We start from the raw sequence: 57671 nt of genomic DNA on the forward strand, positions 1-57671 counted from the left end.
TGCCCCATTTCGACGCGAATGCGCCAGGACACGGCTACGCCGCACAGGAGTCCGGCAGCAGCTCATGACAGCTGGCAACGCTGCCACTGGCACAGCCCCCTGGTAATCTGCGCACCGCGCAGTTCACCGGGGGGCTGTTTCCATGCCAGGGACCAGGTCTGCTTGCTGGATGCTAGCCGGTGTTGAGCATCCGGTGTTCCAGCGCTGCCAGATAGTCCGCGAAGCCTTCGCCCAGCCGGCCGCGCAGGCGCCCAGAGGTGGTTGCCTGCAGCCGGGCCGTGGCCTGGACCCGGTAGCCGGCATGGCGCAAGGCTTCCACCAGTGCCACATCCTCCCGGGCCGCCAGCGGCTCAAAGCCTCCGACAGCCAGATAGGCGGCAGCGCACACGCCGAAGTTCGCGCCGTGGATATGGCCATGCCCCTCCACCGGCTGGTATTCCTGCTGCCATAGGGCGAAGATGTGCTCATCGAGTTCGCTGCGGTCCGGTTCCACGGTTCCCGCTACCGCATCTGCCCCACCGGCGTGCAGGCGGGCAAAGCCCTGAAGCCAATGCTCTGGGACGCAGGTATCCGCGTCGGTGCTGGCCAGCCAGATGGCGCCCGGGTCGCCGGCCGCAGCGAGCAGGCCAAGGGCATGGCGTGCTCCGGCGGCCCGGCTCGCACCGACATTGCCGAAGCCGACCTGCTGCACGCTGACCCGCCAATCCTCGCTGGCATGCCGCCCGGCGATCTGCGCCGTCCCGTCCGTGCAACTGTCGGCAACCACGATGGCCCTGGCCTGGATCTGCGGGCGGGCATGGGCAAGACGGTCCATGGCCGCGCGCACCGAATCCAGGCAACGGCCCAGGCGTTCTTCCTCGTCGCGGGCCGGGATGATGACCGCCATGGCCGCCAGCTGCCTACCCATGGGCACCAGCTGGCTTGCGCAGTATTTCAAGCAGGAAATCGGCTTCGCGATGCTCCACGATGCGCTCCCACCGCAGCTGGCCCGCGATGCGGTGCACTTCTTCCCCGTCCAGCGGCCAGCCGTCGATGGGATGCAGCCAATGGCAGAGCACCAGCTCTCCGCCGGCTTGAAGTGCCGCCGCGCTGGCGGCGAGCACTTGCTCCAGTTCGTCGGCTGCCAGGAAGTAGCCCATCTCGCTGAGCACCACCAGCTGCAAGCTGCCCGGCTCCAGCTGCGGAAATTGCCGAGGCACCGTGGCCTGCAGCAAGTCGACGTGGTCCATTCCGGCCACGGCACGCCTCGCCTGGGCCAACGCGGTGGCGCTGGCGTCGATCGCCAGCAGGCTCGTGCTGCGGCGGGCCAGTTCGGCGCTCTGCACCCCGATGGAGCAGCCCAGCTCCAGCACCGCCGCATACCGTTCCTGGGGCAGGCAGGCGAGCAGGATCTGCTGCTTGCGCCGCTCATAGCGGCTGCTGCGGTATTCCCACGGATCCTCGCGCGTCCCGTAGAGCTCGTCGAATACCGCCGGAGCGGACGCGGCATCCCTGTGGCCGGGCCAGGTGGCGCGGAAGATCTCTGCGCCCTGGGAAAAGTGCTGCAGGAAGCTTTCCCCGAGCAGGACTTCGTCCCCCGGCTGCGCGGACAGCGGCCGGGTCTGGGATCGGTGGGTGTCCAAAGCGCAGGCCTTGGCCTGGGCGCTGGATTCGTCAAGATCCAACCTGTGCCAGTGCTTCCAGCTGCGCTGGCTGTCCGGTTGCGCCCAATGCCAGAACCAGATGGGGAATTCCAGGTGGCATGCACCGTGTTCCAGGGCGCAGTCCGCGGCGATCAGGGACAGGATTTCGTGATCCGGGTGCCCGTCTGCGCGGTAGGTGCTGGCGATCAGGCAGCCTTGGCCGGCGTGCTGCTCCAGGGCCACGCGGATCCGTGCTTGCTGAGTTTCAAGTTTCCCGTCACCCAACCCCAGGCAGTGCAGGTGCAGCGTCCCGGCCTGCGGTCCCGGCACGCGCAGCGTGCCCATCGCCTCGTCCAGCTCCGCCTTGCGCAGCGAGGCCAGCTGGGCGGCGGTGTGCGTTGCGGAGTGCGGGTGGGAGGCTTCACCGAAGCTGCAGACAATCACGTGGACATCGATCCCCCGGCATAGCGCCATGCGGATCAGCCCTCCGGCTCCCAGCGTCTCGTCGTCCGGGTGGGCGGCCAGGACAATCACCGATGGAATTTCGCGGAAGAGTTCCTCCGGGTCCAGTGCGGCGATTCGCCCAAGCCCGGCCTGCTGCCAGCAGCTTGCAGCTGTTCCCTGCTCCTGATGCGTGAAGCTCACCATGCGCTCCTGCCTTCCTTCCCGGCGCGATCCGCAAGCAGCTGGCCCAGGGCCGCGTCATCGCGGGCAGCGTGGTGCTGGCGAAGGTAGATGCCCAAATCTGCTGCGCGCCGCGCATGCTCCTCATCGGCGGTCAGCGGTCCCGGTCCGGTGGACTCGCCGCTGAGCTGCAAAATGCGGGTGCAGGCCCAGGCCACCTGGCCGCGGATCCGATAGGCGGCAATGGCATCCAATTCGCCGTCGTCAGCCAGCCCGGCTGCATGTTCCAATAGCGCGGCGCAGCCGGCGAGCAAACGGTCCGCTTCGCCGAGCCAGGCCAGGGCCAGCTGATCCGGGGTACGCGCTTGGGCGCTGCGCTGCAGATGGCGGTAGATTCCCACCGCTCCCCCGAACCAGCAGGCGGCAACACCGACGCCGCCAACGGCGAACCCCGGCCGGGACAGGTACCAGCCAGCGTCTTGCACCGGTTGGGCCGGCACCCCGGTGAAGTCCACGGAACCGCTGGGCAGCTGGGCCATGCCTCGGCTGATCCAGCCACCTGTTGCCGGTTCAACGCCGGGGTGGCGCAGGGAAACCATGAACAGCCGGTTCCCCTCCGGTGTTCGGGCGGTGACCAATGCATGCGTCAGCATGGCGGCCAAGGAGCACCAGGGCTTGGTGCCGTTCAGTTCCCACTCTCCGCCGGATTGGCGGGTCGCTTCCAGGGTGGTGGTGGGCGACTGCGCGGCGAAAACGCCCCATGAGGTACCTGCTTGCCATGGCATGCCCGCCTGGCTCAGGATTCCGGCTGCATCCAAATGCGGTTCCAGCGTCCTGGCCGCAACCAGGTCGGTGGCGGCCACGGACGCCAGCAGCTCCCAGAGCCGCTGCGTCTGGCCAGCGGCAGGGACCGGAGGATCTTCCCCCGAGCCTTCCAGCACGCGCAGCATCGCGTCCGGGTTGCCCTCGCAACGCACGGCGGCATCACGCACCGCTTGCTCGGCACCCCACCACGGCTCTCCATTACGGGTTGCAAATCGTGGTTCGCCCGTATTGAATGACACCGGATTCTGGTCCATCAGCCCTCTTTCCTTGGTCGGAACTTTTGACCAGTCTAGGTTCCGGGCAATTCGTGCCTCGCCCACCTGAATGGCACCTGAAAACCGCAAATAACCACAGACCCACCCCTGAAGTGTCCCGCGGGAAGAATCCGGGGATGCTGCGGATCAGCCGGCCAACCTGGCAACGCAACGCGCATGGTTCAGGGACGCACCGGCAATCGCACCGAGGGCCCGAGGCACAACATCGAGAGAGCTTGCGGAATTCGCCGCGCTGAAGGCGGCTCTGTGATGATCTGCAAAGTACGCCACAAGGAAATTCCCAGCTTCAGGTCCCCGATTTGCAATCTGCCCTAGAGTTCAAATTGTCAGTACACCAGATCCACACAGGAGGTAAGAATCATGGGAATTGGAGACAAGATCCAGAACAAGGCTCAGGAAGCATCTGGCAAGGCCAAGGAAGCCATCGGCGATGCCACTAACAATGAGCAGCTGCAGGCCGAAGGCGTGAAGGACCAGGCCGCTGCCAAGGCCAAGCAGGCAGGCGAACACGTCAAGGACGCCGCCAAGGATGTCAAGGACGACCTGTCCTAAGCAGCGCAACCAGCTGTGCCCCATGAATGCCAATTCATGGGGCACAGTTCTTTTCCGGCAACCTGCAAAGCGCTACGGCCGCTGCTCCGAAATCCAGGAACAGCGGCCGTAGAGCGATCCATAAGGTCCTGCCCGCCGACACTGTTCGATCCGCCGGGGTTCTCCCGGTATTCGGCGAAGGTTTCCACGGGGGCATTCCACAGGACCTGCTGCTTGGCCACATCAAGCACCACCTCGGCGAACCCGCTAACCGGCACCCACCTGATGGACACCTTTGCCTTTGGGATGATCCGGCCGTTGTACACGCTAGTGGTGTGCGGCCCGTACTCAGCTTCCCGGGTTCCGCCTGGACTGAGGATCCGATTGCTCCTCGGCGCGCAGCTCGCTGGCGAAACGCAACTGCCGTCCGTCGCTGATGTCCTGCTCTTCTTTTTCCTCCTGCTTCACGCTGGCCTTGGTATCCCGTGGCGGAAGCTGCACCGAGCGCTCAGCGGCAATCCCCGCCTGCAGCTGGCGCCCGCGCTCGGCTTCCGCGTCGAAGACCGCGCCGAACAGCAGCGCGAGGTTGGCAATCCACAGCCACAGCAGCAGCACGATGACCCCGCCAATGGCGCCGTAGGTCTTGTTGTAGTTCCCGAAGTTCGAAACGTAGAAGAAGAAGCCCACGGTCGCCACCGCCAGCACGAGCAGCGCAATGGCGGAGCCGAGGCTGATCCAGCGGAACTTCGGCTGCTTCACATTGGGAGCCCCGTAGTACAGCACGGCAACCAGCACAATCGCGCACAGCACGATCACCGGCCATTTGGCGATGTTCCAGACCGCCACCGCGCGCTCGCCGAGCCCGAAGACGTCGCCCATCGCCTGCGCCAGCGGGCCGGAGACAATCAGCAGCAGCCCCAGCACGCTGGTGGCAACAAGAAGCACCAGTGTCAGCAGCAGCATCAGCGGGCGCAGCTTGTAGAACGGCCGGCCTTCGGCCACCTCGTAGATCTGGTTCATGGCGCGGCCGAACGCCCCGACGTAGCCCGAGGCGCTCCACAACGCACCGAGCAGGCCGGCAAACAGGGCGAGGCCTGCCGACGGGGCCGAAGCCAGCTGCTCGATGGGTTGCCTCAGGGTTTCCACGACTTCCGGGCTGGCCAGTTCCCCAAGCAGCGAGAGGATATTGCGGGTCATGTTTTCCGCCTGGCCGGCGACTCCGAGCAGGGAGACCACCGCGAGCAGTGCCGGGAACAGGGAGAGCATCGCGAAGTAGGTCAGCGACGCCGCCATATCCGTGCATTTCTTCCGGGAGAATTCGCTGATGGCGCGCTTGGCCGCGTATTTCCACGACTGCGCGTGCATGTCCGGCGGGGATTCGGGCTTGGACTCTGCATCCGGTCCAGGTGCGTGCCGGGCTTTGGCAACGGTATCGGCCACGTGCCCCTTCTCGTCATTGCTATCGGTTCCAGAAGGCATCTTGCTACTCTCCTCAAAAGATCTCTGTGCCAGTTGGTTGCCACCGGCCAAGCGGGAAGGCCAAGTCCGGCGCGGCAGGCGCAGCGAACCCTGCGCCTGCCGCGCCGCACGCCGTTCCAGCTTGGCCGCGCTGCTACTCGGCGACTGGGAAGCGCTCCCACGCGCGGTGGGTGGAAAGCAGCTGCTCCGCGCTCTCGGCAACCGCGGGAATCTCAACCAGGGCAATGCCCGGCGCGTCATCCTCCAGTCCCATTGCTGGCAGCAGGCCGTCGGATAGCCCGGACAAGGTGATGATGGCCTTGTTGTGCCGGTAGGCTTCCGCGACCAGCAACGCCACCCGCGGGTCGATGGGAACCCCGCCGGTTCCCGAGGCGCCGGCCTTGGCATCCAGGGAAACCGCGGCATCCGGGGCTGGCGGCAGCGGGCCGATCAGCACCAGCGCATCGAATTCGATGGAGCGCGCCGTCAGGTAGGTGCGGTCAATGGGCAGGCCCGGGGCCGCCTCGCCGCCGGAGGCCGAAACGAGCAACGGGGACATCCCCCGCTCTTTGAGCGCTTTGGCAATTGCCGGCACGTGCTGGTGGTTGCCGCTGTTGAACACCACACCGACCTTGCGCCCGTCCACCGGCCAGGTGTTGCCGATCTGCGACAGCGCCGGGCTGGCCACCGGCTGGCCCAGCGGCTGCACTGCCGGCGCCGGCAGTCCCAGTGCCTGGGCGACACCGGATGCCAGCTCGGTATCGATCTTGGCCAGGCATTCCACCTGCCGCTGGCGCATCGCCGCATCGGTGCACTTGCCCAGCTCGAAGGAGTAGGCCTGCTGCACATGGGCGCGCTCAACGGCCGAAAGGCTGATGTAGAACAAGCGGGCCTGGCTGTAGTGGTCCGAGAAGCTGGCAGGCTCCGAACGCACCTTCTTCCCGGAATCAATTGGCTGCGGGAAGTCCAGCGGCGGCTGCTGGCCGGAAACCACCTGGGACATGTAGGGGCAGCCGCCATCCAGCGAATTCGGCTTGTACGGGGCGATGCCCTCGGGCACGCGGTGCTGGTGGAAGCCGTCGCGGAACATGTCGTTGACCGGCGAATCCGGAGAGTTGACCGGGATCTGCGCGAAGTTCGGTCCGCCCAAGCGGGTGAGCTGGGTGTCCAGGTAGGAGAAGAGCCGTGCCTGCAGCAGCGGGTCGTCGCTGATGTCGATGCCGGGAACCAGATGCCCGGGATGGAACGCCACCTGCTCGGTCTGCGCGAAATAGTTCTCCGGGTTGCGTTCCAGCACCATCTTGCCCAGCGGCTGCACCGGGGCCAGCTCTTCGGGGACGAATTTTGTCGGATCGAGCAAATCGATTCCCTCGAATTCCGCCGAACCGTCGTCGGGGAAGATCTGCACGCCCAGTTCCCATTCCGGCAAGGCCCCGGCATCGATGGCTTCGGCCAGATCGCGGCGGTGGAAGTCAGGATCCGCACCGGCGGCCAGCTGGGACTCCTCCCACACCAGCGAGTGGACCCCGAGCTTGGGCTTCCAATGGAACTTCACCAGGGTGGAAGCGCCTTCCTCGTTGACCATGCGGAAGGTGTGCACGCCGAAGCCTTCCATCATGCGCAGCGAACGGGGTATCGCCCGGTCGCTCATCTGCCACATCACATGGGCCTGGGCAGGGGTATGCAGGGAGACGAAATCCCAGAAGGTGTCGTGGGCGGATTGCGCCTGCGGGATCTCCGTATCGGGATGCGGCTTCGCGGCGTGGACGAGGTCCGGGAACTTGATCCCGTCCTGGATGAAGAACACCGGAATGTTGTTGCCCACCAGGTCGAAGATGCCTTCGTTGGTGTAGAACTTCGTGGCGAAGCCGCGGGTATCGCGGGCGGTGTCCATGGAACCGCGGGATCCGACCACGGTGGAGAAGCGGACAAAGACCCTGGTCTGTTTTCCCGGCTTGAGGAAGTCGGCACGGCACAGCTTGCCGGCATTGCCGTAGCTGGTGAACGTGCCGTGGGCGCCGGCGCCGCGCGCATGGACAACGCGCTCGGGAATCCGCTCGTGATCGAAATGCATGATCTTCTCGCGCAGGTGGTGGTCCTGCAGCAGGGTGGGGCCCCGCTCGCCGGCTTTCAGCGAGTGATCGGTGTCGTTGACTTCAGCGCCCTGGGTCGTGGTCAGGTACTCGCTGTCCTGTCCGGTGCCGGACAGCACCGGCTTTCGCCCGTGAGTTGATGGCTGTTGTGGTCCGCTGGTCATGGCACTCTCCTTATTCGCAGGAATGATCGGCTGGTAAGTGCCACGCTAGGGTCCTTCGCGGTGCCGATGCCACCGGGCAAGCTGATTCCCATGGTTTGCACATGTGCCAGCTGGCGCATCGGCAAATGCCAAGACCGCCGGTGGCTGCATGGCCCACCGGCGGTCTTGTCGGACGTTTCAGAAACGTCCTGCCCCTCGTGCTTGTACTGCGTTATTTTCCAGATTCCGCTCCTTACTTGGAAACCAGCTGGTATCCATTTTCGTTGTGTTCGGCCTCGTCGATCCCGGCAATCTCGATGTCTGCCGTGACACGCCATGGGCTGAACTTTCCAATAACCGTTGCGATGACCCAGGTCATCACCGCGGAGAATGCCATGACCACGATCAGGGTGGCAGTCTGGGCGATCAGCTGGGCTACGCCGCCGCCGTAGAACAGGCCGCCGGCGCTTTCCTCGGTCGGCAGTGCGAAGAAGCCGAGGAACAGGGTGCCGATCAGGCCGGCGACCAGGTGCACGCCGACAACATCCAGCGAGTCGTCGTAGCCGAGCTTCCACTTCAGGTTCACGGCCCAGGCGGCACCGGCTCCGGCCAGCACGCCCAGCAGCATGGCGGCCCATGGGGCAACGTCGGCGCAGGATGGGGTGATGGCTACCAGGCCGGCCACCAGGCCGGAGGCAACGCCCACCGAGCTGGGGCGGGAGCCGCGCAGCTTCTCGACCAGGATCCAGCCGAGGACTGCGGCACCCGGAGCTGCCAGGGTGTTGACCCAGATGAGCCCTGCCTGCTCGACGGTGGTTGCCGCCCCGGCATTGAAGCCGAACCAGCCGAACCACAGCAGGCCTGCACCGAGCATCACCAGCGGGGTGTTGTGCGGCTGCGGACGGTCGTGGAAGTTGTGGCGCTGGCCGAGCTTCAGGGCCAGGACCAGGGCTGCGATACCTGCGTTGGTGTGGACCACTGCGCCGCCGGCGAAGTCGATGGCCTCGCCGAAGATGCTGCCCAGGAAGCCGTCGGCGGAGAGCAGGCCGCCGCCCCAGACCCAGAAGGCCACAGGTGCGTAGACCAGGGTGACCCACAGCGGCACGAAGAACAGCCACGGTGCGAAGCGCGCACGGTCGGCGATGGCGCCGGAGATGATGGCCACCGAGATCATGGCGAAGGTTCCGGCGAATCCGGCGGCGAGCAGCTCAGACTGCTCGGTGTTGTGCATGGCGAAATCGCTGATCGGGTTGCCGACAATCCCGGCGATGGCTGGTTCTCCGGCGGAGAACGAGTAGCCCCACAGCACCCAGACGACTGCGGTGATCGCCGCGGCGGAGAAGCTCATCAGCATCATGTTCACTACGCCGGTGGCGCGAGTCATGCCGCCGTAGAAAAGTCCCAGTGCCGGTGTCATCAGCAGCACGAGCGCGGCAGCTATCAGGATCCATAAGCTGGCAACATCCAACTCCATCTGGATCACGTCCCCTCAAGTTATTCGGTGTATCGGTGGTGATAGGACTATTGAACTAACCCGATGTTTCCGAACACTCGCTGCTTCGTTTCCGCTATGTATCAAGTTCTTGCCGGGGGTAACGGTTGCTTCTCGGCAATGTTTCCATGCCGTTTCGAACAGTTCACGGTTCTGCTGGCGGCCGGTTAAAACGGGCAGCCCGGCATCGGCAGAAAGTATTTTCTGCCGATACCGGGCTGATTGCGCTGACGCCGCGTGCGGCTACAGGCGCTTGATTTTCACGACCTGGAACTGCGGCACCGTGGTTGAGCCGCCGATGGTGGTGTCGTAGCTCAGCGAACCGGTAACCGTGGCGGTGATTTGCACGATGTCCTCGGCCACGATGTCATCAAGCACCTTGCAATCCACCAGGCCGTCGCCGGCGGTGAACATCGAATTGTGCTCGTAGTCGTATTTGCCGACGTGCGCGTGGCTGAGATCAGCGCGGAAGGTGCAGGGACCGGTCGCGGAGTCGAACTGCGTGACCCGCCCATAGACGATCACGTTCTCGTCGATGTGCGCGTCCGGCTTCTTCACGATCTGCGCCAATTCGCGCTTGGTGATTTTCCGGGCCTTGTTGGCCTTGGCTTTCTCCGCCTTGGCCGCGGCTTCCTTCTCCTTCTTCTCCTTCGCCTTGCGGGCTTTCTCGGCTTCTTCGGCAGCGACGCGTTCTTCTTCGGCTGCGCGAAGCGCTGCAGCTTCGTCCTGGGCCAGGGCCAATTGCGATTCCGTTTCGGTCAGCTGCGCCTGAAGCGTTTCTACTTCTGCGGCCATTGCCGAGCTTGAAGCCTGCGCGGCCTCGAAATCTTCCGTGGAGACGCCGCAGGCGGCCAGCGAGAGAATTCCGGCAAGTGCAGTTGCCGTCAGAATGGACTTTTTCATGGTCCACCTCCATTTCACGAGTGCGAGTTACTTGAACCCCCAAGTTCCAAGTAAAAAGAATCGTGGCATGAGCCAGGGACAATTTGGCTTCAGCAGGCACACTGGAGACATGGACCGCACTTTCTTCTTGCCCGATGCGCTCAGCGTTGCACCGCAATTGCTCGGGGCCGTACTCACGGTGGATTCCGCCGAAGGAACGGTCAGCGTGCGCATCACCGAAACCGAAGCGTACATGGGGTTGGGCACCAGTGGCCCCTACGATCCGGGCAGCCACTCGAAAGACCGGAAAACCGAACGCAACGCATCCATGTTCCTGGACCCCGGACATGCGTATGTGTATTTCAGCTACGGCATGCACTATGCCCTGAATTTCGTTTGCTCGCCGCCGGGCATTGCCTCCGGGGTGCTGATACGCTCAGGCGCAATTACGTCTGGGACAGAACTGGCACTGGCCCGCCGGCTCGAGAAACGCCCAGCCCGCTACTCGCACAATCCCATCCCGGAGGTCCAGTTGGCCCGCGGACCGGGGAACTTGGCAGCTGCGCTGGGACTCACCAGATTGACGCACGATGGATTGGACCTGTTCTCTCCCCCATTTGCCATCCACGCCGAGCCCAGCGCTCCGGCAGCGATCCGCACCGGGCCACGCGTTGGGGTAGCCGGGATAGCAGGCGGGCCGCAGTTCCCGTGGCGATTTTGGCTGCCCGGAGAACCAAGCGTTTCCACCTATCGTCCAGGCCGAGATGCTCCTGCATCAGGGAGAAGCACTGCAGAATGACAATGGGCCCCGGTTACGACGCATTGAATGCGTCGTAACCGGGGCCCACCAGGCGATGCCCGTCCGATGCCTATGCGACTCGGAACAGCTCCTTGGAATCCAGTGCCTTCTTCAGGCGCGATTCCAGGGTCGGCGACAAGGAACCTGCAAAAGTTTCGCTCAGGTGCGAGTGGTCCCAGTACGCCACGATGCCGCCTACCACCGAATAGCAGCGGTCTTCCTCGCACAGCTGGTCATTCATGTCGATCTGCACTACCGACGGATCTTCAAGGGCCTTTACGGCATCCACTTGCGGATCCATCGGGATCCAATCGTCCGCATCACCGGTGCACTCATCAGGGTCATTCGGGTTCGATGCCACGCAGTCTGGAACATTGTCCAAAGTCTCCCCGGGCCACGAGGTATCACGGATCACCGCGACGTCCGCCCCAGTATCCGACCACTTCTCCAAGATTTCCTCGTAGGCCTTCTGTGCCGGCTCTTCGGTATCCTTCATGCTGTAGCCGCTGACCGGCACCGATTGGCGATTCGAGCTGATCACCAGGTCGTAGTCTTCTTTCTCAATCTGCTCGCTCACCCAGGTACCCAGTTCAGTACACCCGGCTGTCTTCGACTCCGAATCAAATTTCTGTGGTTCAGCCATGATGGCACAGCGGTTGGCAACGTAAGTGTCCAAAGTCCAGCCATGTTCCTCTACCAGCGGTTCCAAAGCGGGGAACCATTGGGCGGCATGCGAGTTGCCGACCAGCGCGACCTTAATGTCTCCGTCGCCGTAGCTGCATACGGGACGTTCTTTGAAGTCGGTGCTCTGGCTTGCAAAGCAATCGTCCTTGTAGACAACTGGCTTGTCCGTTTTAGCCGCGATCGGCGCAGGGGCAACTACGTCGTAATTGCCTATCGCTTCTTGTTGCTGATCGCAATCTTCGGCCAGGGCGGCTGCTCCGAAGCACTCTGGACCCACGGATTTCTCCACTTGGGCCAGTGCCTTATCCACGTCCCGCGCATCGTTCATGACCCGGGCCGTATTCATATAGAAAGCGCCGGAAAGCAAGGCCAGAATCAGGCTTCCGGAGACCAGGAAGCGCGGTGCCGAAAGCACAACAGAAGAATCAATGAATTTGCGGAACCGAACTTCGACAAGCTTCTGGGTCAGCACTGCCAAAGACAAGGTCAGGACGAGAGCCAGGATCTTCTGCGGCCATTTGAAATCATCAACCATGAACGGCATCAAGACCAGCAGCGGCCAGTGCCACAGGTAAATGGCATAGGAATTATCCCCAAAGAACTGGAACAGCTTGGAGTTCAGCAGGACATTCGGAGAATACCTGTGGGTGGAGTGGGACAGCAGAAGCAAGGCTGTGCCGAATACCGGGATGACGGCAATGTAGCCAGGGAATGGCATGTCTCCAGTGAAAGCCAACGCACTGAAAGCAATGGCTAGTAGACCGCCCCAAGCGCCAATCAGACTGACAAGGTCGCGCTTTGCCGCATGCAAACGTGGCCCCAATGCTGCGACGAGTGCGCCAGCAGCGAATTCCCATACGCGGGTGAACGTGGAGAAGTAGGCGCTTCCCGGCTCGACTGCCGTCGCATAGATCGAGTAGCCGAAGGACAGAACAAACACGGCACTGATTCCTGCCAGCGCCACGGTCGCTGGCTTAAGCCCAAACTTGACTGCGGCAAAGATCAGCAAACCAATCAGCACCGGCCAAACGAAGTAGAACTGCTCTTCAGCAGATAATGACCAGAAATGCTGGAAAGGACTTGGTGCATCGCCTTCGGCTAGGTAATCGACTTTAGTCAGAGCCAAGAACCAGTTTTGGAAGTAGAACGTTGCAGCCACTGCCTGCAACCCCCAGTCCTGCCAGACCGTGGTTGGCGCAAACATCCAGATGGCCAGGACGCTGGCGAAGATCACCAAGAAGGATGCAGGGATCAGGCGTTTCACTCGCCGCATCCAGAAATGCGCAACGTCCGCGAGATTCTTAGGTGGTTTGGAGATCAGGTGCGAGGTAATCAAGAAACCAGAAATCACGAAGAATACATCGACGCCGACAAAGCCCCCAGGGAGATAGTGTCCCCAGAAGTGATACAGCACCACGATGCCAACGGCTATGGCACGAAGCCCCTGAATATCGGCGCGGAATGCCTTGGCTCGCGAATCCCGGTTCACGGGAATCGGCAGGTCTTGATTCGACGACACGTCGGTGTGAGTCCTTTGCCAGATCGATCTTTCTTGCAAGATTTCTGGATCCATTGAGCAGAACCCCGAATGCCTCGCATGGCAGTGGAGATGCTCAATGCCCCAGAACATCTTTATCGAAGTTACCTGACCGCTTTCTGCAAATTATTGTGCGATTCCCGGACAAAGCAACACGAGATCACTTGTATCAAATGAAACTTCTCCTTGCTGACAAGTAGTTTTAGCTACATGTACGAAACCCGCGCATACGAGTTCGGCTCCTCGGCCGCATGAAAAGCATCACGGCGTGTCGCGATGCAGTGTGTCTGCTGAATTCCGAACTAATGATCTATCAACGTGCACCAGCAGGCAGCTTGCACCACCGCGACCTTGTCGCGGCAGGTTTTCGGAGCCCACGCTCCCGGGCGAATGTTGGCACCGCGTCTCATGATGCTTGCATTATCCGGAACGCACGCGCTGGCTCCGTTCTCAATCCACGCGAATAGATCCATATTGAATTCCAACCGCGTTGCGAATAATTTGCCATTGAGTGGCACACCAGCGCCCCTGCAGTAAGCGAATACGTCGTAGCACGCAGGATCCGGCAGCACCCCGCACAGAGGCCTTAATGCCCTGTGAGCCGCACGTAGTACCGACGGTTGATCAGACGACCGCCGAAAGTCCTTATAATCAAAGGTCTCCCCGCTATTTCAAGTAGCGGGGAGACCTGGAAATTGTGGATTTTTCGATTAGGCGGTTAGCCTTCGAGCAGTGCGTCCACGAAATCTTCCGGGTTGAATGGAGCAAGGTCGTCCGGGCCTTCGCCCAAGCCGACGAGCTTTACCGGAACGCCGAGCTGGCGCTGGATCGCCACGACGATACCGCCCTTGGCGGTGCCATCGAGTTTGGTCAGCACGATGCCCGAAACGTTGACGACTTCGGAGAAGACCTTGGCCTGCTGCAGGCCGTTCTGGCCGGTGGTCGCGTCGAGGACCAGCAGGACTTCGTCAATGGTGGCCTTCTTCTCGACCACGCGCTTGATCTTGCCCAGCTCGTCCATCAGGCCGACCTTGTTCTGCAGGCGGCCGGCGGTGTCGATCATGACAATGTCGACTTCCTGGTCAATGCCGGCGGAAACAGCTTCAAAGGCAACGGATGCCGGGTCGGCACCGTCAATCTCCGAGCGAACGGTTGGCACGCCTACGCGGTCGCCCCAGGTGGCAAGCTGCTCTGCAGCGGCAGCACGGAAGGTGTCTGCGGCGCCCAGCAGGACATCCTTGTCTTCAGCGACGAGAACTCGGGCCATCTTGCCGATGGTGGTGGTCTTGCCTACGCCGTTGACACCGACAACCATGATGATGCTCGGGCGGTCCGGGTGCGGTTCAGGCAGGTAGCTGCGGTCCAGGCTCGGGTCGACCAGCTTGAGCAGTTCCTCGCGGAGCATGGCCTTGACGCGGGCCGGGTCCTTGCTGCCTTCAATCTTCACTCGTTCGCGCAGCGCGTCGACAAGCTCAAGGGCAGGTTCGGTACCCAGGTCTGCCATCAGCAGGTTCTCTTCAATCTCTTCCCAGACATCCTCGTCAATCGAGTCTTGGCTGAGCAGGGCCAGCAGGCCTTTGGAGAACATGTTATTGGACTTGGTCAGTCGCGCACGCAGGCGGGCCAGGCGGCCCTGCACTGGTTCAGGAACATCGAGCTGTGGCGCAGCCGGTGCGGCAGGTTCCTGGACTGCGACGGGCGCATCGCTTGCTCCGGCAGTGTCCGCTGCGGCATCAGTATCGCCCTCAGCGCTCTGGCCGGTTGGCAAGTCGTCTGCATCGCGCTCTGACGTATACGGAGTCTTGGGCTTGCGGCCCTTGGTGACGAAGGCAATGACGCCAATGGCCACCACGGCAACAACCGCGACAATGATGATGGTTAATATAAGCGAATCAGACACGCTTTAAATCGTCTCATATCTCCAACGATTTAGGGATCATGTGGCACTCAGCACCAGCGAAAGCGTATTTGGCATCCGGGGCTAGACTGGCAGGTGGGCTGATTTGCCCTACACGTCGTTCCAGAAAGGCTGACGGTTGCTGCCCGCTTGTCGGCAGAACCATCTCTCCAATAGACATGGCATTGAAAACCACCCGTACCACCAGGCCGCCGATCCCCCAGGAGATTGGCGTGCTGCTGGTAGCGGCCTTCATCATCGCCCTGGGTTTCGGGCTCATCGCCCCGATCCTGCCCCAGTATGCGGTGAGCTTTGATGTCGGCAATGCGGCCGCCACAATCATCGTCAGCATCTTTGCCTTCACCCGCTTGATTTTCGCGCCGGTAGCCGGAGTGCTGGTAGGCAAGCTGGGCGAGCCAAGGATCTACGTCACCGGCGTGCTGCTGGTGGCGTTATCCACCTTGCTCTGCGCGGTGGTGCAGGACTACACCCAGCTGTTGATTGCCCGCGGCCTGGGTGGATTCGGCTCAACCATGTTCACCATTTCGGCCATGGCGCTGATTGCACGTCTGGCTCCGGAGAAGTCCCGTGGCCGCATCTCGGGCCTGTACGCCGGCTCGTTCCTCTTGGGCAATGTCTTTGGCCCGGTTCTCGGGACCCTCCTCGCCCCGCTGGGCATGCGTGTTCCCTTCCTGATCTACGGAACCGCCCTGGTGATTGCCGCGGGTGTGGTCTACATGGCGTTGGGCCGCCGCCGTGAACTGGATGCGGATGCCGCCAACCCGCGCTCGCGGAAAACGGATATCGAGGTCGTGACCACGCGCGAGGCGCTGGGCTCCCCCGCCTACCGTGCGGCACTGTTCTCCGGGTTCAGCTACGGCTGGCTGGCGTTCGGCGTGCGCAACAGCATGATCCCCCTCTTCGCCTTGGCCGTCTTCGGACAAGGCATGGGCGCCACGGCGGCCGGGATTTCCATGACGGTGTTTGCCATCGGCAATGGTTGCGCGCTGATGTTCTCCGGCCGCCTGACCGATAGCATTGGCCGCAAGATTCCTATTGTCCTCGGGATGAGCATCCTGCTCTTGTCCATTGGCGCCATGGGCTATTCGACGTCCCTGGTTGGCTTCATCGTCTTCTCAGTGCTGGCTGGTCTTGGCGGTGGGCTGCTTGGCCCAGCGCAGCAGGCATCCGTGGCTGACGTGATTGGTTCTGGACGCAACGGCGGCAAGGCCCTGGCCGGTTTCCAGATGTGCACCGATCTCGGCTCCATTATCGGTCCGCTATTGGCCGGTGCCATGGCGGATATGATCAGTTTCCAGTTGGCATTCAATATTTCGGCAGTGGTTGGCTTGGTCGGGGTGATTGCGTGGCTTCTGGTTCCGAAAACCATAAAGCCGGTGAAATTGACTGAATAGGCAACTTCGTTTGCACTGTTTTTCAGTCTGAATATTAATTCCCGGAATCTTGCCGGAAAACATCGGGTAGATATACTGGCAAAGGCTTTTGCCATGTCACTTGCACTCAATTTTTCAGGGGAATCCATGCCGGCACTCCGGACACGACGATCCAAAGCCCTATCCATTGCGGTCGTAGCCGCACTTTCCATCCCGCTCTCTGCGGGTCCGGGTTTCGCTGCGCCAGCGGAAGAACCCTCCACTCAAGCAAGCCAGTCTCCTACTGCCGCGGCTACCGCGACAGACACGCCGGAACCGTCTTCGACGCCATCTGAAGCGCCGGAGCTGACCGGGACCGGCGACAAGGTTGCTGAGTCCACGGCGCCAACGCAGAGCACATCTGCAGTGGCGGCCACGCCAGCTGCTGAGGAAATCTCCACCGCACTGTCCAAGGGTGAAGATCTTTCCAACAAAGAGCGTTTGAAGCTGGCCGACAAGGCGCTGGACGAACTGGAGATGGAGCACCTCGATGCCCAACTGGGGCAAGGTGCCAAACGAATCGCGGAAACCGGAGACGCCACCGTCCCCACCGTGGCCGAGCTGGCGGATCTCGCGCAGCTGGCCTCGGATGATGCTGCCGCTTCTATTCCCTTCGATGTCGGTGCACCCGCTTCCCTGGATGAGCTGCGCACTTGGCGTCCGCCGGGCACCCTCGGAATCGATGTTTCCCGCCATCAAGGCACCGTGAACTGGTCCACCGCCAAGGCAAACGGAGCACGCTTCGCCTACATCAAGGCCACCCAGTCATGGCCTTCTTCTTTGTACAAGGACCCGAAGTTCAGCCAGAACTACACCAACTCGCGCAATGCCGGCCTGATCCGCGGTGCGTACCATTTCGCCATGCCTGCCCATTCGTCCGGCGCTGCACAGGCCAAGGAATTCATGGCCAACGGCGGGGGCTGGACCAACGACGGGTACACCATGCCGCCGTTGCTGGATATCGAGTGGAACCCGTACAGCAAGACCGCTTACCCGCAGGGCAAGGGCGATAAGTGCTACGGCATGTCCCCATCGGCAATGGTCGCGTGGATCAAGGACTTCGGCAACACAGTCAAGGCCAAGACCGGCCGCCTGCCGATGATCTACACTGCCCAGTCTTGGTGGGATGAGTGCACGGGTGATTCCGAAGCGTTCAAGTCCTGGCCGCTGCATGTGTCCATTTTCCCGACCGCTGACGTCGCGAAGAACCCCCGAGAGCTTCCCGAAGGCTGGACCACGTTCAACGTCTGGCAGTATTCTTCCAACTCCAATATGCTGGGCTCGACCAATAACGTGGATGCCAACGTGTGGAACGGCGACCTGACCTCATTGCGCGACTTCGCAAAGAACCGCCGCAGCACCGCTTACAAGTTGACCACCAGCTACTTCGGCAATGCGGATGTGTGGCCAACCCGTTTGGGCCCGTCGCGCATGTCTGGTGCCAACCGCTACGGAACTCCTGTTGCGATCTCCAAGCGCACCTTCCCCTATGGAGCGAAGACTGTTGTTGTCGCTTCAGGCGAGCACTTCGCCGATGCGCTGTCGGTCACCTCGCTGGCCAACCGCCACAACGCTCCTTTGCTGTTGACCAAGCAGGCGTACCTGCCCAGCGAGGTAGCTGCGGAAATCAAACGCCTGAATCCTTCGCGCATCATTATTGCAGGTGGCCCGACCGCAGTCAGCAGCAAGACGTTCACTCAATTGAAGAAGTACGCACCGGTATCGCGTGAAGCGGGAAGCACCCGTTACGGAACCAGCGCCGAGATCGCTACGAATTGGTCCTCTGCGAAGAACGTGTTTGTTGCCTCGGGACGTTCGTTCCCTGATGCCCTGTCCATGGCGGCAGTCGCGGCGGACCGCGAGGCTCCGTTGCTGTTGAGCAGCAAGAAGTACGTCCCGAGCGCCATCCTGAAGCAGCTGAAGCGCTTGAATCCTTCCACCGTGTATTTGGCCGGCGGACCACTGGCGGTTTCCAAGACTGCGGAAAACCAGATCCGCAAGGCGGTTCCGAATGCCCGCATCGCCCGCTATGGCGGCGCAACGCGATATGACACCAGTGCTGTCATCGCCAAGGCCTTCTGGCCCAATGGTTCACAGCGACAGTTCATTGCCAACGGCAAGAACTTCCCAGACGGGCTCAGCGGTGCTGTTGCGGCAGGCTATAGCGGAGCGCCAATGCTGCTGGCCAAGAAGACCTGCCTGCCTAAATCAATCGGCTCTGCCCTGACCAGCATGGAAGGCTGGACCAACGTCCTCATTGGCGGACCGCTGGCTCTGGATTCAACAGTTGCTTACCGGAATGACGGAAAGCTCAATACGTGCTCGTAGGCATGGCGAATTAGCCGTCGCACAGTAAGGAAGCTCGTAGTTGCCGCTAGTGGCAACTACGAGCTTCTTTGCTTTGTATGATGTCGTCGAGCGGATCGAAGCTAGCCGGGCGGTTCCGTGAGCCGACGTACCGCCTCGCTTGGCGAGCATCTTTGCTGATAAATCCGGTGGCCGCTGCATGATTGATGCAAACCTGAAGATTCGGGCTCTGCTACACCTTCACCCATTTTGATTCGTTTGCCTGGCGTATCCCCGCCCTGCCGCACGAGCTACGAAGTCACAACGCGATCCATCTTCTGGCTGATGACCGTGGAAACTCCGTCTCCGCGCATGGTGACACCGTACAGCGCATCAGCCACTTCCATGGTCTTTTTCTGGTGGGTAATCACAATCAGCTGGGAGGACTCGCGCAGTTCTTCAAAGATCGTGATCAGGCGACCCAAGTTCATATCGTCCAAGGCCGCCTCAACTTCATCCATCACATAGAACGGCGAAGGGCGCGCCTTGAAGATGGCGACCAGCAAGGCGACGGCAGTCAGCGAACGCTCGCCACCGGAGAGCAACGAGAGCCGCTTGATCTTCTTGCCGGCCGGACGCGCTTCCACCTCGATACCGGTGGTGAGCATATTCTCCGGATCAGTAAGCACGAGCTGTCCCTCACCGCCTGGGAACAGGCGATCGAAGATCCGTTTGAACTGCACGGCTGTGTCGTTGTAGGCCTCGGTGAACACTCGTTCAACGTGGGAATCAACGTCAGCAATGATCTGCTGCAAATCCCCGCGGGACTTCTTCAAATCCTCGAGCTGGCCTGACAGGAACTTATGGCGCTCCTCCAAGGCGGCGAATTCTTCAAGTGCCAGCGGGTTGACCTTGCCCAGGGCCGCTAAGTCGCGTTCTGCTTTCTTCAGCCGCTTTTCCTGCTCCACGCGATCATAGGCCCGGGTACCGACAGGGTTCCCGTCTTCGTCAACGCTCTGCCGCAGCGCACCCCACTTGTCATCTTCATCTACAGCTTCCGGAATCAGCTGGTCTGGACCATAGTTGGCAATCAGATGATCGGGGGTGAATCCCAGTTCTTCCAGTGCCTTGGTCTCAAGGTTCTCAATACGCATCCGCAGTTCTGCACGGGCCATCTCGTCGCGATGCACGGCATCCGCAAGCCGAGCGAGCTCTGCGGAGAGCTGTTCCGCTTCCCTGCGCTGGCTACCCAGCATGGATTCGAGTTCGGTTTTCTTGCCGTCGAGCTCTTCGCGTTCTTGGCCAGCCATGGATACCGATACTTCAATGAAACGCAGAACGCGTTCAGCTGCTTGCTCAATGCGGTTCGCATTGATGGCCTGGGCCTTGCGCTGTTCAGCACGCCGGGCAGCGACTTCGCGGTGATTTCGCTCGGCGGCCGCAGTGCGGCGCAACCCCTCGATGCGTGAGCGCAACGCAGAAACTCGCTCTTCGCTGCTGCGCAAGGCCAGACGGGCTTCCAATTCCTGCTGGCGTGCGGCGGCCGCGGCATCGGCCAGTGCTGCCCGGGCCGCGTCGTCCACGGTTTCCTCGTCTTGATCGGTCGAAGCAAGTTCCATGCGCTCAGTAATCTCTTCCAGAGATTCCTGCTCAATTTCCAGCTTCTCAAGCGTTGCTTCGAGCTTTTCTTCCAACGCGGATTTATCCGATTGCGCGCTCCGCAGCTTCTGCCCGAGACGTGCCAGATACGACGACAGTTCATCAATTGTCGCGTCTGATTCCGTTAAAGCGGACAAGGCGTCTTCGCGCTGTTGCTGGGCGACGGAAAGCTCTGGACCTCGTTGGGCCAGTCTTTGTTCAACTGATGAAAGTTCTTCTTGGCACTGGGATAGTTCGTTTTCCGTCTGTTCTACCAACGCCTGTTGAGCGATCAAGGAAGCGCCCGCTGAATCTCCCACAGAGCTGCGTAATGCGGAAACAGTTATGCCGTCCAAGGTGGTGAGCAAAGCCGACGGGTGCTGCGCCAATACTGCCGGCGCTTGGCTCATCTCCTCAATGATGTAGTGGCCAGCAAAAAGCTGATCAAGCAAACTGTCCAGGGCACTCTCGGCAGCGACAACTTCACGAGCGCTCACGGCGTTAGCCGCGCCAGCCGCAGTAGCAACCTGTGAAGACAGCTCTGCGTGCAGGAAAACCTGGCTGGCCTCTTGCTGTCGCAGCTCTTCGATGAGCTCCAGCGCGTTGCCAAGGTTCTTGGCTACCAATGCTTCGGCGTTCTCACGCAATATCGCGGCGATGGCCTGTTCGTATCCGGGGTTGACCGTAATCAGCTCGCCCAAACGCCCCAGGAGCTTGCCAGCAGCTGAACGAAGAAGCTGAGCGGACTGATCATCTGGTTTTGAGTTCAGCTTCAGGGCATCAAGGCGTGCGCGCAGTCCGGAAACACGCACAGATAGCTCGCGTTCCCGCTGGCTATCGATGTTGTGGGCTTCTGACAATGCTGAATGTTCTTGATCCGCACTCTCGAAATCCTGATTCAGCTGTGCTTCGCCAGCTAGCTGTTTTTCAAGATCGGTGGCGACTTCGGCGTGAGAGCGCGAATCCAATTCAAGATCCGAGTCGAAGGAACGGGCACTTTCCTGAAGGCGAGATATCTCAGCACGAGTTACGTCGACACGACTACGTGCGGAAGCCACCTGGGAGGCTAGCCGGGACATACCCTCGCGGCGATCCGCTGCAGCACGAAGCATGGCAGCCATTCGTTGTTGTTCAGCCCGCGAAGCTTCCTCTGCCTGCTCCTTAGCTTCAACGGCTTCAGCCAGGATCTCATGGCGGTCTTCAAGAGCTTCTTCTAGTTCCTCAAGTTCTGCGCTCATTCGCTCAGCTTGGGCTTCCAACCGCTCAGGATCTCGGCTGGAATCGAAATGAGTTTCGTTGCTTTCCAGCAATTTCGCTCGTTCACGAGCCAACGCGGCCAGCGAGCGGTACCTTTCTGCCTGGGTGCTCAGCGCAACCCATGTTTCCTGAATCTGCCCAAGACGCGGGGTTATGGTTTCCATCTGGGAAGCGAGTTCTTCGATATGCTTCTTGACGCGTTCCAGGCGCGCAGTAGCCTCTTCTTGCTGAGCTTGGATCTTTGATTCGTCATCGATGTCTTGTGCAAGCTTGTTATTCAGCGTGACCAAATCATCAGCGAGCAAGCGGGACTTTGCGTCCCTGACATCGAGCTGAACCGTCTGCGCGCGGCGAGCAATTTTCGCCTGCCGTCCCAACGGGGCCAATTGGCGCCGCACCTCAGCGCTCAAATCCTCAAGGCGATCCAGGTTTCCCTGCATTGCCTGCAGTTTACGCAGAGTTTTCTCTTTGCGCCGACGGTGCTTGAGCACGCCGGCCGCCTCTTCAATGAAGCCACGCCGGTCTTCGGCTGTTGCGTGCAGAATGCGGTCCAGCTGCCCCTGCCCGACAATCACATGCATTTCCCGCCCCAGGCCGGAGTCCGAGAGCAGCTCTTGAATGTCCAGTAGACGGCACGAGCTTCCATTAATCGCATACTCGGATCCGCCGGTACGGAATAAGGTGCGGGAGATAGTGACTTCTGCATAGTCGATGGGCAGCTGGCCATCTGCGTTATCGATGGTCAAGGAAACGTGGGCACGTCCAAGCGGTGGGCGACCCGACGTGCCAGCAAAGATCACGTCTTCCATCTTGCCGCCGCGAAGTGTCTTGGCACCCTGCTCCCCCATGACCCAAGACAGCGCATCCACCACATTGGATTTGCCCGAGCCGTTAGGCCCGACAACAGCAGTGACACCGGGTTCGAATTCAAAGGTGGTCGCCGACGCAAAAGACTTGAATCCGCGAACGGTGAGAGTCTTCAGATGCACGGCGTGAAGTTCCTAAGTTTGGGTCGAATGGCTAAAGTTGGGTTGGGCATCCAAACCCAATCCTTGTGGCAATTCTAGCGAAGCGCAGTGGGGATTTTCTGGTTGTGCTCGCAAAATCCAAGGACGAAATTCGAGGGATAGATCATTCTATGAGCATTCTGACGCAGATTGACCAGTGGCCAAGTGACAATGCGGTTTCCGTGGTAGTCAACGGCAACGGGGCAATCATTGACCAGCACGGTGATACTGCACGCGTTTATCCCTTGGCCTCGGTGACGAAATTGCTCAGTGCCTATACGTTCTTGGTAGCGCTGGAAGAAGAAGCCATAACCCTCGAAGATCCTGCAGGGCCAGAGGGTTCCACGGTGCACCACCTCTTGGCGCATACAGCCGGCTATGACTTCGATTCCGAAGCGATCCGCTTTGCCGTAGGGACCAAACGCGGCTACTCGAATTTCGGATTCGAGAAGCTCGCAGAGCATTTGGAGCAACAGACTGGAATCAGCATGTCCCAGTACGCACAAGAGGCTGTCTTCGCTCCCCTGGCCATGGCTAGCACTGAGATTGCCGGCAGCTGCGCGAAGGATGGGCGTTCCACGGCCGCGGACTTGGCAAAATTCGCAGCTGAGCTATTGAACCCAACTATCGTGGCGCAAGAAACATTGCGTGACGCAACGCGTGTTCATTTTGAGAACCTTGCTGGAATTCTGCCTGGCTATGGGCGTCAGAACCCTAACGATTGGGGCCTCGGGTTTGAAATCCGTTCGTCCAAATCGCCACACTGGACAGGAGCAAACCATCCGCCATCGACTTTCGGACATTTTGGGCAGTCCGGCACATTCCTCTGGGTGGATCCCGAGCATCGTCTGGCCTGTGTGACGCTCACTGATAAGAACTTTGGACAGTGGGCCGTTGACGCTTGGGCACCTTTCAATGAACAGGTGCTCAATTCTCGCATTGCATAGCCTGCGACAAGTTCTCGATGTGCCAGCTAGCGTCGTGTGCGACGTGGACGTGGCTGGCACACGGGACAGCTGTATGAGGAACGGCCCATAAACGGATCGCGCCGAATCAACGATTCTCGTCCGTTCTCCTCGCACCGCAAACAGACCTTGCCTTCACGCCCATAGGCGTTCAATGATCTGGCGAAATAACCGCTGGCACCGTTCACATTTACATAGAGGGAATCAAAGCTGGTACCGCCAGCTGCAAGGGCGCGCGTCATCACATCAACCAAGGCATCGTTGAGGCGTTGAACCTCAGTACGCCTAATTGTTGCGGTACTGCGCAATCCGGACAGGCCTGCTTGCCACAGTGCCTCATCCGCATAGATGTTGCCGACGCCTGAAATGATCCCCTGGTCCAGAATGGCCCGCTTCAATTCAGTATTCTTTTTGCGAAGCGCGACGTACAGATCCTCGGGATTGCGGTGAGGATCCATGACGTCCCTGGCGATGTGTGCAGCCGCTAATGGGATCGATGCCTGTAGCGAACCTGCGCCGGCAGGCAACCCATCTGGTGTTGCTATGACAGGCGACAGGAACATTCCGCCGAAGATTCTCTGGTCAACGAAGCGCAGTTCGCTTGGGAAGCCAGATTTATTGCTCAATGATAGGCGTACTTTTAGATGCTTCTCATCGGGAGCATCAGGCTCTTCAACAAGAAGTTGTCCGCTCATCCCCAGGTGAGCCACCAGAGCCGCAGGGGTAGCCAAGCCGTCCAAGTCCATCCAGAGGAACTTGCCCCTGCGAACTACAGAAGCTATTGAACAACCGCTAAGAGTCTGTTCGAAATCTTCAACACCGTCGGTATGGCGGCGGACAGAACGAGGGTCCAGCACCTGAACAGTGTGCACCGTTCGAGTGCGAACCCACTTGTCCAGGCCTTCGCGGACGACTTCAACTTCTGGCAATTCTGGCATGCGCTAAATGCTACCCCTTGGGTAGCTGCTCACCAGGATGCAGCATTAGCCAAGTCTTGTGTGCCGCTTCCTGCTCGGCTTCTTTCTTGGACGGCCCATGCCCCTCGCCATATACCTTGTCACCGATGAGGAGTTCAGCGAGGTAGGTACGTGCATGGTCGGGACCGGAACCGGTGACCTGGTATTGCATCTCGCCTAGCTTTTGAGAGGCTACTTCTTCCTGGATTACAGTTTTCCAGTCGGTGGTGGCGCCCAACAGCCTAGGATCTTCCAACAGTGGCGTGACGAAACGAAGCACAAACGAGCGCGCTGCTTCCATGCCTTGGACCAGGTAGGTAGCTCCAAGGATGGCTTCCATGGTGTCTGCCAGAATGGATGATTTGTTTGACCCGTTGGACTGCGCTTCGCCACGCCCAAGGAGCAGATGCTCCCCCACATCCAGATCGCGGGCAATCATGGCCAAGGCGCGGGTGCTGACGATAGCTGCTCGTCGCTTAGCAAGATCGCCTTCTGGCAGAAGCGGGAAAGTCGCGTACAGGTATTCTGCAACGCAGAAGCCAAGAATTGAATCGCCCAGGAACTCGAGGCGTTCGTTCGTTGGAATGCCACCGTTCTCATATGAAAAGGAGCGGTGAGTGAATGCAAGACGAAACGTCTCGGAATCAATGTTGATTCCGAGACGCTTCATAAGTTCTTCTTTAGAAGACATGTCTTAGACGTCTGCGACCTTGCGACCCTTGTACTCAAGGAACAGTTCGGTACCAGCCGAGTCGGTGACAACCTTAGCCTGGTGAGGCAGGCTGTAGGTAACGCGACCGTTTTCAACGGTCTTCACCAGGTTCGGTGCGGTAGCCTTCCACTGAGAACGGCGGGCACGAGTATTCGCACGGGACATCTTCCGCTTTGGAACAGCCACGACTACTTCTCTTCTCTCTTGTCTGACGTTTTATCGTTTGTCGCATCCTCTGCAACAATGTCGGACAGCTGCGCTAGCGCTGCCCAACGTGGATCCAGGATCTCGTGATCATGCTGGGGGTCTTCGTTGAGGCTGATTCCGCATTCACTGCAGAGCCCCAAGCAATCTTCCCGGCAAACCGGCTGGAACGGCAGGGCGGTAACCACTGCGCTCCGTAGTACCGGATCGATGTCAATCAAGTCACCGACCACCCAATACTGATCCACATCATCATCGTCTTCGAATTCTTCGCTCTCTTCATAATAGAAGAGCTCCTGAATATCAGCCTCGAAATCGTACTCGATGGGCTCCAGGCATCGTCCACATTCCCCAGCAATCTGCGCTGTAGCGGTACCCGATACCAGAATTCCCTCATGCACGGCTTCAAAGCGAAGATCTAAGTCAAGCTCAGATCCTCCACGAATACCGATGAGTGCATTTCCCACATCTGCGGGCGCCGGAACCTGCTCTTTGAGAGTTTTCATCGAGCCAGGCGAACGGCCGAGCTCCCTGGTTGAAAAAACCAGAGGCGAGTTGCGATCGAGTTCGCCGTTTGGCGATCGATCAGAACGCTTTTCGCTAATGATGACTCCTATAGAAACATAGTCCGACATTTCATCTTAGCTTGCCGTAGGCCAAGTTCCCAAACTCAAACCAGTTCTGGGTCGCGATTTGGAAGTTGCACTCATCACATCTTATCTCAACAATTACATGCTTTGTGCCTACTGCAACATCAGTTCCCAATACGACCGTACGGTCTTGGACTCGTGCCTTACCTGAACATACTTTGAACAATAAAACTGAAGATTCGCGTCTTTGAATGCTCCTTTAAGCATGTCGACAGTATCCTGCGAAGCCCAAGTCATATGCTTAGTCCTAGATCCAAAAATCAGTGGCAAAGGAATTTCCATGAAGGTACTCAAGACCTTGAACAATGCGGCGACGTACGCCGGTCGACGCCTCGTCGCGCAACAGCACCGCAAGTTCATCAACCGTCATGCCACCGAGCTCTTTCATGCGCCTAGCGGCGAAGACCGGTACCAGGTTGCCCTCTATTTCGCGGATGCCATGGTTAACGCTTATCAAATCCGCCAATGGTACGAACCTCTGAAGCAATTGGCCAAACGCGTACCAGTGGTCATCATCACACGACTGCCTGAGTCGGCTTTGGCGTTACGTGAGGAATGCGCCATTCCAGTCCATTACGCACCGACAATCGAAGACGTTGAAAAACTCGTTAATTCCCAAGATTTGCGTGTTGTGTTTTACGTCAACCAAAATATTCGCAATTTCCAGATGATGCGCTTCAACGCACCGGATCACGTCTTCATCAGTCATGGTGAGAGCGAAAAGGCCTACATGTGGTCGAACCAGCTCAAAGCCTACGACTACGTCTTTTCCGCTGGGCAGGCTGCGCGCGATCGCCTGGGTCTTCATCTGCGCAATTTCGATGCCGGCCATCGTACCCGATTGATCGGTCGACCGCAGATCGACGTAGATTATTTGGCGCCGTACTCGATCAACCACTCATTGCCCACCGTACTTTACGCTCCAACGTGGGAAGGCGATCGTCCTTCTATGAATTACGGTTCCCTCTTATCGCACGGGGAAGGGCTCATTGACGCGCTGATCAAAGACGGCGGATTCAACATAATCTTCCGCCCACATCCGCGTTCTGGCATCAATTCTGCGCAATATGGACAAGCTGTGGAACGAGTTCGAGATAAGCTCAATTCAGCAAATTCGACAGCAACTGGTCGACTCCTATTTGACGACACCACCCATTGGGGCTGGCAGTGGGTCCAATCTGATATTTGCATTACGGATATTTCTGCAGTGGCCTACGATTTCCTTGCGACAGGCAAACCGATGTTCGTTACCACTCCGGTTTCTGAGGAGGCGACTATCTCTGATTCCCCGGCTCTGAGCAAGGTGCCGTCCCTAGCAGCTGCACAGTCCGCTGATAGCCCTGCGTTGATTCGTTCAGCACTATTGGAAGAAAATGCTGGGTTCAAAGAAGTTGTCGAGTACTATTTCGGTGACGTTGCCAAGGGCGCCAGCATGCAGCGCTTTATTGATGAATCTCTGAACTTGGTCAACGGCCACGCGGAGGTTTCGCACTTCCCGGGCCGGCGCGCAGCCTAGGTGTTCGAATCCAACGAAGAGGTGTGTTGAAGAGTCTATGATTCTTCAACACACCTCTTTCCAGTTTGGCCGTCTTTGACGACTAGGAATTCACCAAGCTAAGCAGCTCCTCAAATTGTGCAAGCGCGTTGTCCTGGTACAACTGTGCGTCAAAAACCTTCTCGGCTTGGTAGCCATCCAAGAAGGCCTGCATGCCCTTGACCAATCCTTCGGCCGAGTTTTCGACAAGTTGCCCGAAACCGCCGACGAGCACGCTATGCGATCCAACAACATCGGTTGAAATTGCAGGTATGCCAAGCATCATGGCTTCTATCATTGCCAGTCCCTGACCTTCATAGTCAGAAGAGAAGACAAAACAGTCAGCGGTCTTCAGTGTTGGGAAGGGGTTGGCCAACAAACCGGTTATGACCACGCGCCCGGTCAGTCCGCGTACCTTGATCTCCGTTTCCAGGTCACTGCGAAGCGGGCCATCACCAATCATCAACAACCGAGTTCCTGGATGATCCGCGTTAATCTTCGCGAACGCTTCAAGCAACTTCATTTGTCCCTTTTCAGGAGACAACCGCGCCATGTTGGCAAAAACGGTTAGCCCATCGCCCTCGAAACGATGCACCGGATCCGATGCCTCAGACCATTCCAAAGGCTTGCGCAGATCCAGCAAGTTCTCCGACACGGTGAACTTGCCAGGATCAAGCCCAAATAGCTCGCTCAGTTGCTGCTCGTTCTGCTGGCCAACACTTTCAGTTACAGAAACCAACCGGTCATAGTGACGGTAAGTGGCGAACAGTCCCGGCATCGTACCGAAGCGCAGTTTCCACTCCCCTACCATGTCGTTGTGCAGGTAAATGTAGTTGCGCTTCGCATGAGTATGAGACGCGGCAAATAACATAGCCCAGAATCGCGAGTATCCTTCGAAATCGATAGCAACGTCAAAGCGTGCATCACCGAAAGAACGCTGCATTTCGCGTTCCATCGTGTTCAGGTGGATCTGTTCAGCTACAGGCGAGTCGAAACCACGATGTGCGTGATAACCGTCGGAAACCCAACGTTCTTCGGCGGACATGATCGTTGCGCCGGCGCGTGGAAGAATCTTGACATGTTCAGGAAGCCCGTTGAGAATCTCCAATGAATCCGTATTGCTTCCAACGGCGCCCATGTCAACAGCAACAGACACCAAGTACTTCTCGGGATCCAGCGAACCGATCAAATTGGTGAATGCTGTGGCGATGCCATTGGGCTTAAAAGGACCTTGGTAGAACAGCAGCTTGATCCGCTCGTCTTGCGGTGCGTCAAGCAGGTTGCTTTCGTCATCCAGGAAGAAGAAATCGATGACTCGCTGAGTGGCATTCCCATCTTCCATCGACGCAAACTCAGCCACGTTCTTCTCGAGGTTCTCGTGTACACCGAGATCCCCATCGCCAAGTTGGCGATGAAGCTCCAAGCATACTTCTTCGATTGAGTCCAAGACGTTGCCAGGCCATGTAGAGCGTTCGAAGTACAGACCACGTTCAGCCTCATAAGCGTCGAAGTCCGGCGTGTAGAAAATGATTGGCTTCTTAGTTGGCAAGAAGTCGTAGAAGATTGAAGAGTAGTCGGTGATTAACACATCGACAACTGCCAAAAGCTCGTTAGTGTCGATGGATGCAGGCACGACGGTTGCATCCAGGGCTGCATCACCAATTAGTTGTTCAGCGAAACGGTGTGCACGGAACAGCATGTGGTGCTCGCCTTGCGACATTGCAGCCAGGTCCTCGACTAGGCCATTGACATCATAAGACCGATCTTTGAGCTGGCCTCGCCAAGTCGGCGCAAACAATACGATTTTCTTGTCGTTGTTTGGATCAACACCAAGAATTTCTAGGATTTCGATCCGACGTGCTTCGCTCATATTGATCATCTGGTCTATTCGAGGGCTGCCGGTCAGGGCAACCTTCGCCGGGAACAGGCCGTCAAGGTCATGGTCAGTACTTAGGGTTTTCAGCGTGTGCGCATTGGGGACCATCAAGTGAGTAGTTTGAAGGAAATTGCGCTGAACGTTTCGGTGCTCGGCAACGCCGTCTTTGACGAGCTTACCCATGAACTTCAAAGGCGTACCGTGCCACGTGTTCAAAACTCGTTGACCCTCGCGACGGGCAAAGTATGTTGGGAAGGTTGCGTTATTCACCAGGAACTTGGCGGTTCCTAGCAACCGGATGTATTTGTCAGAATGCTGCTTTATGACCGCAACGTCCGGTTCTAGACTCAGCTGGGCTGGAACCTCTGAATAATCGTTATATACCCACGCGAAACGGAAGTCATCAAAACGTGGGTCCTTTCGCATCTGACGGAAGATTGCCAGCGGATGGCAATGGACATTCTTTCCGTGTGACGATTCGAATAGAACTAGTTTCTCGTCCAGTGGCTCTACTTCTCGCGCATGGATAGCCAAGGCTCCACGTCGACGGCCCACTCCCTTCAATGCGTTGCCCAGGCCTGCCACCGAGATCTCAGTGAAAAGCAGCATGCCGGCATAGTATTCACAAGCTGATTCGAACATTCCTAGTTGTGAGAAGGCCTGCCCAGCTTTGGCTTGCCACTGACGCTCAGTTGAGGACGAATGCCACAAAGCTGACGCATATGCAGAAGCGGCAGTTTCCCAATCTCCTCCAGCAGCTGCAATCGCACCTCGCTGACGATGGTAATTGGCACGTGCGCCAGCGGACTTGGAGCCTTTGAAGCTGCTGCCAAGGTATCCCCAGGCTTCTGCCGCTTCGCTGAATCGGGTACTGGCTTCCACAAATTGGCCGAGTTGCATCAGTCCGTGGGCATAACGGAACAACGCAACGGCTGGTTCAATTCTCTTCTGCTCTGGCAATAGGTCAACAAATTCAGAGAAACAGGCTACCGATTCAGTCTGTTCGCCCGCCCGAGCGAGTACTCGACCGCGGGCATAACCAGCCAATACCCGCTCTTCAACCGTGTCCGCGAAGTTCTCGGCTCGCTGGAAGTATTCGTTGGCTTGGCGGAATTCGAAGAGTCTCGCCGCGGTTTCGCCGGCACGGAAATTCAGCAGATATAAGTTCGTTGCGCTGGAAGTATTCTGCAGTTCGAGCTCATAGGCGTCCAGTGCACGATTCCAGTCTTCTTCGTTTTCATGAATTTTGCCTACGCCCACGTTCAGAACGGTCTGTTCGGTTGAACGCAACACAGCGTTAGAGTATGCGTTTTGGGCTTCCGTGGATTGACCCAGGTCTTCTAAACAACGACCAAGCCCGTACCAGTACTTGGGTTGCTGGTCATCGAGGTCCAATGCCTTTTGGAAGTACGCCTCGGCCAGCTCAAAACGGGACATGAAGGATGCTGCTTGGCCAGTCAGGAACATCCAATTTGCGTCGTCAACATGCTGGCTTTCGTATTGCAGCCGGACATCCAATTCACGCCAGCGTTGCCCGGTCTCCAACAGGAACTTGGCTATAGCTGCCGAAGCTGCTGGATCGCTCGGGAAATCTGCCACCAAACCGTCAAGGATTGCTGATGCGAGATCGGATTTTCGAGCCAGACGAGCGCAACGTGCCCAACGAATCCGCCATGTGATTTTGCTTGGGTCGCCTTCGCAAGCAGCTGCAAAAAGTTCTAGCGAACGCTCATATTTTTTCATTCGCTGCATATTCGATGCGAGCGTTTGGATCCACCCGTACCGATGCGGCTGACGAGCTATGGCAGATTCAAGCTGATTCATGGCAGCCTGGTACTGCTTGCACTTGTACAAGCTGAATCCGTAGCGGAATTGCACTTCAGCAGACTTTGTCAGGCCCGTCTTAAGTGCCTGACCATAGTAGATAGCCGCGATACGGTATCTGCCTAGTCGTTCGATTCTACGGCCTACGCCGAGAGCTACACGCGTACGAAAAATATCCACCGGGGTCCTTCAGAAGGGGGTCTTACCAATAGACCCAAAAAGACGGAGCCTATCTACCATCCGATTCTCTCGCAAAGCGTGTCCGAATTGCCTAATTAAGGACCGAGTGTTGTTAGTTTGAAAACACAACAGCAATGAATACGACCCCAAGTTCACAGGTATTGTGATTTGGGGTCGTACCAATGGCAACAGTGACTAACTGTGCCAACCTCGGAAGTTCTGCAGTTTGCTCTGGCGTTCGTCGATGAGCTTTTCAATAACTTCCTGGAAGCGCTGGGTGGAATCCCCTCGGCTTAACTCGCCAAAGTAGAACTTGCGCATTTCGAGGCGTTGTTCTTTATGCCGGTCGTGGACCAGAGCATCATTAAGAACTTCACGCACGTTGGACACGGAGTCACGATCGATGACATGACATGCCTTGGCGATAGGGGCGTCCCTGTGCAAGATTTCACGATTTGTACGACGATCTGAAATCACCAGTGGGTTCGCAGGATGCAGGTACAAATAGTCCAGCCCGACGCTTGATACGTCGGTTACCAGTGCATCCGTGGATTCGAACATCGCCAAAATATTGCCCTGTTCGGAAATGACGTGATCGGCACCCGATTCATTGGCGATCGCAATGAGTTCCATGATGCGCGAGTGCGCTTGGGCAACGCCATGATTCTTGCTTGTCTGGATACGCGGATGGGGCTTGTAGATAATCCGCCAATTTGGATTCGCTAGCAAAGCCTCGACGATGGACACACCGTACTTATCCAACGAGGTGTAGTTGTTATCCTCGTTTTCGCCTTCCCACGTTGGCGCGTACATGACATCTAGTTTGTCACTAGGATCCAGTTCGGGCTTGAAATCAATGTCCAGCTGCGGACGACCGGTGACCTCAAGCTTGCTGCGGTCAAAGTCGATCAGCATTGCTTCATGGCGCTTAATAGCGGCTGGACCCGCAACAAATACCTTGTCGTAGGCCTTTGCTTTGTTTGAAACCATCGACAGCTTGTCGCTTTCGCCGTGATTCACGTGAACATGCACCAGACGAGGGTGGTCTAGGGACTGGAAGTTGGAACGCGAGTTATTCGTATAGATAACCAACTTCAGTTCATTGTCGTCATACAAATCCATCAGGTCTGAGAAACGGCGGATGTAAATCTTCGGAAGATCAGTAAATTTCTCAGCAGCTTTGAAAGCGCTCAGCGTACGGAAGACCAGCAGAACTTCTTGCTTCGCATGCAGTTCTTCGAGCACTGGTAACCACTGAGTTACTTGGTAGATCTTGTCCGCGCCATCGCCGAAGTACACCGCGACAGTTCCAGGAACAGGTATACCCGAAACACCAACGTTGAGGCCGCCTGGGCGCGTGTTCAGGCCCATGACCCTTGATAGTCTTCTTGCCTCTGGTCGGCGCCCCACTTTCCGAAGCGCGTTCTTGACGCTGGACTTAATGGTGGCTGAAATATGGTCGCTAGACATGGGAACTTTCGAAAATCTAGAAAAGCAGGTGTGCAAATGGACTAATTAGCTCAGTTCTTTAACGATCTGGCTGAGGGTATCTAACGTATCCTTCAAGGATTCCACGTGGCGTTCATCAAACTGGCTGAGGACGCGTTTCATCTCGGTGGTCGAAATTCCCGAAGTACGAGGAAGGTAAACGACCTCGACTTCATCACCAAGGTCGTCGAACTTTCCCTTCCAGTCCTCACCAATGCCGAACACCTTGGCATCATACTTCTTGATATCCAGGCGCTTCTGTTCCCAATTCTCTTCCGGAATCGCAAGATCGACGTACTTTATGGCCTGCACGATCTCACGGCGCTGTTCAAACGGTACAACGGGCTTCTTGCCTTTGATTGCGTTGAATTCATCTGTGGATACACCGACAACCAAACGGTCGCCCTTTTCCTTCAGACGCTTGAGGATGTTGAGATGACCAATATGGAACAGGTCGAACGTTCCGTAAGTCAATACAGTTTTTGTCATGGGTCCCTCTCGAAGCGAAATATTAGATTTTTTGCGTAGCTAGTAGGCTATCTTGTACTTGTCGTTAGATAATAGGCGCACGACCCGCGAGGGCCATGCGAGCTATGGTTTTCCATCTAAGTTTAGACCGTGGTTCGCGGTACCAGGGGCTGCCGGACCAGCCTGCACGCCACCCGGCTAAATATTGGGCCACAGCGCTTTTGTTATGTCGCAGCCGCAAGCACTCAATCAGCATCCAGGATGTTGGATAAATCCAACGCAGCGGCATCGGCAAATTACGACGGGCGAGCCATACCCTGTTGCGGGCATTCAACCGATAAAATCCGTCGTGGCGTCGTGGATCGACGATTGGATGGCCAATCTGCATGTCGCCGGCATACCAGACGTAGGTGCCGGTATCCCATACACGCCAGGCAAGTTCAATTCCTTCATGCGCGTACCAGAATCCCCCTGCCCAGCCACCTGTGGCATCAAAGATTTTGCGGGTGGTCACCAAACAGGTTTCGCCCACGTGGAAAACCTTGCTTGGTTCGACTGCCGTACGTTTTTTCAAACGAGGAATCCAGCGCCTTGGATTCTGCTCTTCATTCTCCGGGTCTGTGATGCGCGGCTGCAACAGCCCCATGCGGGGATAGTGTTTGAATCGCTCTACAGCCGTGATCAAGAAATCGTCATCGATGAACCATGAATCGTCGTCAAGGAAGCACAGGTACTCGCCTCGTACCTGATTCACTCCGGCATTCCGGCCGGCCGGAATGCCCAAATTCTCCGGAAGAAAATGAGTTTTGATGCCTTCCGGGATATCCGTTGGATCCCATCCGTTGCCGACAACAACAGCATCAATCGACACTGATCGTTGGGCTAGCAAAGATTCCAAGGCACGCTGGAGCTCAACCGGGCGGTTACCCATGGTCAACACAACTACACCGATAGTCGGCTTAATCTCTGCAGGCATTTGTCCTCTAAGGCGGTGGGGTACAGGCAATACGGTCAAACTATGCTTTGAGGCGGGATGAGGCCATGTTGGACAGGAAATGCCCGATGTTCACAAGGACGCATGCAGGCAGCAGGATCCAAATCATCCATTTTTCAGCAATTGCTGGTGCACCCGCAATCATGGAGATAATCGAGCATCCTAGGATGATCAGCGACAGTTCCACAGCGTGCAGGAGCTTATGGAATGGCAAGAAGCGAGCCAGCGAACGCAATTTTCCAACAAGAGATGTTGTTGGAACAGATCTGGCGGCTGCCGTATCCGGCAATTTTCCAAGCCCCGCCATGCCTCGGGCTGCATGAACCATGAGCGACTGCGAACGATTCAGGACCAGAAGCACTGACAAACAAGCGGCCATAAACAATGTTGGCCATGCCTGCTCGCCAGTTGAATTCTGTGTAGAGAGTTCCGTGTAGACCCGGTAACCCAAGGCAATTGGAATCAACGCCTCAGTTGTGTGGTGTCCAACCATGTCCATGAAGATACCGCGGGGAGATTGCGTTCCCCTCCAGCGCGCGACTTCTCCGTCAGAGCAGTCGAAATACAACTGGACCTGAGACAGGAGCACTGCCAGCAGCGGCCCCCAGATGCCAGGGATCAATAGCGCTAGAGACATCCCCCAACCGGCAAGGATCATCAACCCGGTGACTCCGTTGGCGCTGATTCGCGTACGTACCAGTACTGCGGTGAGGTAAATCGAGATATGACGCAGGTACAGTTCAGCGGTCCAGTGCTCGGCATTTTTTCGCGCACGAACTTCCGGAGGTTGGCAGACTGTCCGCAACTGTTCAAGCGTCGGGTTCTTTGGACGATCGGCCATGACTACTTCACGCGTCCCTTGTCGACGGTGCCGGATGCTCCAAATATGCGACCTTTGAGGTATCCGACGGCCCAAGGCAAATGAATTGCGGGGAAAGCACATGCTGCCAACAGCTTGTCTTTCAATCCCCTCGCGTTGCTTGCCAGTCCCGCTGCCAAAGTGATCACGGCATATACGGCAGGCACAGCCTTAGCCAAGTTCAGAGACAAACGTACCCAGTTCGGAACTTCTTGGCGAATTAGTGGCTCAACGACAGTTGCCACCAATCCTGTCCCGACGCCCAAAAGCAAGAGCGGTGGAACATCATGGCGCAACGATTTCCCTTCCGGGAAGCGTCGAGCAATTTCAGCCCTCCAGGTACCCGAGGCCATCGACTGGCTCATTAGAGACTTGAAGTTATCACGTGGGTAATAGCCGACCTTGAGTTCAGGATCGAACCAAACGGTGTGGCCTGCCTGTCGAATTCGCAGACAGAGTTCCCAGTCTTGGGCACGCCACAACTCCTCATTATAAAAACCGACTTGGTCGAATACTTCGCGACGGAAGATACCAAGGTACGCAGACTCAGCTGGTCCCTCGGGCGCGCCTGAATGATATGCAGGCCCGCCAAACCCGAACTTCGAATGATAGGCAGCTGCTATCCCCCGCTGGACGGATGTACGTCCTTTGGCGTCCATCAGTCCCCCCACGTCGTGTGCATTCGCACGGAAAAGGGTCTCGATTCCTCGCCGTGTATAGTTCGACGGCAACTCGCTGTGGGCGTCAACGCGTATGACAATAGGCATCGTGGATGCGCGGATTGCCAGGTTCAGGGCAATCGGGGTGCGCCCCAGAGGGTTATCGACAAGAACGATTCGCGAGTCGGACTCAGACAGGAGCTTTGCCACGTCGTTGGTTGAATCCGTACTTGGCCCCAGCGCGAGAACGACTTCTTTCTCTCCGGCATACTCTTGTGCCAAGATCGAGGACACTGCCTCTTCCAGATAGTCCGCTTCATTGAGCACAGGCATTACATAAGAGACACCAGGAAATTCTGTCATTCCGGCCTTACTTCTTCGCTTTCAGATGCTTTTGATATTCCTTGATCACGGTATCCGGATCGCCGTCCATCATCTGGACGCCTTTTTCGATCCAAATCACTCGATTGCAGGTCTCTTTGATAGACCCCATGGAGTGGGAGACGTTGAAGATCGTTCCGGCGCTATCCCTAATTTCACGAATCTTCGCTTCACTCCGTTTGCGGAACTTGGCATCGCCAACTGCTAATGCCTCGTCGACAATCAAAATGTCGTGCTTCTTTGAGGCAGCGATAGCAAACTTCAATCGAGCACTCATCCCCGACGAGTAAGTGCGCATTGGAAGATCGATAAATTCCTGCAGTTCAGCAAAGTGCGTGATGTCCTCACGCATTTGTTCAACTTGCTCACGCGAATATCCAAGGGCGAGTCCACCCAAAGTGATGTTCTTGTCGCCGGACAGGTCCGGTATAAGTGCGGCTCCTACGCCAAGCAAGCTTGGACGTGACCTCGCGTAAACGGCACCGTCGGATGGAGGAGTTAGCCCGGTAATGGCTTTTAACAAGGTTGACTTACCTGAACCATTCGAACCGATCACACCGATAGATTCATTTTCATATGCAACGAATGTTATGCCTTTAAGCGCATGAACAGTACGTACGCCCTTAAGCTTCGGTTGCAACAATCTTCGCGCCCCAGCATTTCCTACTGCTTTGCCACTCGAAAAGACTTCATACTTCACGTGAAGATTATCGACGATTACGACAGGCTGACGGGACTCGTCGATCTGTAGGTTGGAATTCTTGATCTGTTCGGGCTTCACGACATCAATGAATGAGGTGTCATCCGAAAATATAGGAGCAGGCTCGTATTCTGGATGCAGCTCCGGATTGATCAGGTCATCAAAACTAATTCGCACGTCCGTACCGTTCCTCTGCCTTCCAGAAGTAAATTAGACCGACTAGCAGCATCGCTACGGCCCAAGCTGAGATTACCCACCAGGCCCACGGATCGTACACGGCCGTGTTCATAACCATTCCACGCGCAAGCTGGAGAGTCTGATAAACCGGATGAATATCAAAGATCGCGATCATCCAGGGCCACTGGCTCAGTAATCGGTCCGCACTGAATAGGACGCCAGACGTATAGAAAAGCACTCGACTTATCAAAGGAAGCAATTGGGTGAAGTCACGGATATGAACTGTGATGCGTGCACAAATCAAGGCAATACCCAGATTAAATACCGTGAATATACCGATGATGGGGATGATCGCTAGCCAACTCCACTTCGGTGTAGTCCCCAGTATCATCGCGTAAATGAACATGACACCTACCATCGGCATCAACGTCAAGACATTCTGGGTAATTTGCGCAACTGGTAACGAAAGTCGGGGGAACGACAGCGACTGGACCAGAGCATTATTCCCTGTAATCGACTTTGCGCCGCCTGTCATCGAAGTCGAAAAGAACTCGAACAAGAACACGCCGATAATCACGAATACCGGATAATCCGGAGCCTTATTGCCGCCTTGAAGCACTCCGAAGATGAATCCGTACATGAGGGCATTGAATGTCGGCTTCAGCACGATCCAGATCACACCGAGGCGATTTCTCTGGTTTTCTCTCTGGACACGTGCTTTCGCAAGCTCGTAAATAAACTCACGACGCTGCCACGTCTGTTTCAGATAGTTGACCAAAGTAGGTCTTGCCCCAACTCGGTGCAAGCCGTACTTCTCGGCCTCCTCTGCAACTGTCATGCGAAATATGTCCTCTTGTTCGAATGCGATTTGGTGCATTTTCGGCTAAGCATAGATGTTCAAAGTCTAGTTGATGGAGAGCTGTTCTTCTTGCTTTCCACCTTCAGTATGGTGTAGTTCATCCCACATCCGGCACTAAGGGTGTTTCGGGCGGATTTTCCTGAAGATACTCAGCCATGGCGTCATCTTGCAAGGCTTCGCTTATCTGAGAAATGGCAAGTTCGCTAGCCAACTCAATAGATTGCCCGTCTGCCCTAGTAGACGTTCCAGCGGTTGGCATAGTGAACATCTCCATATTTTGGGTATCCACGTCTTTGAGTTGCAATCCCAGCCCGACGAGAGTTGCGGCATCAAAGTCCTCATCAAATGTCAGATAAGGGGAAACCTTGTCGATGATATCGTAAAGCTTGATCGGGTTAGCCAATGTCTCTGATGAGAGCATTTGATTCGCTGCTGCAGCGATGAACTTTCGTTGATTCGCGACACGTTGGTAGTCGCCGTTGGTAAACGACTTTCTCTCACGCACAAATCGGAGTGCACGATCGCCCTCCAGCGTGATGTCACCAGCTGGGTAATAGTAATCCGTATCGTTCGCTGTGAATGGTATGTCATTTTTAACCGTCACTCCGCCGAGAGCGGTGGATAATTCGCGGAACCCTTCGAAATCAACCATGACTACATGATCAAGCTTTGTTTCGAAAAGTCCTTCAATTGTTTGCAACAACAGTGGAACTCCGCCTAGAGAAATGGCTGCGTTGAGCTTGTTCATTCCAAATCCTGGGATCTCCACGTACATGTCTCGAACCATTGACATAACGTAGACCTGCGACCGATCTTCAGGGATGTGAACGAGCATCATGGAATCGCTTCGTTGCGATACTGCTCCGTCGAGAGCCTCGGAATCGGTTGCCTCTTCATCCGCATGATCGACGCCCAACAGTAGGACGTTCATAGACTTGTCTTCAGGATCTTTGATCGGACGGGCTTCTTGCTCGGCGTCAGAAAATCCTAGCGTGACGGTGTTGGATTTCGTGTTGAATTGTCTTTGCAAATCAAACAGAAAGTATCCGGCGCCGAGCGCTGCCACCAGTATCACCACAGCTACAGACGCAACGAGGCCCTGTGTTCGTTTCTTTTTCTGACGTTCAGCTTTGGTCCGTGCACTCCGCGACAAAAATATTGAATCTTGGTCTTGCACTGATTCCATTCCTATTCCACCCGGGTTACGGTCTCCCGAAGTCAGCGATATGCCAGGGTGGCTTCGCGCAATGAAAAAGACTACCCAAGATAAATGTGATTATCCTGAGTAGCCTCTGTCCGTTCGTTAGTCAGTTAGGTCTTTGACAAATCCCTTCAACCACGTCTTTAGCCCTGGTCCAAGGTCTTCGTTTTCAACGGCCAACGTAATATTCGCCTGCAAATAGCTCAGCTTGTCACCGGTGTCGTAACGACGTCCGCGGAAGACGACGGCGTGAACGCCAGATCCTTCACCATCAGCCGCAGCCAGAACCTGCAAGGCATCCGTGAGTTGGATTTCGTTTCCACGACCAGGTGCCGTGTGCTCCAGGACTTCGAAAACGCGAGGGTGCAGTAGGTACCGGCCAATGATGGCCAGATTGCTAGGTGCTTCATCAATTGCGGGCTTCTCGACTAGAGCATTTACTTTTACGAAGTCTTCGCCATCCACTTTCGATACATCGGCACATCCGTAGGCGCTGATCTGTTGCGGTTCCACTTCCATCAAGGCAATGACGGAACCACCCGTTGTGCGTTGAACCTCGGCCATGACGGACAACAACTCGTCTCGTTCGTCAATCAAGTCATCGCCTAGCAGTACCGCAAATGGTTCGTTACCTACGTGCTGCTTTGCACATAAGACGGCATGTCCCAAACCACGAGGGTCGCCCTGACGCACATAGTGGATGTCACCAAGGTGAGTAGCCTCGTGAATAGCGTCAAGCTTTTTCTTGTCGCCCTTTGCTTCTAGAGAGAATTCTAGTGACGGGACTCGGTCGAAATGATCTTCAAGAGCTCGCTTATTTCGACCTGTAACCATTAGCAGATCAGTAAAACCGGATTTCACAGCTTCGGCAACGACGTACTGGATTGCTGGTTTATCGACTACCGGCAACATCTCCTTAGGCATAGCCTTCGTTGCAGGAAGGAATCGAGTGCCCAAGCCTGCCGCTGGAATCACTGCTTTCGTAATAGCCGATTGTGGCATTTTTTAAAACCCATTCAATTAGTTCGAGTGAAAGTCTGGGATGCTTTATTTTATCCATAGGTTGTGGAAGCACCAATTCCGACCACACTTCACGGGGTCAGAAGTCTTTTGATAACAGCTCTTGGGAAGTACTCATCAACGTCCCCGCCAAGTGCCTGTACTTCCTTGAGCAATGAAGATGACAAATGCGTGTAGCGCGTATCGGCCTGAAGGAAAACAGTTTCAACTCCAGTCAGATGCCGATTCATCGTGGCCATGGGAATTTCGTATGCGTAGTCAACAGTGCTGCGCAATCCCTTGACGATTGCTTCGGCGCCCTGCTCCTTGCAGAAATCAGCAAGCAGGCCTTGGCCCATCGGGACAGCGGAAACCCCGCGCAGTCCCCCGACAGTCTCCTCAACCATCGCTACGCGCTCATCTTCGCTGAAGCGGTACTTTTTGGAGTAATTGGTGGACACAGCGACGATCACCTCATCAAACAGGCTCGCTGCGCGCGCAATAATCTCGACGTGTCCGTTGTGAATTGGGTCAAAAGAACCCGGGCATACCGCTCTTCGCATGTTCTGAATCTATCAAGAACTCTCGCCAATTCAGCGAACTGGTATGAATGTCTCGTAAAGATTCAATGACTTAATGCCCATGTTCCCCTATACACGAGACGATAATGGAACCATGAGCATTGAATTGACTCCATGGCGGCGGACTGCCTATGGTGCTAACCTCCTAGATTCCGCTGGCCGGCCGGGAGTGACCATCTTCGAAGAAATCACGGGATTGGCCAACCTTCATCAGGCAATTAACCTTGGGCAAGGATTCCCGGATTCCGAAGGGCCGGAAGAAATCAAGAAAATTGCTATTGATGCGATCGAGAATGGCGCTAACCAGTATGCGCCCGGTTTAGGAACTCCTTCGCTCCGCGAAGCCATAGCTGCCCACCAGGAGCGCTTCTATTCATTGAAGCTCGACCCCGAATCCGAGGTAGTTGTTTCGACCGGGGCTACCGAAGCTATCGCTGCTTCTTTACTTGCTTTCCTAGAACCTGGCGATGAAGTAGTGACCTTTGAACCGTATTACGATTCCTATGCGGCCATGATCGGGTTGACCAACGCAGTGCATAAGGTCGTTCAGCTCAAGGCTCCGAAATTCGAGCCGGATATGGATGACCTTCGACGTGCAGTCACAGACAAGACCCGTGTAATCGTTCTGAACAATCCCCACAATCCAACGGGCACAGTTCTAGATGTTTCGGTGCTTCAGGAAATCATTGCCCTGGCACATCAGCACGACTGCATCATCATCTCCGACGAGGTCTATGAACACCTCTCTTTCGGTATTCGGCATGTTCCGATCGCGAGCTTGCCAGGTGGATTCGAGCGAACCATCACCATTTCTTCGGCAGGCAAGTCTTTCTCCTTTACCGGCTGGAAAGTTGGATGGGCAACCGGCCCCCGCGAGCTGATCACTGCCGTCCGTACCGTAAAACAGTTCATTACCTATTCCTCGGGCCCTGCGTTCCAACCCGCTGTCGCACAAGCCTTGAATCTTCCTGATGCCTTTTTCGAACGCTTCGCTGCCGATTTAGGACAGCAGGGAGAAATTCTCGCATCAGGCCTGGAACAAGCTGGGATCCCAGTCATACGTCCAAAGGGCACCTACTTCTTGGTTGCTGACGTACGCAGCTTTGATCTGAACGACGCTGCTGAAGTAGCACGCATGATGCCCGAGCGCGTAGGCGTTGCGGCGATTCCAATGTCTGCATTTGTCCATCCCGAGAATCAGCAAGACTACCAAGGACTGTTGCGTTTCGCTTTCTGCAAGAAGCGTGAAGTCATTTCCGATGCCGTCGAGCGCCTACAGCTGCTGCCAAAGGTGCTCTCCCGATGACGCGCAAGCCTGCCAAACGGTGGCTCGGATTCATCCAGGAACACGCCACTATTTACGACGATGATCTGATCCCCGGGTCGAAAATACTAGCGATCGGCGATGCGCCTCAATCCCATGTGAATCTTTCCCATCCGGAAGAAGTGTTCTACGAGTATCTCGCACGCATAGCTAACCATCTGAAGGTCTTGCGCCCAGAAAAGCACCCATTGAAGATGCTTCATCTAGGTGCAGGTGCATTGACCTTGGCCCGTTGGGCGAGTGTGGTTTACCCATCGAGTACCCACGTGGCTGTAGACATTGAGCGCGAACTTCTTGATTTCGTTCTCACGCATCTTCCGTTGCCGGATGACTGCCACTTGTCACCGATCGTCGCCGATGCGAGGAGTGTACTTGCCGAACAACTTGCTGGTGAGAAGTTTGACGTCATCGTCTTGGATATTTTCTCTGGCCCGGAAGCACCAGAACACCTGACTACGGCGGACTATTACGCCGAACTCAAGAACTCTTTGGCCAATGACGGATTGCTCTTCGTGAATATCGGCGATGATCCGCCCTTGAATTTCACTTGCACCCAAGTCGAGGCGGCAAACTCCAGCTTTGAGTTCGTGATGTTGAGTTCAAGTCCGGAAATGTTTACCAAGCGCTTCCCAGGGAACTTGATTCTCACAGCGTCGCGCCAACACTTTAGCGAAGACCAAATACTCCAGTGCCAGGCAGCGGGACCGTACCCGTCAGAAGTTCGCCATTCGATGGATCTAGATGGGTTCTGCAAACCATAGGTGCGTTTCGCCGTATTTCTTGTCGGCGAACTTCTGCATGGTGCTTGGCCATGTAGGTTCCGGTGAGCGCCCGGAACGCTCCACAATCACTGTCGCATCCTCAGCCAGGATTTTGGATATTTTCTCGAGGGTGAGAGCCAGTTCTTCTTCAGTCAGCGGGTAGGGAGGATCCAGCAAGACAATGTCAAAGGTCTTGCCGGGCACTCCCGAAATTGCGTTGTAATAGCCGTCTAGGACACTATCAACAGTTCCACGCTGTACCGTCACCGTATTAGCCTTCAACACCTTGTTCACCAGTGACGCGTTTTGCTGGCAAACAGAAACCGCCTTCGGGGCTTTTTCTACCAGAACAACCTGCCGCGCACCGCGACTGGCCGTCTCGATTCCCAGCGACCCCGAACCGGCGAAGAGATCCAGCACTCGGGCGCCGGCAAGAATATCCCAGCTATCCAAGCGGGAGAAGAGGGCCTCTTTGACACGATCCGTTGTCGGGCGCGTTGCATCACCCGGTACGGACTTCAGTGGATGCCCGCCGGCAGCTCCAGCGATAATACGGCTCATTGCCTAGCAATACCTTCAATCAGTTCTTATTCAAAAATTCTTTAGTGGAATCATCAAGCCAATTCCCGGCTGCGCTCAGAAGCCCCGGGTAGTTGCTTCCCCAGTTGGCATCGGCAAGAAGCCTGCCCACATCGGTTCTCGCGTGCTCAATGAGCGAGCGATCCTTGATGATGCTCAGTTCTCGCAACGTCGACCGGCTGCCTGATTGCTGAACACCCAAGATATTTCCTTCTTTGCGTTCAGCCAAGTCTGCCTCGGCTAGGTCAAAACCGTCGATAGTTGACTCGATGGTCTTCAAGCGTCCAACCGACGGATGGTCCGCGTCCAGCCATGTCGTCATGAGGCACGTACCAGGCAGTCCGCCACGGCCTACTCGACCGCGCAGCTGATGGAGCTGCGAGATGCCGAAGCGCTCAGCATCCATGATCACCATCAATGTCGCATTATGGACGTCAACGCCAACTTCAATGACTGTCGTGGAAATCAGCACGTCAATTTCACCACGGGCAAAGGAATCCATGGTTGCCTGCTTGTCTGCCACATCTAATTGCGAGTGCAACGTCTCGGTGCGTATCCCAGCGAATTCAGGCATCCCACCAAGCATTTCTTGCATGGATTCTACGCTCATGGGCTGACCGGACGATTCTTCATAGGACGCCAGCAGAACGCCTTGTTCCGCCGCTGTGTCCGAAATTCTTGGGCACACCACATATGCTTGGTGGCCCTTCTCCACTTCTTCAACAATTCTGGTGAATAGCCTGTCGCGGAAACCGGTCAGCTGCATTGGCACGATATGCGTGTGGATCGGGGCGCGGCCGGCGGGCAAGCGTTTAATTGTGGAGGTGTCCAAATCACCAAAGACGGTCATGGCGACGGTTCTCGGTATCGGAGTAGCAGTCATGACCAGGGTATGAGGAACCGAGTCGACTGCTTTAGACCTCAAGGCGTCGCGCTGCTCGACACCAAATCGATGTTGTTCGTCCACGACGACGAGGCCGAGATCTGCAAACTGCACATGGTCGCTCAAGAGGGCATGCGTACCAATAATCAGTCCAGTCTCACCGCTGGCAATACCCAGCAATGCTTCACGGCGATGGGCACTTTTTGCCGACCCGGTTAGAAGCGCGACGCCTGTTCCTTCGCCTTCGCCGAAAAGCCCAGGTTCGGCGAGCTTGCCAAGCATCTTCTTGATCGAAGCGTAGTGCTGTGCGGCCAGGACTTCTGTTGGCGCTAGGAGTGCAGCTTGTCCTCCGGCATCAATCACCTGCAAGATGGCTCGTAGCGCGACAACGGTCTTGCCGGAGCCGACTTCGCCCTGCAGCAAGCGATGCATTGGATGCGACTGGTCCAGGTCCTTGGAAATTTGTTCACCGACGACAAGCTGGTCTTCGGTCAAGCTGAACGGCAGCTGGGCATCGAATTTGTCAGCTAGGCGGCCCGGCACCGGTGGGCGTGCAATTGCTTTCTGCGCGCCCAGCTGGCGCCCGCGTTCGCCTAACGCCAACTGCAGCATAAATGCTTCTTCAAAGGCAAAGCGCTGTCGAGCGACGTAGGCGTGCTTGATTTCCTTGGGGAAATGGCGATCCAAGAACGCTTGATGGCGTTGTGGATAATGATGCGTGCGAAGAAGTTCCCTTGGAAGAAACTCAGGAAGCTTCTGATCTGTGAAGTGCTCCAGCAACAGCCCCATCAGATCCCGGATGCGCTTATTGGGCAATTTTGCCGAAGCAGGATAGATCGGAATTGGACGCGGATCTGCTTGGGATGCCTCATCCAGGATCGCGTACTCAGGCTGGCTCAACTGCAGGTGGTCCTGGTACCAACCGACCTTGCCGCTGAACATAGCGATAGTCCCAATGTGCAGATCTGTGCGTGCTTGATAGCCATTGAAGAAGGTCATCTTCAGCTCTTGGCCGCCTGAGCTTAGCTCATCGCTGACGGTCACTTCAAAAATGAAACCGCGCCGCGAGTGCATCTGCCGCTGGCTGACGTTGACAACTTGGGCGACAACTGTAACGTGCTCATCGAAGGGAAGCTCTGAAATTGGGGTGAGCTCACCTACCTCAACGTACCGACGCGGAAAATGCCATAAGAGCTCCCCCACCGTCTTATAGCCGAATGCCTTTTCCAGCGCGGTGGAGTTCTTCTTTCCCAGGAATGCTGAGAGCTCTGCACTCTCAAACGAAGTAAGCGTTGTTTCAGCCATCGTGGGTGCACAGATCAGTGACACTGATATTCACCGGGTCACCGTGTTTTCTTATGAGTTCCAGTGCCGGTTCGGCATCAGGAACGTGGACGTGAACGCGCCATCTGTAGGTGTCTTCCTCCAACTGATTAACTGGCGACATGATCACTGAATTGCCCATTGAATCCAATTGTCCGCGCAGAGTAGCGGCACCCAAGGCATCCAGAGCTACGGTGCACATCACTTCCACACCAGTCTCATTGTCCTTATTCAGGTGAATATGTGGATCTTGAACCTGATAGCCATGGAAATTCTCGTACGAATCGAAATCAGTGTCGTCGCTTCGAATGGCAGCGCAGAGTTCATCGATGATGATCAGCATGCCCACTGCGCCAGCATCTACCACACCAGCTTCCACGAGCGACGGTAACTCTGTTTCGGTTCCCTTCACTGCCAATCGGGCCGCTTGGCTCATCTGGGTCAAAACCGAATCCAAAGCTGCGCGGCTCTCCAAATCACTCTTCAGGTGTGCAAGAGTCGAACCTGCGGCCAAAGCGATGGCATTGATCACCGAAAGCATGGTGCCCTCGACCGGTTCGCTCAACGCTGACCAAGAGCGCACCTTGGCACGTTCAAGGCCCAGCGCCAAAAGTGGCGCAGTAAGCCGTTCGCATCCGTTCCATGGTTCACTCAGGCCGCTGAGAAATACAGCCAACAGGGTGCCGGAATTGCCGCGCGCCGATTCCATCGAAGCACGCGCGGCAACTTCCAAGAAGCCACCGATATCGTCGCTTTCCAACTTGCTCACCGCATCGTGACCGGCCCGCGCAGTCAGATACAGATTGCTGCCTGTGTCGCCATCAGCAACAGGGAATACATTGATAGCGTTCAGCCGGTCGGAGTGGTTCCCGAGACTCTTGACGCTCCGTGCTAGCCATTCCCTGATGGCACGCACTGAGGTATCGAGTTTTTGGGGGGTCATGGAAAGTCGGTCCTTCGGTGGAATTAGCGAGATAAGTCAGTAGTTTCTACGAACTCTGCCATCTTGTCTTCTTGCAGTGCCTTGCCAAACTTCTCGATCACGTCCATATCAGGAATGACGATGGACTGGCCGTCGGCTGAACGTCCCGGACCCTTGTTCGGAAGTGTGAAGAATTCCATGTCGCTTGGACGCAAGTCCAGCATAGACGAGGCGTAGGAAGCGACCTTGGCAGCGTCCAGTGTTTCGTCAACTGCGATGAACGGGGCGATTTGGGAAACGACTTCGGAAACCTTGCCGGGGTTGGTCAGGGTTTCCTTGGACATCAACTGTCCCAGCAGCGCCTTGACGAAAAGCTGCTGGTTCTTGACGCGCTGGTAGTCGCTTCCGGGGAAGGACTTGCGTTCACGGACGAATGCCAGTGCTTGTTCGCCATTCAGTGTCTGCACGCCTTCTGGGAAGTACATGCCGTTCACGATCGACTGCCTGAAGGCACGGGGGTTATTGACGGTTACGCCGCCTACAGCATCCGTCAGTCCCTTGAATCCTTCAAAATCGATGGAGGCCACGTGATTAATGCGAACGCCAAAGAGACCCTCGAGGGTCTCAACGGCCTTCGGCACTCCACCGCTGGCGAATGCACGGTTGATTTTTGCCGTGCCTACGCCCGGAATATCAAGCCAGGTGTCACGCATGACGGAGGTGACAAACACGTTTTTGCGGTCTGCAGGGATGTGGACCAGCATCATGGTGTCCGAGCGACCGCCATTGGGCAAGGTACCGAATTCCTCGCTGTCTTCATCCGTATCGCGCGTTGCTCGGGTATCACTGCCAAGCAGCAAGATGTTCACCGCGTCCTTGGACTCTTCCTTGACCTCAGGACGCGTTTCTTCCGCAGGGAACGCGTTGGTAATCGTCTGGCTTTCGGAGTCGAAAGTTCGGCCAAGGTTCCAGAGGTATCCGCCGGCGACGAGTCCAGCGACCACCACAAGGGCAAGCACACTCAAGACGATGGCTCGACCCGTGCGCTTCTTCTTTCGCGGTCGCACTGGATGCTCTTCAAATGACATTTGCTACCTTTCACAGTTTCAACTCTGTACATCTTATCTTTCAGACTGCCCATGTAGGCTTATAACGTGTCTAAAATCAGTTCGAAAGCCCGTCCGTCACCAAAACTTAACCGAAAACTTGTCCAAAGTTCGGCCTTGGTGATGAGTGGTGCTCTTTTGCTTCCAGTACTTGCAGGTTGTGCTTCAGTTGCTTCCGTTGATGCTGCCCCAGACGCGGCCAACCCGCTGTGCGCAGAAATGATGGTTGTCCTGCCCGAAGCCATCGATGATGCTGAACGTCGTAGCACGACGTCCCAATCAACGGCAGCCTGGGGCGATCCGTCCAAAGTTGTCCTGCGTTGCGGTGTAGAAGTCCCCGGGCCGACAACGGATCCTTGCGTATCGGTGAATGACGTTGACTGGGTAGCGCATGAGGACGCGGCAACGAGCATCTGGACCTTGACCACTTATGGCCGGACCCCGGCAACCGAAGTTATCCTCGACCCTAACGTGATCCCGTCGAGCACAGTCTTGGCGACACTTTCAGATGCTGCGCAAAAGATCCCAGCTTCCAAGAAGTGCGTCAGCGTTGACAAGTCAGTGAACTTGTAAGCAACTCGTCGACAAAAGCTTCGGGGTGTGTTGAATTTTCAACACACCCCGAGGTTCCACCAACGTTCCTTGCCCTAGCGCAAACCGATGTTCCGCTCGGTCGCCAGGGCAATCAGCTCATCAATAAGTTCACGGTATGCAATTCCCGTCTTGGCCCACATTTGCGGATACATGCTGGACGGCGTAAAGCCGGGCATGGTGTTGATTTCATTGATGATCCACTCGCCTTCGGGAGTGTAGAAGAAATCAACTCGGGATAGGCCTTCTGCGTCGATGGCGTCAAAGGCCTTGACTGCCAGCTCGCGGATTTCGATCGTGGCTTCGTCGCTCAAGTTTGCTGGGCAGCTGAGCTCAGCTGCGGCTCCATCAACGTACTTGGCTTCGAAATCATAGAAGGTGTGCTGGTTGTCCGCCACCGCAATTTCTCCTGGCAATGAAGCACGCGAGGGTCCGCTGCCGCGGCCTTCAAGAACGCCGCATTCGATTTCCCGCCCGACGATCCCCTGCTCGATGATCACCTTCGGATCCTCGGCCCGGGCGATTTCAATAGCAGTCCGCAGCGCGGACGGATCATCAACCTTCGTGATGCCTACCGAAGACCCTGCGCGGGCCGGCTTGACGAACAACGGGTACTGCAAGTTTTCGCAACGCTTCATGGCAGCTTCGCTATCACGCAGCCACTGCTTGTTGGTGATGACTTCGTAAGGGCCGACCTTGAAGCCTGCCCCTTCAAAAACGACCTTCATGTAGTGCTTATCCATGCCCATCGCACTGGCTGCGATACCGGAGCCCACATAGGACACGCCTGCCATTTCAAGCATGCCCTGGATTGATCCGTCTTCACCGAATGGACCATGAAGCAACGGGAAAACCACGTCAATCTCGCCCAGGTCCGCCACAGCGGAATCCGAATAGGACAGCAATGATGTCTTCTGCGCGTCTGTAGACAGGTGCACCGGATGATCCACCGAGGAAATCTCCGGCAGCTTGCCGGTGTTCAGAGCCCAGCCTTCCGGATCTTCATCCAGCAGGGTCCAGCCTCCGTCGCGGGTGATCCCCACCGGAACGATTTCAAAGCGTTCACGGTCGATAGCGTGCATGACTCCGGCAGCAGTCACGCAGGAAACGGAGTGTTCTGAAGAACGGCCGCCGAAGAGCAAGAGGACGCGAAGCTTGCGTTCAGTCATTAGTGGAGTTCTCCTTCGGATTTCAGCTCACGCGACAACAGGCGTGCGGCCATGTTCTCAACGCTTAAGGTGCCTTCCAGGACCATCACCACTGCTTCGGTAATCGGCATTTCCACGTTATGGGCTCGGGAAAGGTCGAATACGGCACGTGCTGATTTAATGCCTTCCGCGGTCTGCGACATGCGGTCATTGACCTCTTCCAGGAAGAGCCCCTGGCCGAGCAGACGTCCGGCGGTGTTGTTGCGCGAGAGCGAGGAAGAACAGGTAGCGACAAGGTCACCCAAACCAGAAAGGCCGGCCAAGGTATCCAAACGGCCGCCCAGGGCGAGGACCAAGCGAGTGGTCTCGGCCAAACCGCGAGTGATCACTGTGGACTTGGTGTTATCGCCCATCCCCATGCCGTCGCACATGCCTACGGCAAGCGCGATGATGTTCTTGACGATACCGCCAAGCTCGACGCCCAGTACATCATCATTCGTGTAGGGACGGAAGTACGGAGCTGAGCACAGTTCAGCGATCCACTGCCCAATATCGGAATCTGTACAGGCAACAACAGAGGCGGTGGGCTGCTCGCGCGCAATCTCCATGGCCAGGTTCGGCCCGGACAGCACGGCAATCTGCTTGGATGGCAACCCGGTTACTTCAGCGATCACCTGGCTCATGCGCAGATCGGTTCCGCGTTCAAGGCCCTTCATCAGCGAAAGCAGCACGGCGCCTGGTTCAAAGAATTCCTTGAATTTCGCCAATTCCTGGCGCAAGGACTGCGACGGAATTGCCAAGACCACAAGGTCGGCGCCGGTAAGCACTGCCTGCGGATCCGATGACGCGGTGACATTGGCGGGAAGATTGGTTTCGCGCAGGTAGCGTGAATTGGTATGGCGTTCGTTGATTTCATTGGCTGCGTCTTCGCGACGTGCCCAAATCTGAACCGCGAGTCCCTTGTCTGCAACTGAATCGGCAAGCACCTTGGCGAAGGTGGTCCCCCAGCTGCCAGCGCCCATGACGGCGATTTTGCGTGGTAGCGGCTTAGTCAAAGTCAGTCCTCTGGAAGGTGATGATGAAAGTAATTAATTTTCCGGGGTATCGAAATTGCGTCCAGTCTTCGACTGGCCGTGCTTGCTGGGATCCCAACGCACAGCCGGCGCTTCTTCTTGGCGCAGTTCTGCGGTCAGTGCAGTGATTCCGTCCATGATGCGATCTGTGGCTTCCTGCAGCACTGCACGAGTGCGCGGGCCTCCACGCAGATCGTCGAGATCCACTGGCTGGCCGACGGACACGGTGACGTGCTTCCGCGGGAACAGGTACATCTTCTTGGAATAGCGCGGCAGCAGTTCCTGGTCGCCCCAGTGAGCCATAGGCACCACTGGTGCACCGGTTTGCAAGGCCAACCGTGCGGCGCCAGTCCGTCCAACCATTGGCCACAAATTGGGGTCGCGGGTCAGTGTGCCCTCCGGGTAAATGACAATGACACCGCCGGCGTCCAGCACTTTCTTGGCCGCGGACAGCGATTCGCCGGCGTTGGATGCGCTGCGTGATACCGGTACCTGGCCGGTCTCGCGCAGCAGCCAGCCAAGCACTGGAATCTTGAACAAGGACTCTTTGGCCAGCCAGCGTGGCAGCCGGCCGTTGCTGTAAATAGCGTGGCCTACAACCAGCGGATCAATTTCCGTGAGGTGATTGGGGCAGAGGATGTACCCGCCCTGCGGAAGCGTCTCGAAACCCTTCCACGTCTTGCCAATCAAAGCGTTCATGGAAGTACGGACAACGCCCGCCAATACTGAGAAAACCCGCTTGGTCCTTGCAGATTCGCCAGGGGCCAGAATCTTTACCACGAATCTGATCCCCTTTAGTTGCTCAGCTCGACGTTTGCGCCCAGGGCCTGCAGCTTTTCCATGAAGTGCTCGTAGCCACGGTTGATGATCTCGATTCCGGTGACCTTGCTGGTGCCTTCGGCAGCCAGTGCGGCAATCAGGTGGGAGAAACCACCACGAAGATCCGGAACATCGATGTCGGCACCGGTGAGCTTGGCAGGGCCCACCACAACAGCTGAATGCTTGAAGTTGCGCTGCCCGAAGCGGCAAGGGGTGGATCCGAGGCAGTCGGTGTGCACCTGGACAGTGGAGCCCATTCGGACCAGTGCATCGGTGAATCCGAAGCGATTCTCATACACGGTTTCGTGAATGACCGAGACGCCCTTGGCCTGGGTCAAGGCAACCACCAGCGGCTGCTGCCAGTCGGTCATGAAGCCCGGGTGCACATCGGTTTCGAGGATCAGCGGATTAAGATCTCCGCCTGGGTGGTAGAAGCGGATGCCGTCGGCCTTGACCTCGAATTCGCCACCAATCTGGCGGTAGACATGAAGGAAAGCGGTCAGATCACGCTGGGTGGCATCCTGGACGAAAATATCACCCTTGGTGACCAGCGCGGCAGAGGCCCAAGATGCGGCTTCGTTGCGGTCCGGCAGAGCCGAGTGGTCGAAGCCCGAGAGCTTCTCGACACCCTGGATGCGGATCACTCGGTCGCGGTGCACCGAGATGATGGCGCCCATCTTCTGCAGCAGCGAGATGAGGTCCAGGATTTCCGGCTCAATGGCTGCATTGCTGACTTCCGTGACGCCCTTGGCGCGGACGGCCGAGAGCAGCACCTGCTCGGTGGTGCCAACGCTCGGATACTGCAGTTCGAGCTTAGCGCCGGTCAGCCCGTTAGGGGCAGAAATGCGGATGCCGTCGGCTGCTTTGTCCACGATGGCACCAAAGTCGCGCAATACTTCAAGGTGGAAGTCGATTGGGCGGTCACCGATGCGGCAGCCACCCAGATCCGGGATGAAGGCTTCGCCCAGGGAGTGGATCAGCGGTCCGCAGAAAAGAATGGGAATACGCGAGTCGCCGGCGTGGGCATCAATGGCCTGGTTCGAGGCGGTCTTGACCTGGGTAGGGTCCATGGTGAGATCACCGGTCTCGGGATCCTGATCCACCTTGACGCCATGGATTTCAAGCAGGCTGCGGACAACAGCTACGTCCTTGATCTCCGGTACGTTGCGCAATACCGAAGGGCTGTCGCCCAGCAGAGCCGCGACCATGGCTTTTGGCACTAGGTTCTTCGCTCCGCCGACTCGTACGGTGCCCTTTAGCGGAACACCACCATGGATCGTCAGGATCTTACCCATGTATGAATTACCTCATCGCGTAGTCGTTATCGCCCGCCGAAGCATCAAGGCTTTCGAACTGGCAGGACTAAGTAAGCATACCGCCTCTATACCTGCCAGTATGCCCAGATCATCTCGTGGCGCACACATTGTGAGCATGCTTTCAGACAGAGCCATGATGCCCTGCAGAAAAATATTGCGTTGGGAACGCAATGATCCGCTCACCCCTAATAACGCCAGGGATGAGCGGACCATTCCATTTACCTTGAACTCGGTGCTAGCCCGCAGTACGTGCGGGCAAAGTCCTCGGCTTGTGCGCAGGGCGCTTGGCCTCGTATGCGGTGATATCTTCTTCGTGCTGCAGGGTCAGGCCGATGTCATCCAGGCCTTCCATCAAGCGCCAGCGGGTGTAGTCGTCAATCTGGAACGGGGCCGAGATGGAACCGCAGTGAACCGTACGCGATTCCAAGTCCACGGTCACCGTGGTTCCTGGATTGTTTTCCAGTTCCTTCCAGATCAGTTCGATGTCGCTCTGGGCTACTTCGGCGGCGACCAGTCCCTGCTTGCCCGAGTTGCCACGGAAGATATCGGCAAAACGGGAGGAGATCACGGCCTTGAATCCATAATCCTTCAACGCCCAGACAGCGTGCTCGCGCGAAGAGCCGGTGCCGAAGTCGGGGCCCGCCACCAGCACGGAGCCGGTGTTGAATGGTTCCTGGTTGAGGATGAAGTTCTCATCCCGTCGCCACCCCGCAAACAACGCGTCCTCAAAACCGGTGCGGGTGATGCGCTTGAGGTATACGGCAGGAATAATCTGATCCGTATCCACATTGCTCTGCCGCAGTGGAACACCAATACCGGTGTGGCTGACAATCTTTTCCATGACGGTGATCCTTCCTAGACCGAAAGCGGTGCGTTGACGAGGTCGCTAGGCGACGAGAGGGTTCCACGGATTGCGGTAGCCGCGGCTACCAGTGGCGAGACCAGGTGGGTGCGTCCGCCCTTGCCCTGGCGTCCTTCGAAGTTGCGGTTCGAGGTGGACGCGCAGCGCTCCCCCTCGGCCAGCTGGTCCGGGTTCATGCCCAGGCACATGGAACAGCCCGCGAAGCGCCATTCAGCACCGAAATCCTTGAAAATCTGGTCCAGTCCTTCTGCTTCGGCTTCCAAGCGAACTCGCGCCGAGCCCGGGACCACGATCATGCGGACATTGGGGTCTTTTTCCTTGCCCTTGATGACCTGGGCAGCCGCACGCAGGTCTTCCATGCGGGAGTTGGTGCAGGATCCCAGGAACACGGTATCCACCCGGATATCCTTCATTGGGGTACCGCCCTCAAGTCCCATGTAAGTCAATGCTCGCTCGCAGGCCTTGCGGTCATTTTCGTCTTCGAAGTCTTCTGGCGAAGGCACATCCTCGGACAGCGAGACGCCCTGGCCAGGGTTGGTGCCCCAGGTGACGAAAGGCTCGAGTTCATCAGCGTTCAAAAAGACTTCAGCGTCGAAGCGTGCACCCTCATCGGTGTGCAGCTGCTTCCAGTCTGCAACAGCGGCATCCCAGTCTTCGCCCTCCGGAGCATGCGGGCGCCCCTTGACATATTCGAACGTCGTTTCGTCCGGTGCAATCATGCCGGCGCGGGCACCGGCCTCGATGGACATGTTGCAGATGGTCATGCGGGCATCCATGGACAGCGAACGAATCGCTGAGCCGCGGTACTCCAGCACGTAACCTTGGCCGCCACCGGTACCGATCTTGGCAATCACGGCCAGGATGATGTCCTTGGAGGTAACGCCCGGCTTCAAGGTGCCCTCAACGTTGATAGCCATCGTCTTGAACGGCTTCAGGCTCAGCGACTGGGTGGCCATGACATGCTCGACTTCCGAGGTGCCAATGCCAAAAGCCAGGGCACCGAAGGCGCCATGGGTCGAAGTGTGCGAGTCGCCGCAAACAACGGTCATGCCCGGCTGGGTCAATCCCAGCTGCGGACCCACGACGTGGACAATGCCCTGTTCCTTGTCGCCCAAGGAGTGCAAGCGGACGCCGAATTCCTTGCAGTTGTCGCGCAGGGTGTGGATCTGGGTGCGGCTGGTCAAGTCGGCAATTGGCTTGTCGATGTCCAGCGTCGGAGTGTTGTGGTCCTCTGTCGCAATGGTCAGATCCGGACGGCGCAGCGGACGGCCAGCGAGACGCAGGCCTTCGAAGGCCTGCGGAGAGGTCACCTCATGCAGCAGGTGGAGATCAATGTAAATCAAGTCCGGCTGGCGGGCTTCGCCTTCGCCTTCTCCTCGACGCACAACATGTGCATTCCAGACTTTTTCTGCCAACGTCTGGGGCGACTGCATGGCGGACATGCGACACACTCCTCAAGCTACGAACAATTGATACTCCAACTTTGACACTTCATAGAGCGACTTTTCCAGTATGCGGACTTGAATCTCAAATACTGAGACGTGATACTTGAAGCATGACAACAGGCAGCGGCGTAGGCGTACTGGATAAGGCAGCAGCCATTCTCAATGCATTGGAGAATGGCCCCACTTCCCTTTCCCAGCTGGTGGAGCTCACCGAAATTTCGCGTCCCACGGTGCACCGCATTGCCCAGTCCCTAGTCCATCATGGGCTGGTCGGGCGCGACATGCATGGCCGCTTTGAGCTGGGAAACCGCCTGGTGGAGCTCGCCAGCGCGGCCGGCAAAGACCGGTTGGTCAGCGCTGCCGGGCCTGTGCTCATCAAGCTTCGCGACCTCACCGGTGAAAGCACGCAGATTTTCCGCAAGCAGGGTGACTACCGTGTGTGCATTGCCAGCGCCGAGCGTCCAATCGGCCTGCGCGACACCATTCCTGTGGGAACCCAGCTGTCAATGAAGGCCGGTTCAGCAGCCCAGATCCTGCTCGCGTGGGAAGACAATGAGCGCATGGTGGAAGGATTGCACCATGCGCGCTTCACACCGACGATTCTGGCCGGAGTCCGCCGACGCGGTTGGGCTCAGTCGCTGGGAGAACGCGAGCCTGGCGTCGCTTCGGTTTCCGCACCAGTTCGCGGGCAGTCCGGACGAGTCATCGCGGCCCTGTCCTTATCGGGCCCGATTGAACGGCTTACCCGCCAACCTGGCAAGATTCATCACGAAGCCGTGACGAGCGCCGCCCACGAACTTTCTGAACTCCTGCGCGTTCAAAATGACCGTGCATAGCCAGCACACGAATCGAGTCCCGAGCAGCTAGCCGAAGTGGTCAAAGCCCGTCTCGGGCTTTGCGACCTTGCCATCGACCTTCACCACTGCGCGACGCCCATTGGCCGGCTTGGCAACACCGATGACGGTAAATTCACCGGGGATCTCAACTCCCTGAGGGAAGGCGGTCAGGAGTCCGAAATCCTCACCGCCATAGAGTACCCACGACATCGGATCGGTGCCCGTCAGTTCTGAGGCAGCCTCCAGCCGAAGCGCGAAGTCCTGGAGAGCGGAAGATTCCAATTCGAGATTGACATGGCTGGCTTTGGCCATGCGCCCGGCGTCGCGGATCAGTCCATCAGATAGATCCATCATGGCTGTCGCGCCCGCTTCGGCAGCGCGTGGGCCAGATTCCAACGGCGGCACGGGACGGCACTGCGCCTGGACCAGACGGCGCACTGCCCTGCTCCAACGTCGATTGTCATGCTCGTGTTCAAGCACAGAGAGTCCTGCCCCGGCGGCGCCAACACGTCCGGCCACCGCTATGCGGTCTCCGGCTCGGACTCCGCTCCTCAGCACCTTCCCATGCTCGCATTCGCCAAGAACGGTCGTGGTAACGGAAATTTCTTGCGACTTCCCGAGGTCTCCCCCGAGAATCGTCAGTTCCCTGGCGCCAAGCTCCGCGATAGCCTCGGCAACGCCACGGCTGAAGTCCCTCACCCATTCCAGAGACGTGGACTTCGGCAGGGACAGCGAAATCACAGCGCCAGTGGCGTGTCCACCCATCGCATTAATGTCTGAAACATTTTGGGCAATGGACTTCCATCCGATGTCATAAGCATTGTGTTCCAAACCGCTGGGCCAGAGGAGCCGAAAATCCTGGTTTTCAACCAGGGTATCTACCGAGACGAGAACTTCGTTCCCGCTCACCCTCAACGCACCTGCGTCGTCGCCCGGCCCGAGACTTGCCTGCGCTGAATCGAGCAGCGGCAAGATCGCTTCCAGGATGCCTTGCTCGCCTAGGTCACCCACTGTTGCATCGACTTTTGGTTGGTTTGTAGTCACAGAGTTCTAATCGGCTTTCTTGGCTGCTGAGGTGATCAATGCTGAGTAGCTGTTGTAGGTGCCCAGATGCTGGTCAACGGGCTCAATGACTGCCTGCCTCACCAGCTGGGATACCGAGCGTTCAATATTCTTCAACGCTTTCCTTCGCTTAACTTTAGCGACTATTCGGTTGACAAACGAGCACGCCAATCCCAGGACAATGCCCAGCAGTATTCCAATGAAAACCAGAAGCGTTGGTACAGCGATACCTTCGACTCGCGGAGCCTCCGGAAGCTCAAATTGGAAGTATCCGGCAACCGGATACCCAGCGAGCCACAAAGCACCACTTAATGCCGCAACAAGTGCAACCCATTGGATGACCTTGACTACGGGCCACCACCACGAAGACCGCTCAACACCCAACGGAGTGCCGGCAATCGCCGCATCAATACCGTCATCCAGCACCGCCGTATTTGCGCGCACTTTCTCCCGCAACGGCTCTTTCCAGCTTTCCGGAAGATCTGCAGACGCTTCGGCGACGTACTGGTTGATGCCATGTTCTATAGCCGCAGTTTCTGCGATGGACAGCTCTGGACGAGAAGTCAATGACAATTCTGGGTCTTCATGCTGCCGCCCAAGATTCATCCTCTTGAGTGGATCGTTGCGCAACTTGACCAGCCAAGTGGTCAACGGCCATCCGGTGCGCGAGGCGCCACGAAGCAAGTAAGAGGTTTCCACTGCGTCAGCAATGTAATGGGCACCGTGCGCTTTGGCGATCACGCGCTCCAGCTCGGCTTGGTGCAGCTGGCTGGGCAAGCGCACTTTCTCTACTTGGAGTTCCTCGCTCAAGCAATGGATGACCTGATCAACATCTGCGCGGAGTCGACGCGTGGAAAGTGCCTTGTTCTTG

49 protein-coding genes (2 of these 49 only partly in view) are annotated in these 57671 nt (G+C 57.1%); 11 read left to right on the forward strand and 38 right to left on the reverse strand.

All coding sequences use genetic code 11. From position 1 onward, the window contains the following. Positions 1-68, forward strand: the 3' end of a protein-coding gene (locus BKX98_RS05175) for a hypothetical protein (protein ID WP_233125277.1). Its footprint begins 259 nt before the window's first position; 68 of the gene's 327 nt are visible here — the last part of the coding sequence; its start codon lies beyond the left edge, outside the window; it ends in the stop codon at positions 66-68. A 104-nt stretch (positions 69-172) separates the two neighbouring features. On the opposite strand, the gene BKX98_RS05180 is transcribed toward BKX98_RS05175, so the two are convergent. From BKX98_RS05180 to BKX98_RS05190, 3 genes are read right to left on the reverse strand one after another with little or no spacing between them, the layout of a single operon-like run. After that, a complete protein-coding gene (locus tag BKX98_RS05180) occupies positions 173-907 on the reverse strand; it encodes a glycosyltransferase family 2 protein (RefSeq protein ID WP_083586624.1) in 735 nt (244 codons plus the stop codon). After that, positions 900-2267, reverse strand: a complete 1368-nt coding sequence (locus BKX98_RS05185; RefSeq protein WP_158024657.1) for a bifunctional PIG-L family deacetylase/class I SAM-dependent methyltransferase — start codon at positions 2265-2267, stop codon at positions 900-902. Before BKX98_RS05185 ends, BKX98_RS05180 begins: the two co-directional genes overlap by 8 nt. Next, entirely contained in the window at positions 2264-3325 is a 1062-nt protein-coding gene (locus BKX98_RS05190; RefSeq protein WP_073706355.1) for an acyl-CoA dehydrogenase family protein, read from the reverse strand. Before BKX98_RS05190 ends, BKX98_RS05185 begins: the two co-directional genes overlap by 4 nt. 381 nt (positions 3326-3706) lie before the next feature. Between BKX98_RS05190 and BKX98_RS05195 the strand changes: the two genes are divergently transcribed. After that, positions 3707-3898 carry a CsbD family protein gene (locus tag BKX98_RS05195; protein ID WP_038991459.1) on the forward strand — a complete coding sequence of 64 codons (192 nt, stop codon included), beginning with the start codon at positions 3707-3709 and terminating at the stop codon, positions 3896-3898. A gap of 327 nt (positions 3899-4225) precedes the next feature. Here BKX98_RS05195 and BKX98_RS05205 read toward each other — a convergent pair whose 3' ends face one another. From BKX98_RS05205 to BKX98_RS05220, 4 genes are all read right to left on the reverse strand, one after another. Next, positions 4226-5356, reverse strand: a complete 1131-nt coding sequence (locus tag BKX98_RS05205; protein WP_143181025.1) for a YihY/virulence factor BrkB family protein — start codon at positions 5354-5356, stop codon at positions 4226-4228. A gap of 133 nt (positions 5357-5489) precedes the next feature. After that, positions 5490-7592, reverse strand: coding sequence for a catalase (locus BKX98_RS05210; protein ID WP_073706357.1), 2103 nt, complete (start codon positions 7590-7592; stop codon positions 5490-5492). A gap of 232 nt (positions 7593-7824) precedes the next feature. After that, positions 7825-9045 (reverse strand): ammonium transporter, encoded by a 1221-nt coding sequence (locus BKX98_RS05215; protein ID WP_038991574.1) that lies wholly within the window; start codon positions 9043-9045, stop codon positions 7825-7827. A gap of 261 nt (positions 9046-9306) precedes the next feature. Continuing rightward, positions 9307-9966, reverse strand: a complete 660-nt coding sequence (locus BKX98_RS05220) for a hypothetical protein (RefSeq protein WP_073706358.1) — start codon at positions 9964-9966, stop codon at positions 9307-9309. Between the two features lie 67 nt (positions 9967-10033). On the opposite strand from BKX98_RS05220, the gene BKX98_RS05225 reads away from it, so the two are divergent. Continuing rightward, positions 10034-10744, forward strand: a complete 711-nt coding sequence (locus BKX98_RS05225; protein WP_369826759.1) for a DNA-3-methyladenine glycosylase — start codon at positions 10034-10036, stop codon at positions 10742-10744. Positions 10745-10814: 70 nt separating this feature from the next. Here BKX98_RS05225 and BKX98_RS05230 read toward each other — a convergent pair whose 3' ends face one another. Continuing rightward, a complete protein-coding gene (locus tag BKX98_RS05230) occupies positions 10815-13001 on the reverse strand; it encodes an acyltransferase family protein (RefSeq protein WP_158024658.1) in 2187 nt (728 codons plus the stop codon). Between the two features lie 682 nt (positions 13002-13683). Next, positions 13684-14865 (reverse strand): signal recognition particle-docking protein FtsY, encoded by a 1182-nt coding sequence (gene ftsY / locus BKX98_RS05235; RefSeq protein ID WP_066137952.1) that lies wholly within the window; start codon positions 14863-14865, stop codon positions 13684-13686. Between the two features lie 176 nt (positions 14866-15041). Here ftsY and BKX98_RS05240 point away from each other — a divergent pair, with 176 nt between their 5' ends. Next, positions 15042-16277, forward strand: coding sequence for an MFS transporter (locus BKX98_RS05240; protein WP_073706361.1), 1236 nt, complete (start codon positions 15042-15044; stop codon positions 16275-16277). Positions 16278-16519: 242 nt separating this feature from the next. On the opposite strand, the gene BKX98_RS16975 is transcribed toward BKX98_RS05240, so the two are convergent. Then, positions 16520-16672 carry a hypothetical protein gene (locus tag BKX98_RS16975; protein ID WP_158024659.1) on the reverse strand — a complete coding sequence of 51 codons (153 nt, stop codon included), beginning with the start codon at positions 16670-16672 and terminating at the stop codon, positions 16520-16522. Here BKX98_RS16975 and BKX98_RS05245 point away from each other — a divergent pair. Continuing rightward, positions 16662-18623: a cell wall-binding repeat-containing protein gene (locus BKX98_RS05245; RefSeq protein WP_073706362.1), complete on the forward strand. Its 1962-nt coding sequence runs from the start codon at positions 16662-16664 to the stop codon at positions 18621-18623. The two genes, BKX98_RS16975 and BKX98_RS05245, sit on opposite strands and share 11 nt — an antisense overlap. A 269-nt stretch (positions 18624-18892) precedes the next feature. On the opposite strand, the gene smc is transcribed toward BKX98_RS05245, so the two are convergent. Further along, positions 18893-22465, reverse strand: a complete 3573-nt coding sequence (smc, locus tag BKX98_RS05250; protein WP_073706363.1) for a chromosome segregation protein SMC — start codon at positions 22463-22465, stop codon at positions 18893-18895. A gap of 149 nt (positions 22466-22614) precedes the next feature. On the opposite strand from smc, the gene BKX98_RS05255 reads away from it, so the two are divergent. After that, positions 22615-23430, forward strand: coding sequence for a serine hydrolase (locus tag BKX98_RS05255; protein WP_038991448.1), 816 nt, complete (start codon positions 22615-22617; stop codon positions 23428-23430). 26 nt (positions 23431-23456) lie between these two features. Here the strand turns inward: BKX98_RS05255 and mutM are convergent, their stop codons facing one another. The 4 genes from mutM to BKX98_RS05275 are packed head-to-tail and all read right to left on the reverse strand — an operon-like array spanning position 23457 to position 25868. Beyond that, on the reverse strand, positions 23457-24386 hold the full coding sequence (gene mutM / locus BKX98_RS05260; protein ID WP_073706364.1) for a bifunctional DNA-formamidopyrimidine glycosylase/DNA-(apurinic or apyrimidinic site) lyase: 930 nt from the start codon (positions 24384-24386) through the stop codon (positions 23457-23459). 10 nt (positions 24387-24396) lie between these two features. Then, complete coding sequence (rnc, locus tag BKX98_RS05265) at positions 24397-25095, reverse strand: ribonuclease III (RefSeq protein WP_083586627.1); 699 nt, start codon at positions 25093-25095, stop codon at positions 24397-24399. A 3-nt stretch (positions 25096-25098) separates the two neighbouring features. Beyond that, positions 25099-25302: a 50S ribosomal protein L32 gene (gene rpmF, locus BKX98_RS05270; protein ID WP_013348816.1), complete on the reverse strand. Its 204-nt coding sequence runs from the start codon at positions 25300-25302 to the stop codon at positions 25099-25101. A 2-nt stretch (positions 25303-25304) separates the two neighbouring features. Continuing rightward, positions 25305-25868 carry a DUF177 domain-containing protein gene (locus BKX98_RS05275; RefSeq protein WP_073706472.1) on the reverse strand — a complete coding sequence of 188 codons (564 nt, stop codon included), beginning with the start codon at positions 25866-25868 and terminating at the stop codon, positions 25305-25307. Positions 25869-26250: 382 nt separating this feature from the next. Between BKX98_RS05275 and BKX98_RS05285 the strand changes: the two genes are divergently transcribed. Beyond that, entirely contained in the window at positions 26251-27486 is a 1236-nt protein-coding gene (locus tag BKX98_RS05285; RefSeq protein WP_073706367.1) for a CDP-glycerol glycerophosphotransferase family protein, read from the forward strand. An 82-nt stretch (positions 27487-27568) separates the two neighbouring features. On the opposite strand, the gene BKX98_RS05290 is transcribed toward BKX98_RS05285, so the two are convergent. From BKX98_RS05290 to coaD, 11 genes are all read right to left on the reverse strand, one after another. After that, the gene (locus BKX98_RS05290; RefSeq protein ID WP_143181026.1) at positions 27569-31204 is read right to left on the reverse strand and encodes a CDP-glycerol glycerophosphotransferase family protein; all 3636 of its coding nucleotides are present in this window, start codon (positions 31202-31204) and stop codon (positions 27569-27571) included. A gap of 375 nt (positions 31205-31579) precedes the next feature. Further along, positions 31580-32854 (reverse strand): CDP-glycerol glycerophosphotransferase family protein, encoded by a 1275-nt coding sequence (locus BKX98_RS05295; RefSeq protein WP_083586629.1) that lies wholly within the window; start codon positions 32852-32854, stop codon positions 31580-31582. Positions 32855-32899: 45 nt separating this feature from the next. Next, positions 32900-33361, reverse strand: coding sequence for an adenylyltransferase/cytidyltransferase family protein (locus BKX98_RS05300; protein WP_073706370.1), 462 nt, complete (start codon positions 33359-33361; stop codon positions 32900-32902). Between the two features lie 64 nt (positions 33362-33425). Further along, on the reverse strand, positions 33426-34316 hold the full coding sequence (locus BKX98_RS05305) for a glycosyltransferase family 2 protein (RefSeq protein WP_073706371.1): 891 nt from the start codon (positions 34314-34316) through the stop codon (positions 33426-33428). Between the two features lie 40 nt (positions 34317-34356). Next, a complete protein-coding gene (locus BKX98_RS05310) occupies positions 34357-35175 on the reverse strand; it encodes a CDP-alcohol phosphatidyltransferase family protein (RefSeq protein WP_073706372.1) in 819 nt (272 codons plus the stop codon). Between the two features lie 2 nt (positions 35176-35177). Beyond that, entirely contained in the window at positions 35178-36215 is a 1038-nt protein-coding gene (locus tag BKX98_RS05315; protein WP_073706373.1) for a glycosyltransferase family 2 protein, read from the reverse strand. A 7-nt stretch (positions 36216-36222) separates the two neighbouring features. Next, positions 36223-37110: an ABC transporter ATP-binding protein gene (locus tag BKX98_RS05320; RefSeq protein WP_233125278.1), complete on the reverse strand. Its 888-nt coding sequence runs from the start codon at positions 37108-37110 to the stop codon at positions 36223-36225. Further along, positions 37100-37948 (reverse strand): ABC transporter permease, encoded by an 849-nt coding sequence (locus BKX98_RS05325; protein WP_073706474.1) that lies wholly within the window; start codon positions 37946-37948, stop codon positions 37100-37102. Before BKX98_RS05325 ends, BKX98_RS05320 begins: the two co-directional genes overlap by 11 nt. Positions 37949-38066: 118 nt before the next feature. Then, the gene (locus BKX98_RS05330) at positions 38067-39155 is read right to left on the reverse strand and encodes an LCP family protein (protein ID WP_073706374.1); all 1089 of its coding nucleotides are present in this window, start codon (positions 39153-39155) and stop codon (positions 38067-38069) included. Positions 39156-39272: 117 nt separating this feature from the next. After that, complete coding sequence (gene galU / locus BKX98_RS05335; protein ID WP_073706375.1) at positions 39273-40172, reverse strand: UTP--glucose-1-phosphate uridylyltransferase GalU; 900 nt, start codon at positions 40170-40172, stop codon at positions 39273-39275. An 89-nt stretch (positions 40173-40261) separates the two neighbouring features. Next, positions 40262-40732, reverse strand: coding sequence for a pantetheine-phosphate adenylyltransferase (coaD, locus tag BKX98_RS05340; RefSeq protein WP_073706376.1), 471 nt, complete (start codon positions 40730-40732; stop codon positions 40262-40264). A gap of 112 nt (positions 40733-40844) precedes the next feature. Between coaD and BKX98_RS05345 the strand changes: the two genes are divergently transcribed. Both BKX98_RS05345 and BKX98_RS05350 read left to right on the forward strand, forming a co-directional pair. Continuing rightward, on the forward strand, positions 40845-42056 hold the full coding sequence (locus BKX98_RS05345; protein WP_073706377.1) for an aminotransferase class I/II-fold pyridoxal phosphate-dependent enzyme: 1212 nt from the start codon (positions 40845-40847) through the stop codon (positions 42054-42056). Continuing rightward, entirely contained in the window at positions 42053-42835 is a 783-nt protein-coding gene (locus tag BKX98_RS05350; protein WP_073706378.1) for a spermidine synthase, read from the forward strand. The genes BKX98_RS05345 and BKX98_RS05350 overlap by 4 nt, the downstream gene beginning before the upstream one ends. On the opposite strand, the gene rsmD is transcribed toward BKX98_RS05350, so the two are convergent. The 4 genes from rsmD to BKX98_RS05370 are packed head-to-tail and all read right to left on the reverse strand — an operon-like array spanning position 42812 to position 47630. Further along, complete coding sequence (gene rsmD / locus BKX98_RS05355; RefSeq protein ID WP_073706379.1) at positions 42812-43396, reverse strand: 16S rRNA (guanine(966)-N(2))-methyltransferase RsmD; 585 nt, start codon at positions 43394-43396, stop codon at positions 42812-42814. The genes BKX98_RS05350 and rsmD overlap by 24 nt on opposite strands. Positions 43397-43415: 19 nt before the next feature. Continuing rightward, on the reverse strand, positions 43416-45602 hold the full coding sequence (locus BKX98_RS05360) for an ATP-dependent DNA helicase RecG (protein ID WP_073706380.1): 2187 nt from the start codon (positions 45600-45602) through the stop codon (positions 43416-43418). Further along, a complete protein-coding gene (locus tag BKX98_RS05365) occupies positions 45595-46563 on the reverse strand; it encodes a DAK2 domain-containing protein (RefSeq protein ID WP_073706381.1) in 969 nt (322 codons plus the stop codon). Before BKX98_RS05365 ends, BKX98_RS05360 begins: the two co-directional genes overlap by 8 nt. A gap of 23 nt (positions 46564-46586) precedes the next feature. Further along, positions 46587-47630 carry an LCP family protein gene (locus tag BKX98_RS05370; RefSeq protein ID WP_073706382.1) on the reverse strand — a complete coding sequence of 348 codons (1044 nt, stop codon included), beginning with the start codon at positions 47628-47630 and terminating at the stop codon, positions 46587-46589. Between the two features lie 141 nt (positions 47631-47771). Here BKX98_RS05370 and BKX98_RS05375 point away from each other — a divergent pair, with 141 nt between their 5' ends. Then, entirely contained in the window at positions 47772-48221 is a 450-nt protein-coding gene (locus BKX98_RS05375) for a DUF3515 domain-containing protein (protein WP_073706383.1), read from the forward strand. Between the two features lie 74 nt (positions 48222-48295). Here the strand turns inward: BKX98_RS05375 and BKX98_RS05380 are convergent, their stop codons facing one another. The 6 genes from BKX98_RS05380 to leuC all read right to left on the reverse strand — a co-directional run bounded on the left by BKX98_RS05380 (position 48296) and on the right by leuC (position 54890). Further along, positions 48296-49408, reverse strand: a complete 1113-nt coding sequence (locus tag BKX98_RS05380) for a D-alanine--D-alanine ligase family protein (protein ID WP_073706384.1) — start codon at positions 49406-49408, stop codon at positions 48296-48298. Then, positions 49408-50409: an NAD(P)H-dependent glycerol-3-phosphate dehydrogenase gene (locus BKX98_RS05385; protein WP_073706385.1), complete on the reverse strand. Its 1002-nt coding sequence runs from the start codon at positions 50407-50409 to the stop codon at positions 49408-49410. The genes BKX98_RS05380 and BKX98_RS05385 overlap by 1 nt, the downstream gene beginning before the upstream one ends. Positions 50410-50475: 66 nt before the next feature. Next, complete coding sequence (locus BKX98_RS05390; RefSeq protein ID WP_233125279.1) at positions 50476-51159, reverse strand: 1-acyl-sn-glycerol-3-phosphate acyltransferase; 684 nt, start codon at positions 51157-51159, stop codon at positions 50476-50478. Positions 51160-51254: 95 nt separating this feature from the next. Then, entirely contained in the window at positions 51255-52574 is a 1320-nt protein-coding gene (gene murA, locus BKX98_RS05395) for a UDP-N-acetylglucosamine 1-carboxyvinyltransferase (protein WP_038991428.1), read from the reverse strand. Between the two features lie 256 nt (positions 52575-52830). Beyond that, positions 52831-53436 carry a 3-isopropylmalate dehydratase small subunit gene (leuD, locus tag BKX98_RS05400; RefSeq protein ID WP_066137887.1) on the reverse strand — a complete coding sequence of 202 codons (606 nt, stop codon included), beginning with the start codon at positions 53434-53436 and terminating at the stop codon, positions 52831-52833. Between the two features lie 14 nt (positions 53437-53450). Continuing rightward, on the reverse strand, positions 53451-54890 hold the full coding sequence (gene leuC / locus BKX98_RS05405; RefSeq protein WP_073706475.1) for a 3-isopropylmalate dehydratase large subunit: 1440 nt from the start codon (positions 54888-54890) through the stop codon (positions 53451-53453). Between the two features lie 122 nt (positions 54891-55012). Between leuC and BKX98_RS05410 the strand changes: the two genes are divergently transcribed. Continuing rightward, complete coding sequence (locus BKX98_RS05410; protein ID WP_073706386.1) at positions 55013-55738, forward strand: IclR family transcriptional regulator; 726 nt, start codon at positions 55013-55015, stop codon at positions 55736-55738. Positions 55739-55765: 27 nt separating this feature from the next. Here BKX98_RS05410 and thiL read toward each other — a convergent pair whose 3' ends face one another. Both thiL and BKX98_RS05420 read right to left on the reverse strand, forming a co-directional pair. Then, the gene (gene thiL / locus BKX98_RS05415) at positions 55766-56782 is read right to left on the reverse strand and encodes a thiamine-phosphate kinase (protein ID WP_073706387.1); all 1017 of its coding nucleotides are present in this window, start codon (positions 56780-56782) and stop codon (positions 55766-55768) included. 6 nt (positions 56783-56788) lie between these two features. Further along, positions 56789-57671, reverse strand: partial view of a GTPase gene (locus BKX98_RS05420; protein WP_073706388.1) — the 3' portion only. It continues 761 nt past the right edge of the window; the window shows 883 of its 1644 coding nt (coding positions 762-1644); its start codon lies off the right edge, out of view; it ends in the stop codon at positions 56789-56791.

It is taken from the genome of Glutamicibacter sp. 0426 (assembly GCF_001906485.1).
Lineage (GTDB): Bacteria > Actinomycetota > Actinomycetes > Actinomycetales > Micrococcaceae > Glutamicibacter > Glutamicibacter nicotianae.

What these genes read in the sequence shown, in the direction of transcription:
- BKX98_RS05350 (WP_073706378.1), top strand. Translation starts at nt 42,053, where the DNA reads ATGACGCGCAAGCCTGCCAAACGGTGGCTCGGATTCATCCAGGAACAC.
- BKX98_RS05240 (WP_073706361.1), top strand. Translation starts at nt 15,042, where the DNA reads ATGGCATTGAAAACCACCCGTACCACCAGGCCGCCGATCCCCCAGGAG.
- BKX98_RS05310 (WP_073706372.1), bottom strand. Translation starts at nt 35,175, where the DNA reads ATGGCCGATCGTCCAAAGAACCCGACGCTTGAACAGTTGCGGACAGTC.
- BKX98_RS05360 (WP_073706380.1), bottom strand. Translation starts at nt 45,602, where the DNA reads ATGGCTGAAACAACGCTTACTTCGTTTGAGAGTGCAGAGCTCTCAGCA.
- BKX98_RS05370 (WP_073706382.1), bottom strand. Translation starts at nt 47,630, where the DNA reads ATGTCATTTGAAGAGCATCCAGTGCGACCGCGAAAGAAGAAGCGCACG.
- BKX98_RS05325 (WP_073706474.1), bottom strand. Translation starts at nt 37,948, where the DNA reads ATGACAGTTGCAGAGGAGGCCGAGAAGTACGGCTTGCACCGAGTTGGG.
- coaD (WP_073706376.1), bottom strand. Translation starts at nt 40,732, where the DNA reads ATGCGAAGAGCGGTATGCCCGGGTTCTTTTGACCCAATTCACAACGGA.
- BKX98_RS05255 (WP_038991448.1), top strand. Translation starts at nt 22,615, where the DNA reads ATGAGCATTCTGACGCAGATTGACCAGTGGCCAAGTGACAATGCGGTT.
- BKX98_RS05390 (WP_233125279.1), bottom strand. Translation starts at nt 51,159, where the DNA reads ATGAACGCTTTGATTGGCAAGACGTGGAAGGGTTTCGAGACGCTTCCG.
- BKX98_RS05220 (WP_073706358.1), bottom strand. Translation starts at nt 9,966, where the DNA reads ATGAAAAAGTCCATTCTGACGGCAACTGCACTTGCCGGAATTCTCTCG.
- BKX98_RS05300 (WP_073706370.1), bottom strand. Translation starts at nt 33,361, where the DNA reads ATGACAAAAACTGTATTGACTTACGGAACGTTCGACCTGTTCCATATT.
- BKX98_RS05225 (WP_369826759.1), top strand. Translation starts at nt 10,034, where the DNA reads ATGAGCCAGGGACAATTTGGCTTCAGCAGGCACACTGGAGACATGGAC.
- BKX98_RS05295 (WP_083586629.1), bottom strand. Translation starts at nt 32,854, where the DNA reads ATGTCTAGCGACCATATTTCAGCCACCATTAAGTCCAGCGTCAAGAAC.
- BKX98_RS05315 (WP_073706373.1), bottom strand. Translation starts at nt 36,215, where the DNA reads ATGACAGAATTTCCTGGTGTCTCTTATGTAATGCCTGTGCTCAATGAA.
- BKX98_RS05195 (WP_038991459.1), top strand. Translation starts at nt 3,707, where the DNA reads ATGGGAATTGGAGACAAGATCCAGAACAAGGCTCAGGAAGCATCTGGC.
- galU (WP_073706375.1), bottom strand. Translation starts at nt 40,172, where the DNA reads ATGCCACAATCGGCTATTACGAAAGCAGTGATTCCAGCGGCAGGCTTG.
- rnc (WP_083586627.1), bottom strand. Translation starts at nt 25,095, where the DNA reads ATGTCTTCTAAAGAAGAACTTATGAAGCGTCTCGGAATCAACATTGAT.
- BKX98_RS05205 (WP_143181025.1), bottom strand. Translation starts at nt 5,356, where the DNA reads ATGCCTTCTGGAACCGATAGCAATGACGAGAAGGGGCACGTGGCCGAT.
- BKX98_RS05305 (WP_073706371.1), bottom strand. Translation starts at nt 34,316, where the DNA reads ATGCCTGCAGAGATTAAGCCGACTATCGGTGTAGTTGTGTTGACCATG.
- BKX98_RS05410 (WP_073706386.1), top strand. Translation starts at nt 55,013, where the DNA reads ATGACAACAGGCAGCGGCGTAGGCGTACTGGATAAGGCAGCAGCCATT.
- BKX98_RS05180 (WP_083586624.1), bottom strand. Translation starts at nt 907, where the DNA reads ATGGGTAGGCAGCTGGCGGCCATGGCGGTCATCATCCCGGCCCGCGAC.
- BKX98_RS05345 (WP_073706377.1), top strand. Translation starts at nt 40,845, where the DNA reads ATGAGCATTGAATTGACTCCATGGCGGCGGACTGCCTATGGTGCTAAC.
- murA (WP_038991428.1), bottom strand. Translation starts at nt 52,574, where the DNA reads ATGGGTAAGATCCTGACGATCCATGGTGGTGTTCCGCTAAAGGGCACC.
- BKX98_RS05380 (WP_073706384.1), bottom strand. Translation starts at nt 49,408, where the DNA reads ATGACTGAACGCAAGCTTCGCGTCCTCTTGCTCTTCGGCGGCCGTTCT.
- BKX98_RS05190 (WP_073706355.1), bottom strand. Translation starts at nt 3,325, where the DNA reads ATGGACCAGAATCCGGTGTCATTCAATACGGGCGAACCACGATTTGCA.
- BKX98_RS05365 (WP_073706381.1), bottom strand. Translation starts at nt 46,563, where the DNA reads ATGACCCCCCAAAAACTCGATACCTCAGTGCGTGCCATCAGGGAATGG.
- BKX98_RS05290 (WP_143181026.1), bottom strand. Translation starts at nt 31,204, where the DNA reads ATGAATCAGCTTGAATCTGCCATAGCTCGTCAGCCGCATCGGTACGGG.
- BKX98_RS05330 (WP_073706374.1), bottom strand. Translation starts at nt 39,155, where the DNA reads ATGGAATCAGTGCAAGACCAAGATTCAATATTTTTGTCGCGGAGTGCA.
- rsmD (WP_073706379.1), bottom strand. Translation starts at nt 43,396, where the DNA reads ATGAGCCGTATTATCGCTGGAGCTGCCGGCGGGCATCCACTGAAGTCC.
- BKX98_RS05385 (WP_073706385.1), bottom strand. Translation starts at nt 50,409, where the DNA reads ATGGGCGCTGGCAGCTGGGGGACCACCTTCGCCAAGGTGCTTGCCGAT.
- leuC (WP_073706475.1), bottom strand. Translation starts at nt 54,890, where the DNA reads ATGCAGTCGCCCCAGACGTTGGCAGAAAAAGTCTGGAATGCACATGTT.
- BKX98_RS05210 (WP_073706357.1), bottom strand. Translation starts at nt 7,592, where the DNA reads ATGACCAGCGGACCACAACAGCCATCAACTCACGGGCGAAAGCCGGTG.
- BKX98_RS05285 (WP_073706367.1), top strand. Translation starts at nt 26,251, where the DNA reads ATGAAGGTACTCAAGACCTTGAACAATGCGGCGACGTACGCCGGTCGA.
- BKX98_RS05215 (WP_038991574.1), bottom strand. Translation starts at nt 9,045, where the DNA reads ATGGAGTTGGATGTTGCCAGCTTATGGATCCTGATAGCTGCCGCGCTC.
- leuD (WP_066137887.1), bottom strand. Translation starts at nt 53,436, where the DNA reads ATGGAAAAGATTGTCAGCCACACCGGTATTGGTGTTCCACTGCGGCAG.
- BKX98_RS05230 (WP_158024658.1), bottom strand. Translation starts at nt 13,001, where the DNA reads ATGGATCCAGAAATCTTGCAAGAAAGATCGATCTGGCAAAGGACTCAC.
- mutM (WP_073706364.1), bottom strand. Translation starts at nt 24,386, where the DNA reads ATGCCAGAATTGCCAGAAGTTGAAGTCGTCCGCGAAGGCCTGGACAAG.
- BKX98_RS05375 (WP_073706383.1), top strand. Translation starts at nt 47,772, where the DNA reads ATGAGTGGTGCTCTTTTGCTTCCAGTACTTGCAGGTTGTGCTTCAGTT.